Source organism: Sphingomonas sp. (genome assembly GCF_019746665.1).
In the GTDB taxonomy this organism is placed as follows: Bacteria; Pseudomonadota; Alphaproteobacteria; order Sphingomonadales; family Sphingomonadaceae; genus Sphingomonas.
The window spans coordinates 162777-217142 of record NZ_JAIERS010000006.1 but is presented as its reverse complement, the minus strand read 5'-3'; the positions used below and the strand labels follow the sequence as shown (position 1 = coordinate 217142).

The window sequence follows — 54366 nt, the reverse complement described above, 5'->3', positions numbered from 1 at the left end:
CCGCATCTGAGCGCGTTCGATAACATCGCGCTCCCCTTGCGCGTCGCCGGCGTGCCCGAAGCGGACATCGCCGCGCCGGTGACCGAGATGCTGGCCTGGGTAGGGCTCGCCGAGCGCGCCAGTGCCCGCCCGCCAACGCTTTCGGGGGGCGAGCAGCAGCGCGTCGCGATCGCCCGCGCGGTGATCGGCCGGCCCGACATTCTGGTGGCGGACGAGCCCACCGGCAATGTCGATCCCGATATGGCCGAGCGGCTGCTGCATCTGTTCGACAGTCTCAACCGGCTCGGCACCACTGTCGTCGTCGCGACGCATGATTTCCAGCTGTTGGGGCGCATCCAGGGCGCGCATATGATGCGGCTCGAGCGCGGGCGGCTGCTCGATCCCACCGGCTCGCTGCGCTTCCCGCCGACGCGCACCGAGGCGCAACCATGAAGCTGCGGCTGATCGCCACCGCCGCCGATCGCGCGCTGCTCGACAGCGCCGGCGAGACGCGGACGCTGCGCTGGATCATGGCGGTGATGCTGTTCCTGACGGTGCTCGCCGCCGCCTTCGGGCTCGGCGCGCTGGCAGCGGCCGAGACGCTCGATCGCCAGCTCGCGGGCAAGCTCACCGTCCAGATTGTCGAGGCCGATCCGGCAGCGCGGGAGGCCCACGCGGCTCAGGCGCTCGCGGCGGTGCGGGCGACGGCGGGGGTGAGCGCCGCGGCGCCGGTCGATCGCGACGCGCTTGCGCGGATGCTCCGTCCGTGGCTGGGGGCCGATGGCGCCGACCCCGATCTGCCGATCCCGGCGATGATCGACGTCCAGCTCGCCAGTCCCAGCCCCGCCACGCTCGCCCGAGTGAGCGACGCCATCCACCGCGTCGCCCCCACCGCCCGGATCGACCGCTACGAGGCGTGGATGTCGCCGGTCGCGCGCTTCATGCGGACGATGATCGCGCTTGCCGGCACGCTGGTGCTGGTGATGGCGGCGGCGGCGGCGACGGTGGTGGTGCTCGCTGCGCGCGCAGGGCTCGACGCGCACCGCGAGACGATCGCGATGCTCCATTTGCTGGGGACGACCGACGCCCAGATCGCGCGGCTGTTCCAGCGGCAAATCGCGCTTGAGACGCTCTATGGCGGCATCGCGGGCAGCGCGCTCGCGCTGGTGCTGGTCGCGCTGATCGGGGGCGAGATCGCGGGGCTCGGCGCCGAACTGGTGAGCGGGGTGCGGTTCGCATTGCGCGATTGGCTGGCGCTGCTCGCGCTGCCGTTGCTGTTCGCGTTGCTCGCGACCTTCGCCGCGCGATTCGCGGTCGAGCGCGTGCTGGGGCGCGCACCGTGATCCGCCGGCTGGTCGCGGTCGTGGCGCTGGCGTGGACGCTGGGGTTTGGCTGGTTCATGCTGTTCCTGCCCGGCCCCGCGGATACACGCCGCACCGATGCAATCGTGGTGTTGACCGGAGGGGCGGGGCGGATCGATCGCGGGCTTGATCTGCTGAGGGCGGGCGCCGCAAAGCGATTGCTGGTGACGGGCGTCGGCACCGCGGTGCGGCCGATCGACTTGGCGATGAGCAACCGCGCCTCGCCCGCGCTGTTCGCCTGCTGCGTCGATCTGGGGCACGAAGCCGTCGACACCCGCTCGAACGCGGAGGAGACCAGCGCCTGGCTGCGCGCGCACGGCTATAAGAGCGTGCGGCTCGTCACCTCGGACTGGCATTTGCGGCGCGCGACGATGGAGTTGGAAGCCGTGCTCGACGACTCCTCGATTACGGTGCTCGGCGATGGCGTGCCCGGACACCCCAAGGCGCCGCTGCTGCTGGCCGAGTACAACAAGTTCCTGTTGCGGCGCGCGGCGATCTGGCTGGGGTGGGACGCATGATCCGGCGCTTGCGGACCTGGGCGTTTCTGATCGTCTTCTATCTTGGCTCGGTGCCATTCGTGCTGGCGACCCCGGTGACGATGCGGCTGTCGCGTGGAGCGCTGCTGGCGAATGTCCATGGCTGGTGCCGCTTCCACCGTTGGTGTGCCCGCTGGCTGCTCGGCATCACCAGTCGCTTCGAAGGCGCGCCGCCGCCGGGGCAATATCTGTTCGCCGCCAAGCACCAGGCGTTCTACGAGACCTTCGAACTCGCGCTCGCCCTGGTCGATCCGGTGATCGTGCTGAAGCAGGAGTTGATGGCCATCCCGCTCTGGGGCCGGGCGGCGCGGCGCTATGGCGCGATCGTCGTCGATCGCGAGGCATCCGCCAAGGCGCTCCGGGCGATGATGGCCGATGCCAAGGCGGCCAAGAGCGCGGGGCGATCGGTGCTGATCTTTCCCGAGGGGACGCGCGTGCCGGCTGGGGCCACGCCGCCGCTGCGTTCGGGCTTCGCCGGGCTCTACCGCGCCTTCGATCGGCCGGTGGTGCCGATCGCGATCGACTCCGGTGTCGTCTGGCCGAAGAAAGGGACCAAGCGCGCCGGTGTCGTTACCTTCCGCTTTGGCGAGCCCATCCCGCCGGGCCTCTCACGCGAGGCGATCGAGGAGCAGGTTCACGCCGCGATCAACGCGCTCGAAGGTTAGGCGGGCGCCACCGCGCCCGCCCGCCGGGCATCAGAAATTGAACCGGCCCTGCACCCCGAAGTAACGGTTCGCTTCGCGCGGGATCAGGTAGCGGAAGCTGCCGTAAGGCCCGCCGCTGGTGATCGCCGCCGCGAAGCTTTCGTCCGCGACGTTCTTCGCCAGGAAAGTGATGCGGAACTTGTCCTTGGGGTCGACGATCGACGCCTGCAGATCGAGCAGCGAATAGGCGCGGATCGTTGTTGCCGCGCGGATGGCCGCGCTCGCGTCGAACTGCGACAACTGGCTCGACTGATACGAGCCTTGCGCGCCGAATTCGAGATCGACCGGCCCTTGCGTGCGCCAGCGATAATTCACGCCCAGATTGGCCTTCACCTTCGGCGCATAGGCGAGGGGCGTACCGTTCGGGATCGTGGCCGAGGGAACGCCGTTGGCGCCGATCGGGGCGTTGAAGCGATCGACCCGGGCATCGGTATAGGCAAAGCCACCGTTGAAGCTCAGGTCGCGGGTCGGGCGATAGATCGCATCAACCTCGACACCACGCGTCGAAACGTCGCCGGCGTTGGTGAAGCGGGTGACGATCACGCCCGCCACCACATCGGGGTTGTTGGCCTGGAAGTTCTGATATTCGGCGTAATAGCCAGCGATGTTGAGCACCAGCTTGCCGTCGAACAAGCTGTTCTTCAGGCCGATCTCATACGCGTTCGAGGTTTCCGGCGCGATCACGTTGGTACCGGTCGCGGTCAGGTTGTAGAAGATATTGTACGCCGGACCCTTATAGCCGCGCGAATAGGTGAAGTAGGTCGTCACCTGCGGCGTGATTTCATATTGGAAGCCCACCCGGCCAGACACATTGTCGGCGGTGGTCGAGGTACGGAACGGCACCCCGTTCGATCCCGCGGGCGACGCGGTGACCGCCGCGCTCGGCGTGGTGCCGGCGGCGACCAGTTGCTGGTAGAGGTTGAACACGCCCTGATCGAAATTGGGCTGGATGCCGGGGCCGGCCAGCGTCGTCTGGCGGCTGTGGAACACGCTCAGCGCGTCATAGGTGTAGCGCACGCCACCGATCAGGCGGAAATTGCGCCTCAGGTTCAGCGTCGCCTGGCCGAACACTGCCGCGTTCTGGAAGGTCGAGCCGAAGAAGGCGGTGCCGAACGGGCGCGTCACCGCCGTTCCCGGCGCGGTGCAGGGGGTGAGCGCGGCCGGGGCAGGCGTCAGCGTGCAGACGATGTCCGATCGGCTGAACACGCGCTCCGAATAAGCGCGCGAGTAGAAGCCGCCGACGACATAGTCGATCAGCTTGCCCTTTTCGGAGGCGATGCGCAGTTCCTGGGTGATCGTGTCGGTGCGCTGCGGGCCAACGTCGTGCAGCTGGTTGAGCCCGCCGCCGACATAGGCCTGCGGCAGAAAATCACCGTCGCGAATCTCGCTATTGTTCCACTTGCGGTACGACGAAATCGAGGTGAGCGTGCCGCCGTTCAGATCGACATCGGCCTGCAACGAGACGCCCCAGCCATCCTCCAGCGTCGAGGTAACGAGATTCTGCGCAAGGGCGCGCGTACGATCGCCCAGTTGCGGTGGCAGCACCGCGGCGATCTGCGCGGCATAGGTATTGGCGGCGCTCACCACGGGTGGCGTTCCGATCACTTCGCCGCAGCAATTATCGGTATTGGTGTGATAATCGGCGATGACGGTGAGCGTCAGATCCTCGATCGGCTTCGCGACGACGATCCCACGGATCCCGAAATGCTCATAGCCGTTCACGCGGCGGTTGGTCGTGGTGTTGAAGATATTGCCGTCGTAATTGGTATAGGCGCTGGTCAGCCGCACCGCGAGCTTGTCGGTGATCACCGGCAGGTCGAGCGCGCCGCGCACCCGGTATTCGGTGCCGTTGTCAAAGAAATAGCCGGCCTCGCCATAGCCGCCGAAGGTGTCTCCCGGGCGCTTGGTGACGATGTTGATCACGCCCGCCGAGCTGTTCTTGCCGAACAGCGTGCCTTGCGGCCCGCGCAGCACCTCGATCCGGTCGATGTCGATCAGGTCGCTGAACGCCTCGCCCGAGCGCTGATAGACGACGCCGTCGACGACCGTGGTGATCGAGGGTTCGCCCGCGATCGAGAAGGTCGATGTGCCGACGCCGCGCAGGAACAGCGACTGGTTGAGCGCGGTGCCCGATTTGCGGAAGTTGAGCGAAGGCACCAGATATTGCGCGTTCTCGATATTGAGCACGCCGGCGCGGGCGAGCTGCTCGCTGCTCACCACCGACACCGCGATCGGCACGTCCTGCAGGCGCTCGCTGCGCTTCTGCGCGGTGACGATGATGTCAGCGGGCACGCCTTCCTCGCCGTCGCTGGCCGTCGCGGGGCTCGCGGCGGGGGCCTGGGCGGCGGGCGCGGTCTGGGCGAACGCCGGGCTCGCCACCAGCGCCAGCGCGGCGCCACCGCTCATCAGAAGAAACTTGGTCATCCATCCCTCCCTTTGCTGCCCATTCTTCGCGATGGGGCGGTTTGCGCTAGGCGCTTTGTTGCTTCGTCCTTGAAACTTTTGCTTGTGCCTTCCGCTCAGAAACCGAGCTCGCTCATCGCCACGACCCGCTTCTCCCGCGCGCTGATCTCCACCGCCGTGCCGATCGCGACCGCGCGCAGTCCGTCCTCGGCGGTGACTTCGACCAGACCTTCGCCGCGCACCGCCGCGATGAACTTCTGGTGTTCGTAAAAGGTTGACCCATGGTGCGATCCCGCCGCGAGCGCCGCCGGATCGACCTCGACCACCCGGCGGGTGACCTTCTTCGGATTGCCGAAGCCGGTGCGCGGGCTGTGCACCAGCGCCCCTTCGGGAATGAACACGTCGAGCCGTGCCTGGTCGCCGACGGCGGTGACTTCCTCCTGGTTCGCCGCCCCTTCCGCGAACATCGACAGATCGAGCATCGCCCGCACCCCGTTCGCGAAGTCGACGGTGGTGAAGCTGTTGTCGATGATGTCGGGCACCGCACCGTCATACAGCTCGTCGCGATGGTTCACGTCCATCGCGCCGGAGCAATAGACGCGCACCGCCTCGGACCCGACGATCAGCCGCATCAGATCGAAGAAATGGCAGCATTTCTCGACCATCGTGCCACCGGTGTTGCGGGCGAAGCGGTTCCAATTGCCGACCTTCACCAGGAACGGGAAGCGGTGCTCGCGAATCGAGAGCATCTTCAGCGCGCCGACGGCACCCTCCGCCAGCGCGCGGATGAACTCGGCGACCGGCGGCATGTAGCGATATTCCATCGCCGTCCAAAAAACTCGGTCCGTTTTGGCGGCTTCCTCGACGATCCAGCGCGCGTCCTCGAGCGTCGTCGCGAGCGGCTTTTCGCACAGGATGTGGAGCCCGGCATCGAACAGCGGCACCAGCACATCGCGGTGGGTGTGGTTGGGGCTCGCGACGATCACCGCGTCGCACAATCCCGAGGCGGCAAGCGCTTGCGGGCTATCGAACGCCTTTACCTCGTTCGCATGCGCGCCAAGTGCCGCCCGCGCCCAGGTAAGCGAGGTCGCGACGGGATCGGTGATCGCGGTGACCACCGCGCCCGGGGTGATCGCCAGGTTGTTGAGGTGCTCCACCCCCATCATCCCGGTCCCGATCAGGCCGTATCTCACTTGCTCTGCCAACCCTTTGGCCTCTATGTTCGCGCACTATGACAACGATGTCCTATGGCTGGCGGGTTACACCCGATCCGCGCCCGCTCGGCAAGAGCGGAATCATGGTCTCGCCAATTGCCTGGGGCATGTGGCGATTTGGTCACGCGACGGTAACGGAAGGGCGCGCGCTGATCGAAGCCGCGCTTGGCGCGGGTGTCACACTGTTCGATACCGCCGATATCTATGGCTTCGACGGCAGCGGCGGCTTTGGCGATGCCGAGGCGCTGCTCGGCCGCATCTTTGCCGAAAGCCCCGGCCTGCGCGACCGGCTGGTGCTCGCGACCAAGGGCGGGATCACCCCGCCAGTGCCCTACAACAGCAGCCCCGCCTATCTGGTCGAGGCGCTCGACGCATCGCTCAAGCGGATGCGGGTGGAGCGGGTCGAGCTGTATCAGATCCACCGCCCCGACATCCTCACCCACCCGCAGGAGGTCGCGCGGGCGCTGGAGGACATGGTGGCGAGCGGCAAGGTCGGCGCGATCGGGGTGAGCAACTACACCCTTGCCCAGCATCAGGCGCTCGCGCGCTTCCTGAGCGTGCCCCTCGCCTCGACCCAGCCCGAATTCTCGCCCCTCCACCTCGAGCCGATCACCAGTGGCCTGCTCGACCACGCGATGGCAGAGGATCTGGCGGTACTCGCCTGGTCGCCGCTTGGGGGCGGGCGGATCGGCGCCCCGCAGGACAGCCGCGCCCATGCGGTGTGCACCGCGCTCGACGCGGTCGCGGTCGAACATGGCGTCAGCCGCGCCGCCGCCGCTTATGGCTGGGTGATGGCGCACCCGGCGCGCGCCATCCCGATCGTCGGCACCCAGAACCCCGCGCGCATCGCCGAACTCAGCGGGGCCTTCACGATCAATTGGACGCGGCAGAGCTGGTACGACGTACTCGTCGCCGCGCGGGGAGAAAGACTGCCGTGACCCTGGCCCCTTGCGAAATAAGCTGGTTCTCGGCGCTGTGCGACGATGATTACGAGTTTCTCGGCGTGCCGGACGCGCGCCTGAAGTCGAGCTGGGAACATTGCCGCGACATTGTCCTGCAGGCCGAAACCGGCGGGTTCGACAATATCCTGCTCCCGTCGGGCTACGCGCTGGGGATCGACACCACGGCTTTCGCGGCCGGGATCGCGCCGATGCTCCGGCGACTCGCGCTGCTGATGGCGGTGCGCGTCGGCGAAAGCTGGCCCCCCCAACTCGCGCGCCAGATCGCGACGATCGACCGGATGCTCGGCGGGCGGCTGAAGGTGAACATCATCTCGTCCGACATGCCGGGCGAAACGCTGGCGTCGGCGCCCCGCTATGCCCGCACCGTCGAGGCGATGCACATTCTGAAGACGCTCCTGAACGGCGAACCGCTCGATCACCAGGGCGAGTTCTGGCGGCTGAAACTCGATCCGCCGCGCATCGGCACGCTGTCGGGCAAGGCGCCGCAGCTATATTTCGGCGGGCTGAGTGAGGACGCGCGCGAGGCGGCGGCGAAGGGCTGCGACGTCTATCTGATGTGGCCCGACAAGCGCGAGGCGGTAGAAGCCATCATCGCCGACATGCGCGCGCGCGCCGCCAAATATGGCCGCACGCTCAGGTTCGGCTATCGCTGCCACATGATCGTGCGCGAGACCGAGGATGAGGCGCGCGCTTACGCTCAGCGGCTGCTCTCGAAGCTCGACGCGGCGCAAGGGGCAGCGATCCGCGCCAAGTCGCTCGATGCCACCTCAGCCGGGGTCGCGGCGCAGGCCGCCTTGCGCGAAGGCGCCGACGCCGATGGCTATGCCGAGGCCAATTTGTGGACCGGGATTGGCCGCGCGCGCTCCGGCTGCGGCGCGGCGATCGTCGGCGATCCCGACCAGGTGGTCGCCAAGCTCAACGATTACCGGGCGATGGGGATCGATGCGTTCATCCTCTCGGGCTATCCCCATGCCGCCGAGGCCGATCTGGTCGCCCGCCACGTCCTGCCGCGGATCGACCACGGCCTGCTATAGCCGGCCCTCGCGCGCCACCCCGCGCTCCTCAGCGGCCGGGGGCAGCCAGCCGAGATCAAGCGCCGGCCCGGGCAGCAGCCCGGCCGCGCGCGCGAGCGCGTCTTCGTCGAGCAACCGCACACGCCCGCCCTCGCGCGCGATCAAGCCCTCCTGCACCAACTGCCGGAGCATCCGGTTGACGTGAACGGCGGTGAGCCCGGTCGCGTCGCCAATCTCCTCCTGGGTCAAGGCAAGCGGGAAGCTCGTCGCGCCGCTTTCGCGCAACCGGCGATCAAGCTCGACCAGCACCCCCGCGACCCGCGCCTTGGCGTCGAGCCGGCCGAGCGCGGCGAGCCGCTCGGCGAGCGACACCTGCGCCAGCTGGGCATCGGCCAGCAGCAGCGCGCCAATCCTGGGATGGGCGGCGATCAACGTCCCCAGCGCCGCCAGCTCGACCGGCAGCACGGTCGCGTCGGTCAGCGCCGCGATCGCCTCGGGCGCGGCGCGATAGGCGAGGTTGGCCATGCCGACCAGGTCGCCATCGGAATGGAAACGCACGATCTGGCGGCTGCCTTCCCCGGTCAGCAGATAGCTCATCAGCATCCCGTGCTTCAGCACATAGATTTCGCCAACCGGCTCCTGCGCGCGCTGCAACGTGGCGCCGCGACGCAATGTGCGTTCGCGCAACCCTAGCGCACCCAGCGCCGCGGCCTCCGCCTCGGTAAGCGCGACCAGCCGCCCCAACCGGTCCGCCAGACAACTTGTTGCCACCTTTGGCCTTCCCCTAAACAAGAGGCGTGTCAAAGCAGCGCGCGGCGATATGCGCATTAAAGTCGATCAAGCGCCGGCTTGAACCTTGCCATAGCTGCGCTAGAAGCTCGGCGATGGACCGAATCCTGATCCGGGGCGGGAATGCCCTTGCCGGCCGCCTGCCGATCTCGGGCGCCAAGAACGCCGCCCTCACCTTGATGCCCTGCGCGCTGCTCAGCGAAGAGCCGCTGACGCTCCGCAACCTGCCGCGCCTGGCCGATGTCGACACCTTTGGGCATCTGCTCAACCAGCTCGGCGTGTCGACGCTGGTCGAAGGCGCGCGGCCGGAGGATTTCGGCCGGGTGATGACGCTGCGCGCGAACCGGCTCACCTCGACGGTCGCGCCCTATGACATCGTGCGCAAAATGCGCGCCTCGATCCTGGTGCTGGGGCCGCTGGTCGCCCGCGCGGGCGAGGCGACGGTGTCGCTGCCCGGCGGCTGCGCGATCGGCAACCGGCCGATCGACCTGCACCTGAAGGCGCTGGAAGCGCTGGGCGCCGAGATCGAACTCGCCGCCGGCTATGTGCGGGCGACGGCGCCCAAGGGCCGGTTGCCGGGCGGGCGCGTCCATTTTCCGATCGTCTCGGTGGGCGCGACCGAGAATGCGATCATGGCCGCCGTTACGGCCAGCGGTCCGACCCGCATCGACAATGCCGCGCGCGAGCCCGAAATCGTCGATCTCTGCCGCTGCCTGGTCGCGATGGGGGCGGCGATCGAAGGGATCGGCACCGAAACGCTCGAGATCGAGGGGCGCGAGCGGCTGCACGGCGCGACCTATGCGGTGATGCCCGATCGGATCGAGGCGGGCAGCTATGCCTGCGCCGCCGCGATCACCGGCGGCGCGCTCGAACTGGTCGGCGCGCGCGCGGACGAGATGCGCGCGACGGTCGACGCCCTGATCGCGGCGGGGGTGACGGTGGAGGAGCGGCCCGGCGCGCTTTACGTCGCGGCGAAGAACGGCATCGCTCCCTTGGAACTTTCGACCGCGCCCTATCCGGGATTCGCGACCGATATGCAGGCGCAGTTCATGGCGCTGCTCACCCGCGCCAATGGTGCGAGCGTGCTGACCGAGACGATTTTCGAGAATCGCTACATGCACGTTCCCGAACTCGCGCGGATGGGGGCGGACATTCGTGTTTCAGGCCGCACCGCGGTGGTACGCGGGGTCGATCGGCTGATCGGCGCGCCGGTGATGGCGACCGACCTGCGCGCTTCGATGAGCTTGATCCTGGCGGGGTTGGCGGCGCAAGGGGAGACGCAGGTGAACCGCGTCTATCACCTCGATCGCGGCTACGAGCGGCTGGAAGAGAAACTGAGCGCGGTGGGCGCGAATATCGAGCGGGTGAGCGACGGGTGAGGGGTGGTGCCCGGGAAGCCCCTCACCCAAACCCTCTCCCCTGAAGGGGAGAGGGCTTCCAGACGCGCTACCATATAGCCCTCTCCCCCTTGGAGGAGAGGGTTGGGTGAGGGGGTGCGGACGCAACATGCGCCCGCCAGGGGGGAAACATGCCAACCGACATCGAAATCGCCGCCGCCGTTCAGCTCGCCCCGATCGCCGACATCGCCGCGCGCGCCGGCATCCCCGCCCAGGCGATCGAACCCTATGGCCGCCACAAGGCCAAGCTCGATCTCGCCCAACTCTCCCCCGGGCAGACGCCGGGCAAGCTGATCCTCGTCACCGCGATCAACCCGACGCCGGCGGGCGAGGGCAAGACCACCACCTCGATTGGGCTCGCCGACGCGCTGCGCCATATTGGCAAGCGGGCGATGCTCGCGCTGCGCGAACCCTCGCTCGGCCCCTGCTTTGGCACCAAGGGCGGCGCGACCGGCGGCGGGCGTGCGCAGGTGGCGCCGATGGTCGACATCAACCTTCACTTCACCGGCGATTTTCACGCGATTTCAGCCGCGCACAATCTGCTGTCGGCGATGATCGACAACCATATCTACTGGGGCAACGCGCTCGACATCGATGCGCGGCGGGTGAGCTGGCGCCGCGTCGTCGACATGAACGACCGCGCTTTGCGCGAAGTGACGCTCGGGCTGGGCGGCGTCTCGAACGGCTTCGCGCGGACGGGCGGGTTCGACATCACCGTCGCCTCCGAAGTGATGGCGTGCCTGTGCCTCGCCGAAGACCTTGACGATCTGCGCGCCCGGCTCGCGCGGATCATCGTCGCCGAGACACGCGATCGCCGGGCGGTCACCGCCGCCGATCTGAAGGCCGACGGCGCGATGGCGGCCTTGCTTGCCGAAGCGGTGAAGCCCAATCTCGTCCAGACGCTGGAGGGCACGCCGGCGTTGATCCACGGCGGCCCCTTCGCCAACATCGCGCATGGCTGCAATTCGGTGATCGCGACCCGCGCCGCTTTGGATTTGGCCGATTATGTCGTCACCGAAGCCGGGTTCGGCGCGGACCTGGGCGCGGAGAAGTTTTTCGACATCAAATGCCGCCAGGCGGGGCTGATGCCGGCGGCGGCGGTGATCGTCGCGACCGCGCGGGCGCTGAAAATGAACGGCGGCGTCGCCAAGGCCGATCTTGAGCGCGACGATCCCGCCGCCGTCGCGCGCGGGGCAGCGAACCTGGTGCGGCATGTCGAGAATGTACGCGGCTTCGGGGTGCCCGTGGTGGTCGCGATCAACCTGTTCCCGACCGACAGCGACGCCGAACTCACCGCGATCGAGACCGCCGCTTGCGCCGCCGGGGTGGAGGCGATCCGCTGCGCGCATTGGGCGCAGGGCGGCGCCGGGGCGGCGGCGCTCGCCGAGGCGGTGGTCGCGCTCGCCGAGCAATCGAACGGTTTCGCCCCGCTCTACCCGGCGGAGCTGCCGCTTGCCGCCAAGATCGAGACGATCGCCCGGCGGATCTATCGCGCCGATGGCGTGGCCTTCGCCCCGGGCATCACCGCGCAGCTATCGCGCTGGGAGGCGGCGGGCTTTGGCGCGCTGCCGGTGTGCATGGCCAAGACCCAGTATAGCTTCTCCGCCGACCCCGGCCTGCTCGGCGCGCCGACCGGCTTCACCCTGCCGGTGCGCGAGGTGCGGCTGGCGGCGGGGGCCGGCTTCGTCGTCGCGATCTGCGGCGAGTTGATGACGATGCCGGGCCTGCCGCGCGTGCCGGCGGCGGAGGGCATCGGCGTGGGCGCGGACGGGGTTTTCGGCCTGTTCTGAGCGGCTCAGCCCGCGCGCACCGGCACCGGCAGGTTGCAGAGGTCGGCCGCCTCCGCTGGCACGGTGAAGAAGGGTGGCTGGCGGTTGGCGCGCACTTCCAGATAAGCGCCGAAGGCCGGCGCGGTGGGCCGCAGATAAGCGAAGCGCGGCCGCTCGCCCTCGGGCAGGTCGGCGGCGAGCGCGACCTTGGTGATCGGCACCCGCTGCTCGGCGCGCTCATAAACGCCAAGCGCCCCGCCGCCGCGCGGCAGGCTGGAAAGCGCCGCCATCCCCTCGATCACCCGCCCAACCAAAGCGATGTTGCGATCGAGATGGCGCGGGGCATGGCCGATGACCGTGTAGAGATCGCCGCCCGTCCCGGTATCGGGCGCGAGATCGCGCGCGACGCCGACCGCGCCGTAGCAATGCGGCAGCCATTGGCGCTTGCCGTCCCCCGCGACCGCCCAGCCGCTCGCGGTGAAACCGGTGCGCGCGGCATAGGCATCGCGATAGGGATTCGCGCGCGCCGGCTTGGCCCAGGGCCACTCATATTCGGCGGGCGGGCGCACCGAAATGCCGGCGGCGGGCGGCTTCTTCTCGGTCGCGTCGCCCCACTGCGTCACGTAATTGTCCTGCACGCGGTAGATCGTCGCATCCGCCCACCAGCCGGCGCGGGCGATCGTCTCGATATTGCGGACATGGACGGGGGCGAGATCACGCGCGAGCCAGATGGTCACGCGCTGGCCGGCCACCGTCATCACCAGCAGGTCTTGCGCCGGGATCGGCGCCCATGCCTCGGGAGGGGCGTCTTTGAGGATCGCCGCCGCATCGGGTTTGGGCGCGGCGCCGAGCAGCAGCGGGGCAAGCAGCAACGGCCATTTCATGCGGACGCCTTTCGCGACGAGTGACGGGCGCAAGGCTAGCAAGCCCCAGCACGGCTGCCCAGCCCGGTTGGCCCGTGCGGCGGCGCAGCAAATTTCGGGAAGCAGCAGTGGCGGCCCGGGGTTAGCCCGCAAGTATCTGCAAGGAGACCCCCATGATTCGCACCCCGCTGCTCGCCGCCGCCACGCTGCTGATGCCCGCCCCGCTGCTCGCCCAGACCGCCGAAGCGCAGCCCCCGGCGCGCACCGCGAGCGGCCAAGGCGTGCTCAAGCTCCAGAGCGCGAATGATTTCGACACCACCCTCGCCAAGATCAAGGCGGACGTGGCGGCGAAGGGGGTGATGTGGTTCGGCGCCATCGATCAGCAGGCGCTCGCCAAGGGGGCGGGGATCACGCTGCGCCGCTCGACCCTGGTCGAGTTCGGCAACCCGCCGCTCGGCATCCAGTTCTTGACCGCGAACCCGATCGCCGGCCTCGCCTGGCCGGTGCGGATGCTGGTGACCGAGGACGCCGATGGCAGCGTGTGGATCGCCTGGAACGATTTCGCCTTCACCGCCAAGCGCTATGGCATCACCAATCGCGACGCGCAGTTCAAGATGGCGACGGAAGTCTCGGGCTCGGTGGCGAAGGCAGGGGCGACGAAGTAAGGCGTCAAACGCCCCGCCAGGCGAGCGGCGGGGGCAGCGTGTCGGCGCTGTAATCGACTTGGAGCACCCGCCGCGCGCCGGGGCTGCGGGCCATGTCGGAGGCGTGGAGGATGGGGGTCGCATAGGCCCAAACATCCCCCGCATCGGCCGTGCAAGCGATCGTCGGCGCGCCCGCGACGGTCGCCGCGATCGCGCCATCCTCGATCCGTCCCAACCGATGCGTGCCGAGCGCGACCAATAAAGGCGCATTGTCGGCGTCGACCGAATCGAGATGCACGCGCAGCGTCAGCATCCGCTCGATCAGCGCGAAGAGCGGCTCGACATGGAGGGTACCCGACTTCACCGTCCAGGCACCAAAGCCCGGCACGTCGTGGCGCGCGCGCACCGCGATGGTGCGGTCCTGATGCCAGCCGAGTGCCCAATTGGTCTCGGCGGTTTTGTTGAACAGCAGGGCGCGCACCGGCTGTGCGCCCGGTAGGAGCGTGCGGGCAATCTCCCCAATCGGTCCGTCCAGCAACGCGGCGAGCGGCGCCCGGTCCCAGAGCCGGATGCCCGCCCGATCGGGCGCGAGATCGGCCAAGGCCGCCTCGAGCGCCGGCAACAAAGCAAGGGCGGCCCGATCGAGCCGGACCGCCCCTTCCTTTGCCAGCGTCGTCGCCAGGCTCACAATTTCTCGGTCAGTTCCGGCACCAGCTTGAACAGATCGCCGACCAGGCCGATGTCCGCCACCTGGAAGATCGGTGCGTCCTCGTCCTTGTTGATCGCGATGATCGTTTTCGAGTCCTTCATCCCGGCCAAATGCTGGATGGCCCCCGAAATGCCGACCGCGACATAGACTTCGGGCGCGACGATCTTGCCGGTCTGCCCCACCTGATAATCGTTCGGCACATAGCCGGCATCGACCGCCGCGCGGCTCGCGCCCACCGCCGCGCCGAGCTTGTCGGCAAGGGGTTCGATCAGCGTGTGGAAATTCTCGCTATTCTGGAGGGCACGCCCGCCCGAGACGATGATCTTCGCGCTGGTCAGCTCCGGACGCGCCGATTTGGCGAGTTCGGACGAGACGTGCGTCGACAGGCCCTGATCGCCCGCGCCGCTCACCGGCTCCACGCCCGCGCTGCCGCCCTCGGCCGCCGCCTTCTCGAACGCGGTGGTGCGCACCGTCAGCACCAGCTTGGCGTCCGACGTGGTCACCGTCGCGATCGCGTTGCCGGCATAGATCGGGCGGGTGAAGGTCTTGGCGTCCTCCACCGACAGGATTTCCGAAATCTGCATCACGTCGAGCAAGGCGGCGACGCGCGGCGCGATGTTCTTGCCGTTGGTGGTGGCGGGTGCGACGAAAGCGTCATGCTCGGCCATCAAGGCAGCGACCAAGGGCGCGACATTCTCGGCGAGCGCATGGCCATAGGCCGCGTCGTCCGCGACATGCACCTTGCCAACGCCCGCTATCTTCGCGGCGGCTTGCGCCACCCCGCCGACGCCCGCGCCCGCGACCAGCAGGTGAACCTCGCCCAGCTTGCCCGCCGCGGTCACCGCCGCGAGCGTTGCGTCCTTGACGGTCTCGCCGTCATGCTCGACCCAAACCAGCGTCTTCACTTGGCCACTCCCATCGCCTTGAGCTTCATCACCAGCGTATCGACATCCGGCACCTTCTCGCCGGCCTGGCGCTTGGCGGGCTCGACCACTTTCACCACGCTCAGGCGCGGCGTGACGTCGACGCCGTAATCGGCCGGCGTCTTCTGCGCGAGCGGCTTCGACTTCGCCTTCATGATGTTGGGCAGCGAGGCATAGCGCGGCTCGTTGAGGCGCAGATCGGTGGTGACGATCGCCGGCAGCTTCAGCCGCACCGTTTCCAGCCCGCCATCGACTTCGCGCGTGACCGAGACGTGCTCGCCCTCGACCTCGACCTTGGAGGCGAAGGTGCCCTGCGCCCAGCCGGTGAGCGCCGCGAGCATCTGCCCGGTCTGGTTGTTGTCGTCGTCGATCGCCTGCTTGCCCAGGATCACGAGGCCGGGGGCTTCCTCGGCGGCGATCTTGGCGAGAATCTTGGCGACCGACAGCGGCTCGACCGGGCCGTCATGCGTGACGAGGATCGCGCGATCGGCGCCCATCGCGAGCGCGGTGCGCAGCGTTTCCTGCGCCTTGGCCTCGCCGACCGACACCGCGATCACCTCGGTCGCGACGCCCTTTTCCTTCAGGCGGATCGCTTCTTCGACCGCGATCTCGTCGAACGGGTTCATCGACATCTTGACGTTGGCGAGATCGACGCCCGAACCATCCGCCTTCACGCGGGGCTTTACGTTATAGTCAAGCACACGCTTGACGGGGACCAGGACCTTCATCTGCTTCCTTCCTGCATTTCGAACCCTATCCTGGGGAGGAAAGGTCCGATCATCTCCCAGTCCCTCGCCCCTGCCGCGCAGGGGAGAGGGTTGCGCAGACTTGGCGGCTCTGCCGCCTAGTCGGAGCTGGGTGAGGGGTCGGCGCGATCCGTGGGACCGCGCCCTCATCCAACTTCGCCTAGGCCCGGCTGAAGCCGGTCCAAGGCTGCGTATCCTTCTCCCCCATGGGGGGAGAAGGACAAACGGCTCACGCCGCCTTCTTCACCTCCGCGACGATCTTTTGCGCGGCGTCGCCTAGGTCGTTGGCGGGCACGATCGCCAGGCCCGAATTGGCGAGAATTTCCTTGCCCTGCGCGACATTGGTGCCTTCGAGCCGCACCACCAGCGGCACCTGCAAATTCACTTCCTTCGCCGCCGCGACGATCCCTTCGGCGATGATGTCGCAACGCATGATGCCGCCGAAGATGTTGACGAGAATGCCTTTCACCGCCGGATCGCTGAGGATGATCTTGAACGCCGCCGTCACCTTTTCCTTGCTCGCGCCGCCGCCGACGTCGAGGAAGTTCGCCGGGAACATGCCGTTGAGCTTGATGATGTCCATCGTCGCCATCGCGAGGCCGGCGCCGTTGACCATGCAGCCGATATCGCCATCAAGCTTGATATAAGCGAGATCGTACTTGCTCGCCTCCAGCTCCATAGGGTCTTCCTCGGTTTCGTCGCGCAGCTCGGCCAGATCCTTGTGGCGGAACATCGCGTTCGAATCGAAATTCACCTTGGCGTCGAGCACCACCAGCTGGCCCTGTTCGGTCACCGCGAGCGGGTTGATCTCGATCTGGCTGGCATCGGTGCCGAGGAAGGCGGCGTAGAGCTTCGACGCGACCGAGGCGGCCTGCTTCGCCAGATCGCCGGTCAGCGCCAGCGCCGCCGCCACCGCGCGGCCATGATGGGGCATGAAGCCCGTCGCGGGATCGATGTCGATCGTGGTGATCTTTTCGGGAGTCTCGTGCGCCACCGTCTCGATGTCGACGCCGCCCTCGGTCGAGGCGACCATCGCGATGCGCCCGCTCGCGCGGTTGACCAGTAGCGCCAGGTAGAATTCCTTGGCGATGTCCACCCCATCGGTCACGTAGAGCCGGTTGACCTGCTTGCCATGCTCGCCGGTCTGGACGGTGACGAGGGTGTTGCCGAGCATTTCGGTGGCGTGCGCGCGCACCTCGTCGAGCGTCTTCGCCAGGCGCACGCCGCCCTTGGCCTCGGCGGGGAGTTCCTTGAACTTGCCCTTGCCGCGCCCGCCGGCATGGATCTGCGCCTTCACCACGTAAAGCGGCCCGGGCAGCTTGCTGGCGGCGGCAACGGCTTCCTCGACGCTCATCGCGGCATAGCCCGCCGGCACCGGCGCGCCGAACTTCGCGAGCAGTTCCTTGGCCTGGTATTCGTGGATGTTCATGCGCGCCGCACCTTTTTCGAAACTGAGGAATGCCGCCCTCCATAAGCACAGCGGGACGGATGAATCCAGATGCTCGCCAAGCGCGGACGCAGCGCCTATATCGGGGGCATGTCGATCGGCCTTGGCATCTTGTTGTTCCTGCTAACCGTCGCGCTGATGGAGGGCTGGGCCTATGTCGCGCATCGCTGGATCATGCACGGCCCCGGCTGGTTCCTGCACAAGAGCCACCATGCCCCGCGCACTGGCTTTTGGGAGCTGAACGACCTGTATTTCGTGATCTTCGCCGCGCCTTCGATCACGCTGCTGGTGATGGGCACGAGCGGCGCCTGGGGGGCCTGGGCGACCTGGGTCGGCGCCGGCATCGCCGCCTATGGCGCGATCTATCTCGGCTTTCATGACATCATCGTCCATCAGCGCTGGCCCAACCGCTATGTCGCGCGCTCGGCCTATATGAAGCGGATCGTCCAGGCGCACCGGCTGCACCACGTGGTCGAGACCAAGCAAGGCACCGTAAGCTTCGGCTTCCTGATCGCGCCCAAGCCCGAAGTGCTGAAGGCGCAACTCAAGGCGCGCGACCGGGCCGGGGTGCGCGCGCCGAGGGAGCGGGCGGAGGCGCGTGACGAGCTGGCTTAGGCGAAAGTTTGTCCTGCCGATAGGCATCATCCTGATCGCCTTGGCCGGTTTGGTCCTCGCGAATTTACGGGGGGTTTTATTCGCGATCGCCATCCTCACCGGCGCAGGACGTCCGGCGTTGCTAAGCGACGCGCATTGGAAACAGCCGTCGGCGCGGTTTCGCGCGCATTTCCCGCCCGGCACACCGGAAACCGAACTTCGCCAATGGCTGGCGTACAATCGCTTCGTCATTGAGCAGCCCGGCGTCGCGCGACGATTGATCGAGTCCCTACCCTGCAGCGAGGGGATTGAGGTGACTTGGACCGCGCACGGCGGTCGGCTGGCCACGGCAAGCGCCACGGTGGAGGAGGCGGGCTGCCTCTAGCGCCCAGCCTGCTTCACGATCCGAAAGCCGATATGCGACGCGCCGCCATCCGCCGGCCCGGCCGAGCGGGCGGCGGGGCGGTAGCGGTAGCAATAATTGTCGGCGCACAGGTAGGAACCGCCCTTGATCAGATGCGCGCCCCGGTCCGCCCCGGCCCGCATCGCTTCGGGGATCGGCGAGCGGGTCCATTCCCACACATTGCCCGCCATGTCGTACAGCCCATAGCCATTGGGCGGAAAGCAGGCGACCGGCGCCACGCGCGCGCGATAGCCGTCGCCGCCCTTGTCCTCGACCGGGAAGGCGCCCTGCCAGACATTGGCGCGGGGCTTAAGCCCGCCCTCGCCGCCCGGCGCCGCGTCGCCCCAGCTGTAGCGGGCATGGACCAGACCGCCCCGCGCCGCGACTTCCCATTCATCCTCGCTCGGCAAATCGCCGCCGGCCCAGCGCGCATAAGCGAGCGCATCGGCCTGGCCGATATGCACGACCGGCAGCTGCATCCGCCCGGATAAGCTCGATCCCGGCCCCTCGGGATGGCGCCAATCGGCGCCCGGCATCACCTGCCAGGGGCCGCCCTCCGCGAGCCCGACGAACACCAGCGACGAGGGCACCAGCCGCGCCGCCGGCACGCCGGGATAGTCGCGCGGATCGGGCGCGCGTTCGGCGAGCGTCTTGTAGCCGGTCGCCGCGACGAAGCGCGCGAACTGGGCGTTGGTCACCTCGGTTTGCCCGATCCAGAAGCCGGGAAGCGTCACGACGCGCTCCGGCCCCTCCTCGCCGCGCAACGCCGGGCCGCCCAGCCGATAGCTGCCCCCGGACACCCAGCGCAGGCCGCCCTGGCTTTGCGTGGCGAGCTTTTCGGGCGCGACGCACACCTCGTCGCGCGGCGCGCAAGCCCCGAGCAGCACCAAGGCCAGCATCCATCGCGCCCGCATCGCCTTCCCCTCGCGCCGAGGCTAGGCCCGGCCAAGCGGCGAGACAAGCCGCCCGCCCCAGCCTAGCCTGCCGCGCATGAGCAGCGCGATTCGCATCGGCATTGGCGGCTGGAGCTACGAGCCCTGGCGCGAGACTTTCTACCCCGCCGACCTGCCCAAGAAGCAGGAACAGCATCACGCGACGCGGGCGATGAGCGCGATCGAGGTGAACGCGACCTATTATCGCAGCCAGACACCGACGACCTTCGCGAATTGGGCGAAGGTGGCGCCCGATGGGTTCGTCTACACGCTCAAGGCCTCTCGCTTCTGCACCAACCGCAAGGTGCTCGCCGAGGCGGGCGAGTCGGTGGAGCGGTTCGTGGGGCAGGGGATCGTCGAGCTGGGTGACAAGCTGGGGCCGATCCTGTGGCAGTTCATGGCGACCAAAGCGTTCGACGCGGACGATTTCGGCGCCTTCCTCGCGCTGTTGCCGCGCACGCACGCGGGGGCGCCGCTGCGCCATGCGGTGCAGGTGCGCCATGCGAGCTTCGCGGTGCCCGAATTCGTCGCGCTGTGCCGCGCGGCGGGGGTGGGGATCGTCTTCGCCGATTCGGCCGAATACCCGGCGATCGCCGATGTTTCGGGCGATTTCGTCTATGCCCGGCTGGAGAACGCGCGGGCGGAAGCGGAAGCGGGCTATGACCCCGCCGAACTCGATCGCTGGGCCGAGGCGGCGCGGGGCTGGGCGCGCGGCGAGAGCCCCGTGGGCCTGCCCTATGCGGCGCCGGACCCAGCCCCGGTGAGCCCGCGCGAAACCTTCATCTTCGCGATCAACGGCCACAAGCCCAAGGCACCGGCGGTCGCGCTCGCCCTGCGCGCGCGACTGGGCGTTTAACGGGTCGGCGCCGGAGCGGCGGGCGCGGGTTGCGCCGGGGCGGGAGTCGTTGGCGCAGCGGCGATCGGCGCGGCGAGCTGAACCGGCATCACCGGCGTACTCAGCGCCGCCAGTTCGAGCTGATCGAGCGCCTGATGCGCGCTGACATAGCGCTGGGCCGCCGCGATCCAGCTCGTCGCGCGCGCCGCGCCCGGCAGGCGGCGGACCTCGGCCAGCGCGACCTCGACCTGCCCGGCATCGAGCGCGCGCCGCGCCCGCGCCATGCGATCGACCGGGCGCGGCGAGGGCGAGCCGGCGCGGCGGATCACGATCAGCCCGGCGATCTCGCGCTGGATCGCCGCCATCACCCCTAGATCGCGCACCCCGCTGGTCAGCTCGGGCGCCAGCGTCTCGAGCCCCAGCCGCAAATCCTCCAGCGTCACCGGCGTGCGCGCGGTGCCGAGCACCACCGCGACCGCGCGCGGCTGGCTGGCGGCGAACCGCTCGCGCAACCCCTGCTCCAGCAGCCCGAGCCCGACCCCGCGATCGATCGCCCGGCGCGCCGCGAAGGCGAGCAACAGGCTTTCGGCGCGCCCGGCATTGGAAGCGGCCGCCAGTGCCTCGCGATCGACCGCACCCGCGCGCGCCTCCAGCGTCGCCAGCTCGGCGGCGAGATTCGCCTGGCGCGCGGTGAGCGCGTCGCTATCCGGGCTCGGCGCGGTCAAGCCGCGTTCGGGTGGGGGAACGAAGCCGCTCGGCGCGGGCGCGACGGCGGCGGCCTCGGGCTGCATCGCGCTCGGCAGATAGCGGGCGTAATATTTGACGAACACCAAAGTCACCGCGGTGCCGATCACGAACGCCAGCAGCGCGATCCACAGCGCCGCGCGCGAGCGTCGCTTCAGGCTTTCGGGCGGCGGCTCGATCATGCTTCGCTTATCGGCGGGCAGGCGGGCGCGGTCAATCGCAGCAATGCGGGCTCGTTGGGGGCCGCCGCGACGCGAAGCTCGGCCCAGCCCGCGCCGGCGGCACCGGCGATCGCGGGGCTGAGCGCCGCGAGCGCCACCTGCCGGCGATCGAGCCCGGCCTGATCGGCGAGTTCCGCGAAGCGGCGCGCCGCGCTAGGTGCGTGGAGCAGCACCAGCGCCCCGGCGAGTGCCAAAATCCGCGCGGGGGCTACCTCGCAGGGGCTGTTGGCATAGATCGGCACCGAGGCGGCGACCGGCCCGCCGACGGCAACCGTCGTCGCCTCCCCGCCCAGATGCAGCAGCCGCGAACAGCCGTGCGGCTCGGCGAGCAACGCGGCGGCATCGCCGGTGCCGACGCGCGCCACTGCCAGCCCCGCCGCCCGCGCCGCCGCCGCCGTCGCCGCCCCGACGGCGAGCACGGGAAGCGTGGCGTATCGCGCGAGCCTCGGCCCGGCATGGCGCGGCGCGTTGGCGCTGGTGAGCAGCAGTCCGTCATAGTCGCCCCCGGGCGGCGTCCAGGCGATCGGCGCCACCGCGAACAGCGGCAGCGCGATCGGGTCATGGCCCAGGACGGTCAGGCGCGCGCAGGTATCGGCATTGCCCGGCTCGGGGCGGAGGACCGCGACTCTCACCCGAACAGCGCGCGCACCGCCGAGGGCGCGCGGGCGAGCAGATCGGCGGCGAGCGCGGCGGTCCAGGAGAAATCCCCCGGGATACCGTGCGCCTCGCCGATCACGCTGTCGCTGCCATCGGCGGCATAGAGCGCCGCGCGCAGCCGCAGCGTATCCCCCTCCGGCACCGCGAGCGCCGCCATCGGCGAGTGGCAATCGGCGTTGAGCGCGGCGAGCAGCGCGCGCTCGGCCGACACGCACGCCACGGTCGGCGCATCGGCGATCGCGGCGATCAAGGGGCGCACGCGCGCATCCTCGGCCCGGCATTCGATCCCGACCGCGCCTTGCGACGGCGCCGGCAGCATCGTCTCCACCGCGATCGCCGCACCCACCGCGCCGCGCCCCAGCCGATCGAGCCCGGCGGCGGCGAGCAGGGTCGCGTCGATCGCCCCCTCCGCCACCCGCGCCAGGCGGGTATCGACATTGCCGCGCAGCAGCGTGATGGCCAGATCCGGCCGCAGCGCGCGCAGCTGGGCCGACCGCCGGGGCGAGCTGGTGCCGATCACCGCGCCCGGCTTCAGCGCCTCGATGGAGTCCGCCCCGATCAGCCGATCGCGGACATCGGCGCGCGGCAGCATCCCGGCGATCGCGATCTCGCCCGGACGGATCGTCTCGACATCCTTCATCGAATGGACCGCGCAGTCGATCTCGCCGCTCAACAGCGCCCGGTCGAGCTCCTTGGTCCACAGCGCCTTGCCGCCGATCTCGGCGAGCGCGCGGTCCTGCACCTTGTCGCCGGTGGTCTTGATGACGACGATCTCGATCGCGTCGGGCGTCCAGCCATGCGCCTGGCACAGCGCGGCGCGGGTCATGTCGGCCTGGGTGAGGGCAAGCGGCGAGCCGCGTGTGCCGAGGCGAAGCAGGGTCATTGCGCTTGTGCTAGCGCGCCCGGCCGCTAGAGGGAAGGGATGGCCCTGATCCTTGGCCTTGAATCCTCGTGCGACGAAACCGCCGCCGCGCTCGTCTCCAGCGCGCGCGAAGTGCTGGCGCACAAGCTCGCGGGGCAGGAGGAGGCTCACGCCCCCTTTGGCGGCGTCGTCCCCGAAATCGCCGCGCGCGCGCATGTCGAGATACTTACCCCGCTGGTCGAAGCCGCGCTGGCGCAAGCGGGCGTGACGCTGGCCGAGGTCGATGCGATCGCCGCGACCGCGGGGCCGGGACTCATTGGCGGCGTGATGGTCGGGCTCGTCACCGGGAAGGCGCTCGCCCACGCGGCGGGCAAACCGCTGATCGCGGTCAATCACCTTGAAGGCCATGCGCTCAGCCCCCGGCTGGCCGACCCGGAGTTGGCCTTTCCCTATCTGCTGCTGCTCGTCTCGGGCGGGCATTGCCAGCTGCTGCTGGTGGAAGGCGTTGGCGCCTATCGCCGGCTGGCGACGACGATCGACGATGCGGCGGGCGAGGCGTTCGACAAGACCGCCAAGATTCTGGGCCTCGGTTTTCCCGGCGGCCCCGCGGTCGAGCGCGCGGCGGCGCTGGGTGATCCGCGCGCGGTGCCGCTGCCACGCCCGTTGAAAGGCGCGGCCGAGCCACATTTCTCCTTCGCCGGCCTCAAAAGCGCGGTCGCGCGCGCATGGGACGCGGGCGGGGTGTCGGCGGAGGATCTGGCGGCGAGCTTTCAGGCGGCGGTGGTCGAGTGCCTGATCGACCGGACCGCGCGCGCGATCGGCGCGGCGCCGGGGGCCACGGCCTTGGTGGTCGCGGGCGGAGTCGCGGCGAACCAGGCGGTGCGCGGGGCGCTCACCGATCTCGCCACCGGGCACGGCCTGCGCTTCGTCGCGCCGCCCTTGTGGCTGTGTACCGATAACGCCGCGATGATCGCCTGGGCAGGCGCCGAGCGCTTCGCCGCCGGACTCACCGATCCGCTCGACACGCCCGCGCGCGCTCGCTGGCCGCTCGATCCCGGCGCGGAAGCGGTGCGCGGCGCGGGAGTGAAGGCGTGAAGCTCGGGGTCATCGGCGCCGGCGCCTGGGGCACCGCGCTGGCGCAGGTGATCGCGCGCCAGGGCGAGACGTTGCTATGGGCGCGCGAGGCCGAGGTCGTCGCCGCGATCAACGACACGCATGAAAATGGTCCGTTCCTGCCCGGGGTGCCGCTCTCGCCCGCGATCCAGGCGACGGGTGATCTGTCGGCGCTCACGGATTGCGGGGCGCTGCTCGTCGTGGTGCCCGCGCAGTTCGTCCGCGCGGTGCTGCGCGCGGCGCCGGTGGGCGCGCGCCCGCTGATCCTGTGCGCCAAGGGGATCGAGGCGGGCAGCGCCCAACTGATGAGCGAGGTCGCGGCCGAGCTCCACCCCGCCGCGCCGCTCGCCGTGCTCTCCGGCCCCAGCTTCGCGCGCGAGGTGGCGGCGGGCAAGCCGACCGCGCTGACGCTCGCCTGCGCCGACCCCGATCTGCGCGCGGCGCTGGTCGCGCGGCTCGCGGGGGGCGCGTTGCGGCTTTATGGCTCGAGCGACGTGATCGGCGCCGAAATCGGCGGCGCGGTGAAGAATGTGCTCGCCATCGCCTGCGGGGTAGTGGCGGGCGCCGACCTGGGCGAGAATGCCCGCGCGGCGACGATCGCGCGCGGCTTCGCGGAGATGGTGCGCTTCGGCCTGGCGCGCGGGGGGCGGCTGGAGACGCTCACCGGCCTGTCCGGGCTGGGCGACCTTGTGCTCACCTGCGGCTCGACCCAGTCGCGTAACTTCGCGCTGGGGGTCGGGCTGGGCGAGGGGCGCGCGGCGGCCGCGCTGCTCGGCGATCGCAACACCGTCGCGGAAGGCGCGGCGACGGCGCCAGTGCTGCGAAAGGCGGCGCAGGCAGTGGGCGTGGAGATGCCGGTGGTCGACGCGGTTTGCGCGCTGCTGGAAGGGGCGAGCGTCGATGCGGTGATCGAAGCGCTGCTCAGCCGGCCGCTGCGGGAGGAGTAGGGCCTCGCTCCTAGCGCTACCCCACCCCCTAAGAGCGACGTCGCCCCGGGCTTGACCCGGGGCCCCGCTTCTTCTTCCGTCGCTAGGCAGCGGGACCCCGGGTCAAGCCCGGGGTGACGAGCAATTAGCGAATGTCGCTGAGGTGGATGCCGCGCGATCCCCTCAAAAATCCACCGCCACGCCCTTCAATTCCCAATCGCCATAGCGCGTCGGGTCCATCCCTAGCGGATCTTCAGCCGGCTTGGCCGGGGCCGGCTTGGGCACGGGCTTGCTCGGCGAAAGATAGGCGGGCGGCTTCACATGGCTGGGGCGTTGGCCCATGGGCTCCTCCTTTGGAGGAAGGACATGGAAGCTTGAGCGCAGAGGAACAAGAGGGCGTTCCCGCACGCCGCGCGGCGCTGCGGCTGCTCGACGCTGTCCTGCGGCGCGGCCAGCCGCTCGAAAGCGCGCTTCACGCTGCCGCGCAGGGGTTGAGACGGGCCGATGATCGCGGTCTGGTCCACGCCCTCGCCGCCGCCGTCCTCCGCCGGCTGGGCGATCTCGACGCGCTGATCGACTCGGCGACCGCGCGCCCGCTGCCCGACGACGCCAAGGCGCGGATGGTGCTGCGCCTCGCGCTCGCGCAAAAGCTGGTGCTCGGCACTCCCGATCACGCCGCGATCGCGACGGTGCTGCCACTGGTCGAGGGCGGCCCCAAGCGGCTTGTCCACGGCGTGTTCGGCACGCTCAGCCGGCGGGGCGTGTCTCTGCCCGAGGCGGCGCGCGTTCCCGGAGCGGTCGCCGCGCGCTGGGAGGCGGCCTGGGGCGCTGACGCCGTGGCGGCGGCGGGGGTGATGCTCGCCGCGCCCCCCGCGCTCGACCTGACGCTCGCCGATCCGGAAGAGACCGAAGCGCTCGCCACGCGGCTCGGCGGCACCAGCCTGATGCCCGGGCATCTGCGCCTGCCGCGCGCCAGCGTCCCCGATATCGAGGGCTATGGCGAGGGGCGCTGGTGGGTGCAGGACATCGCCGCCTCGCTGCCCGCGCGGCTGATCGGGCAAGGCGCCGGCCGCGCGCTCGATCTGTGCGCGGCGCCCGGAGGCAAGACGCTCCAGCTCGCCGCCGCCGGTTGGGCGGTGACCGCGCTCGACATCAGCCAAAGTCGCCTCGCGCGACTTTCCGAAAACCTCGCCCGCACCGGCCTCACCGCCGGGATCATCACCGCCGACGCGCTGGACTGGGTGCCCGACGCCCCATTCGACGCGGTGCTGCTCGACGCACCGTGCAGCGCGACCGGCATTTTCCGCCGCCATCCCGACGTGCTCCACCGCGTCCGCCCGCCGCAGATTACCGAACTGGCCGCGCTTCAGACGCGGCTGCTCGCGCGCGCGGCGGATTGGGTGAAGCCCGGCGGGCTGCTGGTCTATGCCACCTGTTCGCTCGAACCCGAGGAGGGCGAGGGGCAAATTGCCGCCTTCCTCGCCGCCCGCCCTGATTACGTGCTCGCACCCGTCGATCCGACCGCGCTGCCCGCCGGCATCGCCGCCCATGCCCCGGTCCGCACCGCGCCAGGCACCTTGCTCGAGCAAGGCGGGTGCGACGGCTTCTTCATCGCCCCGCTCCGGCGGCTGGGATAAAGCCGCAACTTGCGGGGGCTTGGCGCCGTGCTATGGGCGCGCGCATGGTCCGCATCGCTCCCTCGATCCTCTCCGCCGATTTCGCCAAATTGGGCGAGGAAGTCCGCGCGATCGACACGGCCGGCGCCGACTGGATCCATGTCGATGTGATGGACGGGCATTTCGTGCCCAACCTCACCATCGGCCCGGCGGTGGTGAAGGCGCTGCGCCCGCACACCGCCAAGCCATTCGACGTGCATCTGATGATCGCGCCGGTCGATCCCTATCTGGAGGCGTTCGCGGAGGCCGGCGCCGACACGATCACCGTCCACCCCGAGGCTGGCCCCCACCTCCACCGCACGCTCCAGCGGATCAAGGCGCTCGGCAAGCGCGCCGGCGTCTCGCTCAACCCGGCAACGCCCGCCAAGATGCTCGATTATGTGCTGGAGGAAGTCGATCTGGTGCTAGTGATGAGCGTGAACCCGGGCTTTGGCGGCCAGGCGTTCATCAGCTCGCAGCTGCGCAAGATCGCCGCGATCCGCAAATCGATCGACGCGCTCGGCAAGCCGATCGACCTTGAGGTCGATGGCGGGGTCGACGCCGCCACCGCCCGCGCCTGCATCAACGCGGGCGCCGACGCGCTCGTCGCCGGCACCGCCGTCTTCAAGGGCGGCCCAGCGCATTATGCAGCCAATATCAGCGCGTTGAGGGGATAGTGGCCGACCGCGACCCGCGCGAGACAATCGCCGACACGATCGAGCAGGGCAAGCGCCTCGTCCGGCTGGGGGGTGACAAGGGGCTGTCGCTCGCCGAGCGCCTGTCCGAACGGCTCGCGCGGCTCACCTGGCGCACCCCGCTCCACGGGCTGCGGCTCGCGGGCAAGCAGCCGCTGAAGCTGGTCGCGGTGCCGGACGATCCGGTGCTGGGCGATGTCGCGAGGGGCAAGGCGCTGACCGAGGGGCGGCTGGAACTTTATGGCGAGAGCGTCGCGCTGGACGCGCTCGATCTGGCGAAACCGCGCTTCTCGCCGCGCTTCGCCGATCATCTCCACAGCTTCGCCTGGCTGCGCGATCTCTCGACTGTCGCGACCCGTGCGCAGGGTGCGCCAATCGCCGAGCGACTGATGCAGGCCTGGCTCGCCGCCCATGCCGATCGGGTGAGCGAGCCCGCTTGGGCGCCCGAGCTGCTTGGCCGGCGAACATTGTTCTGGGCCGCGCACGCGCCGCTGATCCTGTCGAGCGCCGATCTCGCCTATCGGTCGCGCGTGCTGCTCGCGCTGGCGCGGGGCGCGCGGCATCTCGATCGCACCGCCGACAAGGCACCGCCCGGCGTCGCGCGGGTCGCCGCCTGGTGCGGGGTGACGATGGCGGGGCTGCTGATCGCGGGTGGCGAGGCCCGGCAGAAGGGCGGCGAAGCCGGGCTTCTGCGCGCGCTGACCGCGGCGATCTATCCCGATGGTGGCTGTGCCCAGCGCGCGCCGCTCGCCCAGCTTGAGATCATCGCGCTGCTCGCGATGCTGCGCGAAGGCTATGCCGCGCGCCGGCTCGATCCGCCGCCCTTCATTGGCGAGCATCTGGCCAGGCTCGTCCCCGCGCTGCTGGGGCTGACGATGGGCGACGGCGCGCTTGCCAGCTGGCAAGGCGCCGGCCCGATTTCCGCCGAGCAGGTGCAGGCGGTGATCGCCGCCTCGGGCGTGCGTACCCGCCCGCTGAAGCAGGCGCGCGACTGGGGCTATCAGCGGCTCGCCGCGGGGCAGACGGTGCTGGTGATCGACGCCGCCCCGCCTCCGGTCGCGCGGCTCGCGCAGGGCGGCTGCGCCTCGACCCTCGCCTTCGAACTGTCGGACGGCGGACAGCGGCTGATCGTCAATTGCGGTGGTGCGCGGCAGGTGATCGCCAAGGTGCCCGCCGCGCTCGCCGAGGGGCTGCGGACGACCGCTGCGCATTCGACGCTGGTCGTGGGCGACAGCAACTCGACCGCTATCCACACCGACGGCACGCTCGGCAAGGGGGTGAGCGAGGTCGAGCTCAGCCGCCAGGAAACCGATCAGGCGAGCCGGATCGAGGCCAGCCATGATGGCTATGCCCGCCGCTTCGGCTTTCGCCACCGCCGGCAATTGGTGCTGACCGCCGATGGCAAGGAACTACGCGGCGAGGATATGCTGCTGCCGGTTGGGCGCCGGACCAAAGGCGCGTCGACCGCCTTCGCGCTGCGCTTTCACCTGGCGCCGCAGGTGGAAATTTCGCCGACCAGCGACGGGCTCGCGGCGCTGTTGCGGCTGCCGGGCGGCGGGCTTTGGCAATTTCGCTGCCGGGGCGCCGCGCTTTCGGTCGAGGAAAGCCTGTGGGTCGACGCCAACGGTCGCCCACATCCCACGCACCAGCTGGTAGTGAGCGGCAGCGCTCCGGCAGGCGGCGCGAGCGTAAGCTGGGTATTGAAACGGGCGCGGTGACGTCGCGCCGTCACGCGCGACCCGCGCCGCTCATTGCCCCGCGGGCGCGCTCGATCCCGGCTTGAACCGCCAGACATAATAAGGCGCGTTCGCGGCGTGGTGCTCGGCATTTTCTAGGATGATATGGGGGATAGCGCTGTCCGCCAGATAGAGCCAGCCGTCCGGCCCCCAGGACAGGCCATCGGCCCAGCGGATGCGCTTGTCCTTGATGACTGTCGAGAGCTTGCCCGCCGGCGTCATCCGCAGCACCGCCTGATGCTCGATATCGGTCAGGAAGATGTTCCCGGCGTCGTCGGTCGTAATCCCGTCGTTGAGCGGCTTGCGGCCCACCGCCCGCACCTGCCGCCTGATGGCATCGTCGCCAAGCGCCGGATTCTGTAGCGCGGCCGCTGGCACCCGATACAGCGTGTCATGGTTCATCGCGGCATAATAGACCCACTTGCCGTCGCGCGACGCCGCTATGCCGTCCACCCCCGTCTTCATTTCGAGCAGGCCACCCAGGAAGCGCATCGGCTTGATCTGATTGTGGATCAGGATGTTCTGGGGATAGACGCTGGCATCGCGGCTCAGCACCCGCCGCGCGGTGCGGGCCTGGGTATCATACACCACGATCGCGGGCCGCTTCGCCCAGAAACCGACATCGGCGATGTACACCCAGCGGCCATCGGGGCTGATCGACATGTCCTGCAGGAACGACCCCAGCGGCGCGACGGCGCCGGGAAAATCGAACCGATGGACCTCGCGCCCGCTGTCGACATCAAACGCGATCAGCCGCGCCTGTCCAGTGCCGTGGTTGGCGGGATCGATGATCCACAGGCGGTTACGACTATCGATGCGGATGCCAAGCGGAGTCTCGAACAGGCGCCGCTGGTCGGTGCCCGCGGGCCAGGCCACCGGTTTGCCGTTTTTCCATTCGTAAAGCTTGGGATAAGGCGGTTTCGATTCCGGGTGGATGGTGTAGAAGATGCGACCCCGCCGCGACACGGCGACATTGCCCATCGGTCGTGGCGAGACGACGGCGGCGATCATCGTTCCATCCGGCAGGCGCGGGGGGCCCGAAAGGTCTGGATAGGGCTTGCCACCCCCAAAGAGCGTGTAGAGCGTCGCCAGCAAGGCGACGGCCAGCAAAAGCGCGGCGATACCGAGGCGGGTGAGCCACTTGCTCACTTGGCTTGTTCCGCGCCCCGAATATGCCCCCAACGCGCCAAATCGGCGAGCGTATCGCGAATGCTCTGCTCGACCGGCCGGAACGCCATGCTGAGTTCGCGCCTGATCTTGGCGGTGTCGACGCGCGGCACGCGGCCGAGATGGCTGCGCAGATAGCTGCCGACGCCCTGGGGCTGCGCATAGCTCGCCAGGCGCATCAGCGATGTGCCGATCGCGCCCGTCAGTTCCAGGCTCGGCAATTTGCCGCGATAGCCCGCCGCGCGCACCAGCCGCACGACCTCCGCCATGTTCATATTCGCCGCCGCGCACAGATAGCGGCCGCTGGCCTGGTCGTTATCCAGCGCCAGCAGATGCGCGTCCGCCACGTCGCGCACGTCGACGAAGCCCCAGTCGAGCGCCATGATCACCGGATAGGTTCCCGCCAGCAGGTCGACGAAGATCTGGTTCGAGGTGTTGATCGCCGCGGTGTGGGCGGGGCCGACTACGAGAAAGGGATTGATGACGACCAGATCGAACCCCGGCTTGGCCTGCGCCATGAAATCCCACGCCGCGCGCTCGGCGAGCGTCTTCGACAGATAATAGGGATTTCGGCGGAGCGTCGATCGCGTGTTCCAATCGCCTTCGGTAAGCGCGCGATCCGTGGGCGGTTCATCGGTGACCGCGGCCATCGACGAGGTGAGGACAACGCGCTTGACGCGCGGGCTTTTCGCGGCCGCCTCAAGCACCGCCAGCGTGCCTTGCACCGCCGGATCGACTAGGTCGCGCTGCGGATCGCGCACCGTCATCACATAGGGGCTGGCCATGTGTAACACCGCATCGGCCTGGCTCGCCGGCGCGAGGAAGGACTGCGCGTCCAGCAGGTCGGCCGGCGACAGCGAAAGCCGTTCGGCACCCGGGAGCGCCCGCAGGAAACCGTGCTTGGGGTCATCGGGATTGCGCACCGTGCCGATTACCGAATCGCCGCGCGCCAGCAGCCGTTCGACCGCATGGGCGGCGATAAAGCCGTTGGCACCGCTCACCAAAATCGATCGGCTGCCGGGGTTCATATGGATCTCTCTACTGGACAAAGTGAACGACAATATGCAATTTCGTTCTGTTTTGGTCAAGTCAAACAAGTCCGCGCATGATGTCGTCTGAACCCTTATCCCTGCTTCGCCAGGTCCGGCGCGACCGGCTGATCGACGCCGCCGAACATGTTTTCCAGCAGAACGGCTTTCGCGGCGCGTCGATGGAAGCGATCGCGCGGGTCGCCGGCGTCTCCAAAGTAACGCTGTACCGCTATTTCCCGGACAAGGAGGCGGCGTTCGTCGCCGTCGCGCGGCGGTTGATCGAGCGGCTGACCACATTGTTCGACGCCGCGCTCGATGCCGAGGGTGATGTGATTTCCCGGGTGAGCGGCGCGTTGATCGCCAAGCACCGCGCCGTCTTCACGACCGTCCGGCGCTTCCCGGAAGCCGGCGATCTGTTCGCGGCGAAGGGCAGGCTGGTCGATGATCTGTTCAACGAACTGGAGGCCCGCATGGCGGCGCGTATCGGCGCCGTGTTACGCACGGCCGGCATCGCGGACGCCGACGATCTCGCCCATCTCCTCTGCGCCGCCGCGATCGGCGTCGCCAACGCGGCCGATGACACGCGGCTGGAGCGCGATCTGAGGATGCTCATCAGTCGCCTGCTTGCCCCGGACATGCCGCGGGCCAGCCCCGCCGGTGATCAGAACCGGATCGTCGCCTCGGCGCCATAGGTGCGCGGTTCGAGCAGGACGACACCACGAAACCGCCCGACCTGGGGGCCGTCCTGGGTCATGCGGGTGATGTCGGCATTATCGAACAGGTTCTTGGCATAGCCCTTGATCTGCCACCGGCCCCCCGGCACGCCGAATGTCAGTTGCAGATTGGTCTGGCTATATCCCGGGAAATCCTCGACCGGCTTGTTGAACGCGGTGCCGAAGAAGCGGCCCTGCTGGTAGTGATCGGCGCGGGGGGTCAGCGTGTAACCGCCGCCAAGCGGCAGCTGATATTCGATACCGACCGCGATCTTCGTGGTTGGCGAGAAGGGCAGCTGGTTGCCCGCCAAGTCCTTGATGATCGTCCCGTCGGAAGCGAGCAGCGGCGCGCCGTTCGCGCCGCGCACGATCACCGCGCCGGGGGCGATCGCGCTAGGATCGCCCTGGTCGCCCGACTGGAAGCGGTTAATACGCGTGTCGAGATAGGAGAAGGACGCGTCGAAGCGCAGCCGGCTGGTCGGCCGCAGCACCGCCTCGGCCTCCACGCCCCAGATCCGCGCGTCGGCGTTGACGGTGATCGCCGAGGTTTGGCCGACCTGGCCGATCTGCAAACCCGAATAGTCGTAATAAAAGGCCGCCAGGTTCAGGGTCGCGCTGTTGTCGCGGGTCGATGCCTTGATGCCGAGCTCGGCCGCGTTCAGATATTCCGGCCGAAAGGTCAGCCCGTCGGCGGGGCCGCCGGGGTTGAGCCCGCCCGCCTTGTAGCCACGCGATAGCGACACATAGCCTAGAACGCGGTCGCTGAAGCGATGGTCGAGCACCGCGCGGCCGGTGACGACACCCCAGCTGTTGCTGCCGCTGGTGTAGGGGGGAATGGTCCCCGTCAGCAGGATCTGGCGCGTGAGGATCGACTTCGAATCGTGCGAGTAGCGCACGCCGAGCGTCAATCGCGTGCGGGCGGCGAGGTTGAGATAGGCTTCGCCGAAAACGCCCCAGGATTCGGTCGTCGATGGCCGCGTGTCGACCGTGTACGCCTCGGAAAGGGTCGGCCAGCCGCGCAGCTGGGCAAAGGCGGCAAGCGTCGGATGCGTGATCGAGACCAGCACATTGGTCTCGTAATGATAATAGTTCGCGCCGAGCAGGAAATTGAACGGGCCGGCGAAGTGCGACTGGAGCCGCCCCTCCTGGAACCATTGCTCGGCATCGCTCACATCGCGCCGCGCGCTGGTGATCTGGGTCGTCGTCAGGCGGTTGCCATCGGCGAGCGCGTCGAAGGTGACCGGACGCAACAGGGTGACGCCAGCCGCGGGCGCGAAGCGATCGAAGTCGTTCAGGATGTTGCGCTTGATGTTCTGATAGCCGGTGAGCGATGTGACGGTCAGCTTGCCGAACTCATGCGCGAGTTCGAGCGACGCATTCCACTCTCGAACGAAGTAGCGCGGCTCGATATCCTGGTTGACCGTGCGCAGGTCGGTCGGGTTGACGGCGGTCGCGAAATAGTCCGCGCCCGGTGTAAGCGTGCCGGTGATGGCGCCGAGCGTGTTGAACAAGGTCGAGCGCGTGTCGGGCGTTTGGAAGCCTGCCGACAGCGCCGAGCAGCCGAAGGTGCGATCCTTGGTACAGAGCCCCTTCATCACATTGGCGCGGCTGTCATCTTCGTTGAAATAGCTGACGACCAACGTGGCGGTGGTATCCGCGACCTGGGCGCGGAGCGTGCCGCGAACGCCGTAAATATGGCGATCGTCGATCGCGCGCCCGGTATAGAGATTGCGCGAATAGCCGTCGCGATCGAGGTAGAGACCGGCGATCCGCACGCCCAAGCCGTTCGTGATCGGCAGGTTGATCGCGCCTTGCAGCTTCTTGTTGTTGTAATTGCCGTAGGAGCCAGTCACGTAGCCGCCCAGCTCGGCCGTCGGCTTGGCGGTGATGATGTTGATCACCCCCGCGGTGGAATTCCGGCCATAAAGCGTGCCTTGCGGGCCGCGCAGCACCTCGATCCGTTCGAGGTCGTAATATTCGGTCTCCGCCCCGGGATTGCCGAGATACGCGCCGTTTACATGATAGGCGAGGCCACCCTCCGCGGTCGATGAAATGGCGAGGTTGCCGACGCCGCGCAGGCTGGCGTTGCCGACATCGGTGACGGTGAGATTGGGGACCGAGAAGGATAGGTCGACCGCGTCGTCGATGGCTTTGCGCTGGATGGTGTCACCGCTGAAGGCGCTGACCGCGATCGGGACGCGCTGCAGCGATTCGGAGCGTTTTTGCGCGGTGACGACGATATCGGCCGGCGCCGCATCCGGCTCCGGCGGTGCTTCGCGCGTTTGCGCCGCCCCGTCACGTGGCCGCGCGTCCGTTGCCTGCGCATTGGCCTGTGTCGCCAGCGCGAGCAGCGACGCACCTAGCGCGAACCCAAGTCCCCTCATGGCCGCCTTTTCTCTTATTGTATGATCCGTCAATAATGACTCTGGACGTGGATCGCGGTCAAGGCTTATTGTATCAGCCGTCAACAAAGGCGGCGGTGGTCATGCTCGAACTCCATCATCTGTGCCTCGTGGGATCGATCGCGCCGTGGGCCGACGCCGTGCCGCTGGAACCCGTCGAAACGCTCGACCTGGGCGGCGAGGCCTGGACGCTCGCACGCGGGCCGAACCTGTACCTCGCGGGCCAGCCGCAAACGGCGATGGTGGGGCGGCGCCCGGTGAACGCGGCGGGCATCGCCCATCTCTGCGTTCAGGCGCGCGCCGGTGACCAGCTTGTCTCGGCGCTCGAGCAGGCGGACGCGACCTTTCTCTCCCCGCCGACCGCGCTCGGCACCGGCTTCCGCTACGCCTATGGCCACGATGCCTCGGGACGGTTGTTCGAGGTGGAAACCGCGCCGTTCCTGCCCGACTCGCCGGCAGTGTGGTTCGGCCATGTCGCGCTGGTCTCGCCCGATGCGGAGCGGCTCGCGGGCTACTATGCCGACTTTCTCGGCGGAGAGCTGATTGCGGGCGGCCGGTTCCGCGACAATCGTCGAATCGACACGGTCGCCGGGTTGAAAGGGGTCGAGGTTGCGGTCTGGTGGGTGCGAGCGGGCGGGTTCGCGCTCGAATTCTGGCGATACGACGCGCCGCCGGCGCCGGTGGTGGAGAGCGCCCGCTGGTACGCCCATATCGGCATCGAGACCGACGACCTTGATGCCGCGCTTCGGGGCCGTGAATGCAGCGCCCGAAGCGAGGGGCGCGATGGACGCCAGGCCATGCTCCGCGATCCCGCCGGCAATGCCATCGTCCTGATCGAGCTCGCCGCCGCGGCGCGCGATCGCGGCGTCAGCGCGCTCTCCGGGCGTGACGTGCTCGCCCGGGTCGCTGCCGCGCGGGCTGCGTCATGAGTGCCACGCACCCGACGCGCTGGCAGAACCTTGCTTACGGCGCGCTCGCGCTGCCGCTGTCGACGATCGGCTTGCCGCTGTCGATCTACCTCGCCCCTTTCTATGCCGGCGAAATCGGCCTGCCGCTCGCGGCGCTGGGCACCGCGATGCTGCTCGCGCGGTTCGCCGACATGATCACCGATCCGATCATCGGCACGCTCAGCGATCGCTGGCGGCCGCGGATTGGCCGACGCCGCGTGTGGTTGCCGATTGGCGTCAGCACGCTGCTCATCGGCTTGTGGAACCTGTTCAATCCTGGGCCGCAAGCGAGTTTCGGCTTTTTCCTCCTCTGGCTCGCCGTCATGTATCTGGGCTTCACCATGACGCGGTTGCCTTATTATGCCTGGGGCGGCGAGCTGAGCACCGATTATGACGGGCGCACGCGGATCGCGGCGACACGGCAGACCTTTTCGATCCTCGGCCTCGTCATCTCGACGCTGATTCCCGCGCTCGTGCTGGCGCGCAAGGGGGCGACGGGTGCGGACGTGCTCCATGCGCTCAGCCTGTCGAGCCTGGTGCTGATGCCGCTCGCGGCGATCCTCGTCTTCGCCGTCGTTCCCGAACCCGCGACCGTGGCGGACGAGCCGCGCGTGGCGCTTTGGCCGGGGGTTCGGGCGATGGCGCGCAACGGACCGTTCCGCCGGGTGCTGCTCGTGCTCCTGCTCGGCTACACCGCCGAAACCTTTCGCCAGACGATCACCCTGTTCTTCGCCCGCGACGCGATCGGCGCGAGCAATGTCGGCGCGGTCTATGTCTATTACTTCGTCGCCGGGCTGTGCGCGGTGCCGCTGTGGCGCTGCTCGGGGCAAGGCTCGGCAAGCACCGCGCGCTGGGGGTGGCGTTGGTCGTCACCGTCGTCACCAACGGCGCTCTGTTCTTCGTGCCGCATGGGCAGGTGGGACTGTTCACGCTGCTCTTTGTCCTCAAGGGTTCGTGTTTCGGCGCGCTCGAGCTCCTGCCGGCGGCGTTGGTCGCCGATACCGCCGATCTCGATACCGTGATGAGCCGCGAGCGGGGCCAGGGCGTGTTCTTCGCCGCGATGGGGGTGATCGTGAATATCGGCCAGGCGCTGGGTCAGTTCCTGTCACTGAACCTGCTTGGCCTGGTCGGCTATCAGGCGGCGGGCGGCGCGCTCCGTGGGCCGGACCAGCTTTGGTGGTTGCGGCTGTTCTACGCGGTGCTGCCAACCGCGCTGCTCGCGGTCTGCGCCTGGCTCATCTGGCGCTACCCGCTCACTGCGGAGCGGCACGGCCGCATCCGGCGCCATCTCGATCGCCGCGCCGGACTCGGCGCCAGCATGGTGACCGAGCGCGCGACCCAATTCTGAAGGAGCCAATATGGACCTCGCACTCAAGGGCAAGCGGGCGCTCGTTACCGGCGCGAGCCGGGGTATCGGCCGCGCGATCGCCGCGACGCTCGCCGGCGAAGGCGTCGACCTCGCGATCTGCGCGCGTGGGCGGCACGGGCTCGAGGAAACAGCGACAAGCCTTCGCGCGCTCGGCACCCGTGTGGTCGCAACCGCCGTCGATGTGCGTGAATCGGGGGCGCTCGGCGGATGGGTGAGCGAGGCCGGGGCCGAACTCGGCGGTGTCGACATTCTGGTCAGCAATGTTTCGACCCGGGTCGATCCTGCGTCACCGAACTGGTGGCGCGAGACCTTTGAAGCGGACTTGGAACAGCACGTCGCCGCGTTCGACGCCGCGCTGCCGCTGCTCGTGGCGAGCGGCGCAGGCAGCGTCGTGTTCATTTCCTCGGTCGCCGCCGTGCTCACCCAGCTACCGCCCTATGAAGTCGCCTATGGCGCGATGAAGGCGGCGTTGACGTCTTTCGCGGGGCAGATGGCGACGGTGCATGGCCCTGCCGGCGTCCGCGTCAACCTCGTCGCGCCCGGCCCGATCTTCTTCGAAGGCGGCTGGTGGGACGGCGTCCGCCAGCGGTCGCCGGCGCGGTTCGAACGCGCCGCGGGCGTCTCCGCGCTGGGCCGGATGGGGGCGCCGGAGGACGTCGCCCGCGCGGTCGCTTTCCTGGCGAGTCCCGCCGCCGGCTACATCACCGGCGCGTCCTTGCGGATCGACGGGGGCATGATTCGTACCGTCAACTTCTGATGCGCCGGAGCCAACCTGGCAGGGAGAGCACGCGCTTGCCGCGCCTCCACCCGATCCGCTACGCAACAGCCGCGGATCGACAAGCCAGAGGCACGCCCGGCCGGGGGACAGACAATTTCAGCAGAAGCGTTCGCCATAGGGAGCTGTTCGACGTGAGTGACGCGGATCCACGGCCCGATCATGCGACGGGGTCTCGCGCCGGTCATCGTCGACGGCTCGATCCGCGGGTTCGGCGCGATCTCATTCTCGATCAAGCGGCGCGGATCGTGCTGGAGGAGGGGTTGTCGGCGGTCAGTATGGAAGGAGTCGGCCGCGCCGCCGGCGTCTCCAAAGCACTGGTCTATAACTATTTCCCGAGCAAGACGCTGCTCCTGTCGGAATTGCTGGTCCGCGAATATCGCTCGTTCCGGGCAAAGGCGCGCGCCGCGGCGGATCAGGCGCATGATTTCGAAAATCTGATCCGGACGACGACGCGCGCCTATCTCGACCATGTCGCGACACGCGGCGCACTGATCCAGCGTCTGCTCGGCGAACCGCTCGCCGCGGAGGCGGTGCGCTCGGTTGAAGGCGAAGGGCGGCAGGCGACCGTCAACTTCTTCGGGCGCGCGGTCGAACGCGAATTCGGACTGTCGGCGGCGCGCGCTGATACCGTGTCGGACCTGCTTATGGGTCTCACCAGTGCCGCCGGCGATCATCTGATCCGGGTCGGCGGCGACCTGGACGAAGTGGAGAACATGGTCGTCGAGATGATCCTGGCGGCGCTCCGCCAAATCGCCGACCGAACGAGCGAGGGCGGCGATTGATGGTGAACGACGATCAAGGGCTCGCCGGACGCGTCGCGCTCATCACGGGCGCGGCCCGGGGCATCGGCTATGCCACCGCCGAATTGCTATCCCAGAAGGGTGTGATCGTCGTCGCATTTGACCTGCCCGATGCCTCGTTCGAGCGGGTGAGCGCGCTTCCGGGGGTGACGCCGTTCGCGGGCGACGTAACCCGCGAGGCGGATTGGCGGCACGCCATCGAGCTGGCGGCGTCGCTGGGCCAGCTCGCGCTGCTGTTCAACAACGCCGGCATCGCCGGGCCGATCGCGTCGATCATGTCTTACGACGCGGACGAATTCGACCGCGTGATCGCAGTCAATCTGAAGGGCGTGTTTTTGGGGTTGAAGCATGGCGGCCGCGCGATGCGAGCAACGGGCGGCGCGATCATCAACACCTCGTCGATTTCCGGGCTCGGGGGCAGTCCTTCGCTGTGCGCCTATAGCGCGAGCAAGCATGCCGTCATCGGACTGACGCGATCCGCCGCGAAGGATTTCGCACGCTACCGCATCCGCGTGAATGCCATCTGCCCCTCGCCGACCGAAACCGAAATGATGCGCCAGGCGGAGGAGCATGTCGCGCCGGGTGATCCGGCGGCGGGTAAAGCCGTCTTTGTCCGCAACATCCCGCTTGGCCGCTATGCCTTGCCAAATGAGGTCGCCGCGCTGGTCGCCTATCTGGCGAGCGATGCCGCGGCTTTCATCACCGGCACCGCCATCCCTGTCGATGGCGGCCTGACCGCTTGAGCATGTGGACCGTGTTTACCACCGCTTTACCGACCGTCGCTTCGGCTTCGTTTTAAAGCCGCTCCCCGGTCAGGCGCTGGCAGAGCATATCGAGCTGATCGAGCGTCGAATAATCGAGGGACAGTCGACCGCCGCCCGCGCCATGGTCGATCCGGACCCGCAGGCCCAACGCATCGGCGAGCTGGCTTTCCAGCGCGATTAGATCCGCGTCACGCGCCACAGGCTCGCCACGCTCGGCCACGCCGCGTCCGGGCTTGGCGGCACGCGCGAGCTTTTCGGTTTCGCGCACCGACAGCCCCTTGGCGATCACCTGCGCCGCCAGCGCCTCGGCATCGGGCGCACCAATCAGCGCGCGGGCATGGCCCATCGTGAGCGCGCCCGCCACCACCTGAGCCTGCACCGACGCCGGCAAATCGAGCAGCCGCATCAGGTTCGCGATGTGGCTGCGTGATTTGTTGACCAGCTTGGCGAGCGCCTCCTGGCTATGGCCGAAATCAGCGAGGAGCCGGGCATAGGCCTCGGCTTCTTCAATCGCGTTCAGATCCTGGCGCTGGATATTTTCGACCAGCGCGATCTCCAGCGTTTCGGCATCGCTGAATTCACGAACGATTACAGGAACTTCATGCAAATGAGCCCGTTGCGCCGCGCGCCAGCGGCGCTCGCCGGCGACGATCTGATAGCCCCGGCCCTGCGGCCGGACGACGATTGGCTGAATGACGCCGCGCGCCGCGATCGACTGGGCGAGTTCCTCCAATGCTGCTTCGTCGAAATGACGACGCGGCTGGCCCGGATGCGGGCTGAGCGCGCTCACCGGCAGCATCCGCACGCCCTGCGGCGTGCCAGGCGCGTCATTCCCCGGGGCAACGGGTGTTTCACGTGAAACTTCACCCATCAGCGCGGATAATCCCCGGCCGAGACCGGGGCGAGGCTTACGAACGGTTTCGGTCATGCGGCGGCCTTGGTGTTGGGCTCGGGCAGGCGCTGCAACAGTTCGCGTGCCAGCGCGATATAGGCTTCGGAGCCGGGGCAACGGTGGTCGTAAATCAGTGCCGGCAGTCCGTGGCTCGGCGCCTCGGACAAACGGACATTTCGCGGGATAACGGTGTCGAACACGACCTTGCCCAACACCGCGCGCACATCATCCGACACCTGATCAGTCAGCCGATTGCGGCGATCATACATAGTAAGCGCGACACCGATGATCCCAAGCCCCGGATTGAAGCGGCTGCGGATACGTTCCACCGTGGTGAGCAACTGGCTCAATCCTTCGAGCGCGAAGAATTCGCACTGCAGCGGCACCAAGAGCGAATCGGCCGAGACCATGGCGTTGATCGTCAGCAATCCGAGCGAGGGCGGACAATCGATCAGGATCACGTCCCAGCGCGCCCGCCCGGCTTCGACCGCACGAGCCAAGCGGTGGGTGCGGTCCTCGAACTCGACCAACTCGATTTCAGCACCGGACAGATCAACGGTGGCCGGTACGATATCGAGGCGCGGCACTTTGGTCGCGAGCGCGGTATCGGCAAGCTCCGCGTCGCCAACCAGCAGATCATAGGAGGAAAGCTCCCGCTGCGCCCGGCCAATGCCAAGGCCCGTGGACGCATTGCCCTGCGGATCGAGATCGATAATCAGCGCGCGTTTGCCGGTCGCGGCGAGCGCGGTGCCGAGGTTGATCGCGGTGGTCGTCTTGCCCACGCCGCCTTTTTGATTGGCAATAGTGATGCACGTCATCGGCGCTTCACGCCCCTGGCTATGATGATCAGCGAGTCGGCATCGGTGATGCTCGGTTCCACGTGAAACACACCATGCCACGAGCGGCGCGCCGCCGCCACCTCTTCGCGCGCGGAACGGCCCTTTGGCAGGATGAGCCGTGTATTTGCTGTGGATAATGGAGCGGCAACCGCGAGCAGTTCGGGCAAGGGCGCGACCGCACGCGCGGAGATGACGGCCGCCTTCAACTCCACCGTCTCAGCCTTGGCGGCGTGCACGCTGACGCGCGAGTCCAGGCCGAGTTCGACAACCGCGCACCGCAGAAACTCGGCACGTTTGCGACGCGGCTCGATCAGCACCACGGGACGATCACTGAGCAGCGCGACGATCATTCCCGGGAACCCCGCGCCGCTGCCGATGTCCACCCACAGCCCGTCATCGGGCGCGTGATCGAGGAGCTGTGCCGAATCGACGATATGACGCGACCAGATCAGCGGCAGGCTGGAGGGGGATACGAGATTCTGATGGTGCTGCTCGGCAGCGACCATCTGGGCGAACCGAAAACAGGCTGTTTCACGTGAAACATACCGCTCTCTGAACCACCCTTGTGCCTCTTCCTCGGTCATGCCGCCCGCTTCTTTGCATGAAGCAAAATCGCCGAGAGCGCGGCTGGCGTAATGCCGCGTATCCGCCCAGCCGCTGCCAGCGTCGCAGGGGCGGCTTTGCTCAGCTTCTCGATCATTTCGGCCGACAAACCTGGGATAGCGGCGTAGTCGAGCGTTGCCGGCAAGCGCAGGGATTCCTCGCGCCGCAACGTCGCGACCTCCGCCGCCTGACGCTCGAGATAGGGCGCATAGCGCGCGTCCTCGATCAGTTCAGCAACTACCTCAGCCGGCGCGCGAGCGGCGAGACCGGGCGCGACCTGCTCGATCGTCACCCCCGGAAAGCGAAGCCAAGTCCAGGCGCTCTGCCGCCCCGCATCAAGCGCGACATCGGCCCCGCGCGCTTGCAGCGCCGCGGCTGAAACCGGCGCTTCCAGCTCAGCGCGCAGCGCCGAACGATCTGCCTGCCGCCGCGCATAACGAGCGCGGCGCGCATCGCTGAGGCAGCCGAGCGCCTCCGCGATCGGGCCAAGCCGACTTTCGGCATTGTCCGCCCGAAGGCTGAGGCGAAATTCGGCGCGAGCGGTGAGCATCCGATAGGGTTCGGTGACCCCGTGCAACACGAGATCATCGATCATCACGCCCAGATAACTGGAGGCGCGATCGAGTTCGGCGGGCGCAAGATCAAGCGCGTGCGCGGCGGCGTTCAACCCGGCGACCAACCCCTGGGCGGCGGCTTCCTCATAGCCGGTGGTGCCGTTGATCTGCCCCGCGCAGAACAGCCCCGGCAGCGCGCGTAGTTCCAGCGTCTGCGCCAGCGCGCGAGGATCGATATGGTCATATTCCACGGCATAACCGGGCTGAGCGATCACCGCGCGCTCCAGGCCCTCGATCGAGGCGATCATCGCAGCCTGGACATCGACCGGCAGCGAGGTGGAAATGCCGTTGGGATAGATCAGCGGATCATCCAGCCCCTCGGGTTCGAGGAATATCTGGTGGCCGTCACGGTCGCCGAAGCGGTGGATCTTGTCTTCGATCGAGGGGCAATAGCGCGGACCCGCCGCGTCGATCGCCCCGGTAAACAGCGGCGAGCGATCGAGGCCATCGCGAATGATCGCGTGCGTGCGCGGGTTGGTCCGCGTCACCGCGCAGAACAGCTGGGGCAGGGTGCGGCCAGGGGTGGCGGGGGACATGGTCCAGAGCTCTTCGTCCGAACGCTGCTCGGCAAGCCGCGCCCAGTCGATCGTCCGGCCGTCGAGCCGTGGCGGCGTGCCAGTCTTGAGCCGCGACATGGGCAGATCCAGCGCGCGCAACTGAACCCCGAGGCGGGTCGCCGCGCGTTCGCCGATGCGTCCGCCTTCGCCGCGTTCCTCGCCCCGGAAGATGCGGCCGCCCAGAAATGTGCCCGTCGCCAGCACCACCGCGCACGCCTGCAACGCCCGGCCATCGGCGAGCGTAACGCCACGCAGCCGGCCCTGGTCCAGCACCAGCGCATCCGCCTCGCCCCCGACGACGGTCAAGCCCGGCTGCGCGGCGAGCATCGCCTGGATCGCGGCGGCGTAAAGTTTGCGGTCGGCTTGGACACGTGGCCCCTGCACCGCTGTGCCCTTGCTGCGATTGAGCATCCGGTAATGGATGCCGGCCGCGTCGGTCGCGCGCGCGATCAGGCCGTCGAACGCATCGACTTCGCGCACCAGATGACCTTTGCCGAGCCCGCCAATCGCCGGGTTGCACGACATCGCGCCAATCTTGCTGGCGTCGAAGCTGACCAGCGCCACCCGCGCGCCCCGGCGCGCGGCGGCGGCTGCCGCCTCGGTGCCGGCGTGGCCGCCGCCGATCACGATCACATCGAACTGCATGGGCCGCCGCTACACCCACGCGCCGGTGCGGTCAAAACTGTTTCACGTGGAACATCACTTGCCGATGCAGAAGCGGCCGAACAAGGCGTCGAGCATCGCTTCGGTCCCCGTCGCTCCCGTCACCGCGTCGAGCGCGCGTCGGGCGAGGCGGCATTGCTCGGCGGCGATTAGCAGATCGGTCTCGGCAGATGCCGCGAGCACGGCTTCGGCGGCATGGTCCACGTGCTGGCGCTGTCGGGCGTTCAGCGCCAGCTGATCGGCACGCGGCAGGATCGCGCGCGCGCGATCGGCCAGCGCGCTCCACAGCTGATCCACCCCGGCGCCCGTTCGCGCCGATAGTGCCAGCCGACCGTCGAACGCGGGCGGGCGTTCGTCCGCGCGGGGATAAAGCCACAGCGCTCCCGCTGGCGGCGGCGAATCATCCAGCCAAAGCAGAATGTCGGCCTCGGCGGCGGCGGCCCGCGCGCGCGCGATGCCGATCGCCTCGATCGGATCGTCGGTGGTCTCAGCGAGCCCGGCGGTGTCGATCAACAGATAGGCGATGCCATCGCGGACCACCGGCACCTCGATCCGGTCGCGCGTGGTGCCCGCGATCGGCGAGACGATTGCTGCCTCGCGTTCGGCTAACGCATTGAGCAATGTCGATTTTCCAGCGTTGGGCGGCCCCGCGAGCACCACCCGCACGCCATCGCGCAGTCGTTCGACCGGGGGCGCGGCGAGGACGAGGCGCATATCCTCCGCAAGCGCGGCGAGCGACGCGGGAAGGCCCGCCGGCAGCTCCCCGACGTCATCCTCGTCCGCGAAATCCAGCGCCGCTTCGATCAGCGCCGATGCCTCCAGCAGCCGTGCCCCCCACGCACCGATTCGTCGGCTGACCGCACCCTCGGCGGTGCCAAGTGCCGCCCGGCGCGCGCTCTCGGTTTCCGCCATCAGCAGATCGCCGAGCCCCTCCGCCTGGGCCAGATCGATGCGCCCGTTCATCAGCGCGCGGCGGGTGAACTCGCCCGGCTCTGCCAGCCGGCCACCGCCCGCCGCCAGCGCCGCCGATACCGCCGCCACCACCGCGCGCGCGCCATGAAGATGCAACTCGACCAGGTCCTCGCCACTCGCGCTGTTCGGCCCCGGAAACACCAGCACAAGCGCGCGATCGAGCAGCGTGCCATCGCCGCCGCGCAGCGTCCGCAGGCTGGCACGCCGGGGGGCGGGAAGAGCGCCGGCCAGTGTTTCGGCGAGCGTAAACGCCGCCGGGCCGCTCACCCGCATCACCGCGATCGCCGCCGGCGGTGGGCCGCTGGCGACCGCGAAGATCGTGTCACTTGCGCGTGGCGGCATCGAACAGCTGGCGCCAGAAGGTCATCCCCGCTTCGCCCATCGGCGCCCAGCTGCGCATCATCGCCTCGATCGCTTCCGGCCGTACCTGGCCGTCCATCATCTCGAGCATCGTCGCGACATATTTCTCGTGGACCGGCGTCAGGTCTGGCAGGCCCATCGCCCGGCGCGCTTCCTCGGGCGTGCATTCGACTTCGACATTGATTTTCAACGCGCCTCTCCGCTTGAGCGCTGCCGCGGGGCGCGGCATAGCAGGCTCATGTATGCCCGCGATCATGGCGGAATCGCAACGCCGATCGGCCCGGTGACGGTCACCGTCGAGCATGGCAGCGTGGCGCGGATCGAGATTGGCGGCGCGGTTGCGCGCGGCACCTCGGCGCTCGCGATCGAGGCGCTGCGCCAACTCGATGCGTGGTTCGCCGGTGCCCTCAAGACCTTTGACCTGCCGCTCGCGGCACCGCGATCGGCGCGCGGTGGCGAGCTGCGCGCCGGGCTGATCGCGGTCGGCTATGGCGAGACGCTCAGCTATGGCGCGCTCGCCCGGCGGCTGGCATCGAGCCCGCGCGCGATCGGCCAGCTTTGCGCGCGCAATCCGCTGCCGATCATCGTTCCCTGCCACCGCGTGCTCGGCGCGGGCGGCGCGCTTGGCGCTTACTCGGCGGGCGAGGGGCCAAGCACCAAGGCGTGGCTGATCGCCCATGAACAAGGAGAATTTCGATGACGAACATCAGCATCGACACATTGGCCGGCGATGGCAGCTTCGCCGCCTATCTCGCCGAGCCGAGTGGACCCGCGCGCGGCGCGGTCGTGGTGATCCAGGAAATTTTCGGCGTCAATCAAGGCATTCGCCGCAAGTGCGACAGCCTGGCGGCGGCGGGTTATCTCGCGATCGCGCCCGATCTGTTCTGGCGGCTGGAGCCCGGCGTGGAGCTCGATGCCGATGTCCCCGAACAATTCCAGCAGGCGCTCGCGCTGATGGGCCGGTTCGACCAGGATCTGGCGATCCGCGACCTTGAAGCCACCATCCGCGCCGCGCGCGCGCGGCTGGGCGCGGGCGGCAAGGTCGGCGTGGTCGGTTATTGCCTGGGCGGGCGGCTCGCCTATCTGGTCGCCGCGCGCACCGATGCCGATGCGTCGGTCGGCTATTACGCGGTCGGGGTGCCGGGGCTGCTCGGTGAGAAGCACGCGATCGCCCGGCCGCTGCTGCTCCACATCGCCGGCGAGGATGGCTTCGTCCCCAAGGATGCGCAGGCGGCGATGCATGAGGGGCTGGACGATCACCCCAAGGTCACGCTCTATGATTATCCGGGCGAGGACCATGGCTTCGCCGCCGAGCTGGGCAAGCGCCGGTCCGAAGCGGCGGCGCAACGGGCGGACGAGCGCACGCTCGCCTTCTTCGCCGAACATCTGGGTTGAGCGGGCGGCGCGGCGATCCGGTTGGCCGGACCGCCGCGCTTATGCTCAAAACAGGGTCATGATCCCCACATCGGGGTCGATCATCCCGTCATAGATCATCCGCCCGGCGACATAGAGGATCACCACCAGCCCGAAATAGCCGATCCAGCGATAGCGGCCGATCAGCCGGGCGATCAGATTCGCGGCCAGGCCCATCAGCGCGACCGAGAGCAGCAGCCCGATCACCAGGATGCCGGGATGCGCGCGCGCGGCCCCCGCGACCGCGAGCACATTGTCGAGGCTCATCGAGACATCGGCGATCGCCACCGCCCAGGCGGCGGCGGCGAAGCTGCGCGCGGGTTTCAGCGGGGCGGCATCATCGGCTTCGCCGGGATGATCCTCGCGCAGTTCGCGCCAGAATTTCCACGCGACCCAAAGCAGCAGCAGGCCGCCGGCGAACACCAGCCCGACCAGCGCGAGCAGCTGCGTCACGATCAGCGCGAACACCACCCGCAGCACCAGTGCCGCGCCAATCCCGATCAGGATGACGCGCTGGCGCTGCGCGGCCGGCAATCCCGCCGCCAGGGCCCCGACGACAATGGCATTGTCGCCCGCCAGCAGCACGTCGATCGCGAGCACCTGCAAAAACGCCGACAGCGCGCTCGGCGACCCGAGATTGCTGAAATCGTTCAGGATTTGCGACCACATCGTGGCCATGAGAGCGAGGGTCATGCCGCCGGCAACGCCTGTGCCGCGTTACTGGTTCATCGAATCGAAGAAGTCCTCGTTGGTCTTCGAGTCCTTCATCTTGTCGAGCAGGAACTCCATCGCGTCGATGGTGCCCATCTGCATCAGGATACGGCGCAGCACCCACATCTTGCTGAGCTTGGCCTTGTCGACCAGCAACTCTTCCTTGCGGGTGCCCGACTTGCCGACATCGAGCGCGGGGAAGATGCGCTTGTCCGCCACCTTGCGATCGAGCACGATTTCGCTGTTGCCGGTGCCCTTGAATTCTTCGAATATCACTTCGTCCATGCGGCTGCCGGTGTCGATCAGCGCGGTGGCGATGATCGAGAGCGAGCCGCCTTCCTCGATATTACGCGCCGCGCCGAAGAAGCGCTTCGGGCGCTGCAGCGCGTTCGCATCGACACCGCCGGTCAGCACCTTGCCCGAGCTGGGGACGACGGTGTTGTAGGCACGGCCCAGGCGGGTGATCGAATCGAGCAGGATCACCACGTCCTTCTTGTGCTCGACCAGGCGCTTGGCCTTTTCGATCACCATCTCGGCGACTTGCACGTGGCGGCTGGCGGGTTCGTCGAAGGTGGAGCTGATCACCTCGCCCTTCACGCTGCGCTGCATGTCGGTCACTTCCTCGGGCCGCTCGTCGATCAGCAGCACGATCAGGAAGACTTCGGGGTGATTGTCGGTAATCGCCTTGGCGATGTTCTGGAGCAGCACGGTCTTGCCGACGCGCGGCGGGGCGACGATCAGCGCGCGCTGGCCCTTGCCCTGCGGCGACACGATGTCGATGACGCGCGCGCTCTTGTCCTTGATGGTCGGATCGGCGGGATCGAGCCGCAGCTTCTCGTCCGGGTAGAGCGGCGTCAGATTGTCGAAATTGACGCGGTGGCGCAGCGCTTCGGGATCATCGAAATTGACCGAGGTGAGACGGGTGAGCGCGAAGTAACGCTCGCCATCCTTCGGCCCACGGATCTCGCCTTCCACCGTGTCGCCGGTGCGCAGGCCGAATTTGCGGACCTGGTTGGGCGAGACATAGATGTCGTCGGGGCCGGCGAGATAATTGGCCTCCGGGCTGCGCAGGAAGCCGAAGCCATCGGGCAGCACCTCGATCGTGCCGAGCCCCATGATCTGTTCGGCGCGATCGGCGAGCACTTTCAGGATGCCGAACATCAGGTCCTGCTTGCGCATGGTCGAGGCGCCCTCGACACCAAGCCCTTCGGCCATTTCGACCAGTTCGGCGGGAGTCTTTTTCTTCAGGTCTGCAAGATGCATGGGGTATCCAGCGATTTGGGGAAGGGCAGCCAGGCCAGCCGCGGCCCGGGGCGCGATACAAGGCGGGTCGGCGCACGAGGGCGCCGCTCGGTCCGCGATAAGTGGGGCGGGTGCTGGCGTCAAGCAAGGGCGGCAGCGGTTCGTCGCGCTTGTTACCCGTTCCGCGCGGGCGCCGGGCGAATCAATAGCACGCTAGAATGGCTGGACGATCACCAGGATCACGATCAGCGTCACCGCGACGCCCGGAATTTCGTTGATCATCCGCAGCGTCCGCCCCGCCAGCCGCGCTTCGCCGCGCGCAAGGCGCCGGGCATAGCCCACCGCCCAGCCGTGAAAGCCGCTCAGCAGCACCACCAGCGCGATCTTGGCGTGGAGCCAGCCAAGGCCCGGCTGCCCGCTGAACAGCCCCAGATTGGCCGCCAGCATCAATCCCAGCACCCACACGATCACCAGCGCGGGGTTGAGGATGATGTTCTTCAGCTTCGCCTCGCGCTCGATCCAGCGCTGCGCCTGCGGGCCGGTGAGCCCATCTTCCTGATGGTAGACGAAGAAGCGCGGCAGCATGAACAGCCCCGCCATCCAGAAGATGACGAAAATCAGATGCGCCGCCTTCACCCAGGGATAGGCGCTGCCGAGCCAACCGATCATGCCTGCCCTCTTACCCGCGCGACCAAGGCTTGCACATGCTCGATCGGCGTCTGCTGCAGAATACCGTGGCCAAGGTTGAACACATGCGGACGTTCGGCGAAAGCGGCGAGGATGCGATCGACCGCCTGATCGAGCGCCGCGCCCCCGGCGAGCAGCGCGAGCGGATCGAGATTGCCCTGCACCGGCAGCCCTTCGGGCAGCACCGCGTTCGCCCATTCGGGATCGACCGTCTCGTCGAGGCCCAGCGCATCGACCCCGGTTTCCACCGCATAGGCCGGCAGCTTGCCACCCGCGCCCTTGGGAAAACCGATGATCACCGCGTCCGGCACCCGCGCGCGCAGGCGGCGGACGATCTCGGCATTGGGGGCGATCACCCAGCGCTCGAACTGCGCCGGAGAGAGACTCCCCGCCCAGCTGTCGAACAATTGCACCGCATCCACCCCGGCGGCGAACTGGCCGGCGAGATATTCCACCGTCACCGCGATCACCCGGTCGATGATCGCCGCGAAGGCGCCCGGATCGCGATAGGCATAGCCGCGCGTCTCGGCCTGATCGCGGCTGCCATGCCCCGCCACCATATAGGTCGCGATCGTCCACGGGCTGCCCGCGAAGCCCAGGAAAGTCGTGGCCGGGTCGAGCGCGGCGGCGACGCGGCGCACCGTTTCGTACACCGGCTCCAGCCGTTCAGGCGCGGGGTCGAGCGCGTCGAGCGACGCATCGACCAAAGCCGGCGACAGTTCCGGCCCCTCGCCCGCGCCGAAGCGCAGATTCTGGCCGATCGCCCAGGGCACCATCAGAATGTCCGAAAACAGGATAGCGGCATCGAAGCCAAAGCGCCGCAGCGGCTGCAGCGTCACCTCGGTCGCCGCCTCGGGATCGGTCGCCAAATCGAGGAAGCCGCCCTTCTCGGCCCGCAATGCCCGGTACTCCGGCAGGTAGCGCCCGGCCTGGCGCATCAGCCACAAGGGCGGGCGCGGCTGCCGTTCGCCTTTCAGCGCGGCCAGCAAGGTCTTGGTCACTCGGCCCCCCTTCAAAATAAGAATCTTAATAAAAGGTTGTTGTGATGGTTGGTGCTGTTGATGGTGGGGCTTAAGCCTTTGCCCCGGCATTGCCAACAGCTTGACGTGGCGCGGCCCCGTGGTGGTACGGGGAGTCGGCATCGCCTGCCCCCGCAATCCACAGCCTGTGGATCGTTTCCCCACCTGTGCGCGGGGTTGTGGATGAGCGCCCGGCTTATCCACGGCGGCACCGGGCTTTGCGGGGGCGCGAAGTTGCGCTAGCGGTTTTGCGGCATGTTATCCCCAGAAGCGCCCCGCTGATGCGGCTCCATCTGCATTTGCTGTCGGACTCGACCGGCGAAACGCTCGAGACGATCGCCAAGGCGGCGCTCGCGCAATATGACGATGTCGACACGATCCGCCATTTCTGGCCGATGGTGCGCAGCGAAGCGCATCTCCAGCGCATCCTCCACGAAATCGCGCAGAATCCGGGTCTGGTGCTGTTCACGCTGGTGAATACCGAGACCCGGCGGACGCTCGAGGAACAGTGCCGCGCGCTCGGCCTGCCCGCGGTCGCCCCGCTCGACGCGGTGACCGACGCGCTCTCGGCGCTGCTGGGGCAGACCGCCAAGGCACGACCCGGGCGCCAGCACATGCTCGATGCCGCCTATTTCGCGCGGGTCGACGCGATCCAATATACGATCGCGCATGATGACGGCATCGCCCCCGAGGATTGGGAGGAGGCCGATATCGTCCTCGCCGGCGTTTCGCGTTCGTCCAAGACGCCGACCTCGATCTACCTCGCCAATCGCGGGTACAAGACCGCGAACATCCCGATCGTGATCGAAGTGCCGCCGCCGCCGGCGTTGTTCGGCCTGAAGCGGCCGCTGGTGGTGGGGTTGACGACGAGCACCGAACGGCTCGTGCAGGTGCGGCGCAACCGCCTGCTCTCGCTCAACCAGGCGCCCGAGACCGCCTATGTCGACCAGGAATCGGTCGCGCGCGAGGTGGCCTATGCCCGCCGGCTGTTCACCGACAATGGCTGGCCGGTGATCGACGTGACGCGCCGTTCGATCGAGGAGACGGCGGCGGCGATCATCGCGCTGTGCCAGGAACGGCGGGCCGGGGCATGAAGCTGGTGCTGGCCTCGCAAAGCGCGTCTCGGCGGGCGATGCTGACGGCGGCGGGGGTGCCGTTCGAGGCGATCGCCGCGCCGGTCGACGAGAGCGGCGTCAAAGCGGCGATGGCGGGCGCGGCGCCACGCGATGTCGCCGATACCCTTGCCGAGCTGAAAGCGCTGAAAGGCAGCGCGCTACGGCCCGAGGCGCTGGTGGTGGGCAGCGACTCGATCGTCGCGCTCGCCGACGCCCGGTTGCTCGACAAGCCCGAGAGTCGCGAGCAGGCGGCAACCCATCTGCGGATGATGTCGGGTACGCGGGTCACGCTCGTCAGCGCCGCGGTCGTGGCGCAAGATGGGCGCGCGGTTTGGCGTCATGTCGCCGAGGCGCGGCTGCATGTGCGGGCCTTGTCGCCCGATTTCATCGCGACCTATCTCGACGCCGAATGGCCCGCGATTGCTGGCTGTGTCGGCTGTTTCCGGATCGAAGGGCGGGGCGTCCAGCTGTTCGAGCGGGTGGAGGGCGATCATTTCACCATCCTGGGGATGCCGCTGCTGCCGCTGCTTGCTTATTGCCGCACGCGCGGGGTGATGCCGTCATGAGCTATGCCGAGGTGATCGGCGATCCGATCGCGCACAGCAAATCGCCGCTGATCCACGGCTATTGGCTGAAGGCGCTGGGGATCGACGCCGAGTATCGCGCGACCCGGGTGGCGCCCGATGGCCTGGGCGCCTATTTCGCCGAGCGGGCGGCCGATCCCGCCTGGCGCGGGTGCAACATCACTTTGCCGCACAAGGTGGCGGCGCTCGATCATGTCGCCGATCCCGGTGGAGTGCGCCAGTCGATCGGCGCGACCAACACCGTCGCGCGCGGCGCCGACGGCTTGTTCGCGACCAACACCGACGCCGCCGGCTTCTATGCTCCGCTCGCCGAGCATGATCTGGCCGGCGCGCCGGTCGCGGTGATCGGCGCGGGCGGCGCGGCGCGCGCGGTGCTCTTCGCGCTCGCCAGGATGGGGGTGGGGCCGGTGACCCTGCTCAACCGCACGCCGCTGAAAGGCGCCGCGCTGCTCGCGCATTTCGGGCTGAAGGGCCAGGTGCTGCCGCTCACCGCGCCGCTGCCTCCGGCCGCCCTGCTGGTGAACGCGAGTTCGCTGGGCATGACCGGCCAGCCGCCACTCACGCTCGACCTCGCGCCCCTGCCGGAGGACGCGATCGTCTATGATCTCGTTTATGCCCCGCTCGAAACCCCCCTGCTCCAAGCCGCCGAGGCGCGCGGGCTGGAGGCGATCGACGGGCTCGACATGCTGATCGGCCAGGCGGCGCTCGCGTTCGAGCTGTTCTTCGGCGCCGCGCCCCCGCGCGAGCGCGACGAGGACGTGCGGGCGCTGCTCGGCGCATGACCATCCTCGGCCTCACCGGCTCGATCGGCATGGGCAAGTCGGCGGTCGCCGCGATGTTCGTCGAGCTTGGCGTGCCGGTGTTCGATTCGGACGCCGAGGTTCACCGCCTGCAAGGACCGGGCGGGGCGCTGGTGCCGGCGATCGAGGCGGCGTTTCCGGGAACGACCGGCCCGGCCGGCGTCGATCGTGCGAGGCTTGGTTTTGACGTGCTCCGGGACGGCGCGGCGATGCGCCGGCTTGAGCTGATCGTGCATCCGGCTGTCGCGGCAGCGCGCGAAGCGTTCCTGGCAACGCACGGGACTGCCCCGTTGGTCGTTTTCGACGTGCCGTTGCTGTTCGAAACCGGCGGGGACAAGGCTGTGGATAAGGTGTTGGTCGTCTCGGCCGATCCAGCGACTCAGCGCGCCCGCGTCCTCGCCCGCCCGGGGATGACGCCCGAAAAGTTCGAGGCAATCCTCGCCCGCCAGCTGCCGGACGCGGAAAAGCGCGCCCGTGCCGATTTCATCATCCCAACCGACGTGCCGCTCGCCGAAACCCGGGCCGCGGTCGCGCGGCTGATCGCTTGCTTGGGGACGCGATCCGCGACATTAATGTGACGATGCGCGAGATCGTTTTCGACACCGAAACCACCGGCCTGAGCTTCGCGGGTGGGGATCGGCTGGTCGAGATCGGCTGTGTCGAACTGGTCAATCGCGTGCCGAGCGGACGGCGCTTCCACGCCTATTTCAACCCCGAGCGCGCGATGCCGGCCGAGGCACAGGCGGTGCACGGGCTGAGCGACGCCTTCCTCGCCGACAAGCCCCTGTTCGCGACGACGTGCGATAACCTACTGGAATTTCTGGAAGATAGCCCGCTCGTCGCGCATAATGCGAGCTTCGACTTCGGCTTTCTGAACGGCGAGCTTGCACGCTGCGGCCGGGCGGTCGTCAGCCTCGATCGCATGGTCGACACGCTGCCCCTCGCCCGGGCACGCCATCCCGGTGCCAAGCACAGCCTCGACGCGTTGTGCACCCGATACGGGATCGATCGCAGCGCCCGCGTTTTTCACGGCGCGCTGCTCGATGCCGAGCTGCTCGCCCAGGTCTATGTCGAGCTGACCGGCGGGCGGCAGATCGGGCTGGGGCTTGTTGCCGAATCGGCCAGCGCCGAGGAGACGATCACGGCTTCCGCCGGCCCGCGCGTGGCGCGGCCGCCGCGTCTTTTTGCCCCGAGCGCCGAGGAGCGCGCGGCCCATGCCCGCTTTGTCGAGACGATCACCGAGCCGCTCTGGCTCGGCTGACATGGACTCCGTGCCCTTCGGCACGGTCAGGAATGGAGGTACCACATGGACATTCGGCTCTCCGGGCATCAGGTCGAAACGGGTGACGCGTTCAGGGCCCACGCGACCGAGCGACTGCAGGGGATCACCGAGAAATATTATGCGCGAACGATCTCCGCGCAGGTGACGCTGGGCAAGGGGCCGCGCGACAATGGCTTCACCTGCGACATCGTCTGTCACGTGATGCAGGGCGTGATCCTGAAGGGCACGCATGGTGCGATGGACGCGCACCTGGCGTTCGACGGCGCCGCCGACAAGATCGAGAAGCAGCTCCGCCGCTATGTCCGCCGGCTGAAGGACCGCACCGCACCGATCGCCGAGGACGCGGGCTATACCGTGCTGCTCGAACCCGAGCCGGAGGAGGAGCCCGCCGCCGATTTCCCGCCGGTGATCGCCGAGACACGTGTCGACGTGCCCGATGCGACCGTGTCGGACGCTGTGATGATGCTCGATCTGCGTAACACCAACGCGCTCTTGTTCCGCAACACTGGCAGCGGTGTGTACAATATGGTCTATCGCCGCGGCGACGGCACGATCGGCTGGGTCGAGCCCAAGCGCGCGACCTGACGCGGCGCCGATCAACGCCACGACCACCGCGTTTGCGCCTCCGCTGGCTTGCCGCTAAGGCGCCGCGGGCACTTGCGGATGTGACGATGATCGATTTCAGTGCGCTGCTCCAACCCAAGACGGTGATCGCGGGCGTGCCGGCGGCCAATAAGAAGGCACTGCTGACGCAGCTCGCGAGCCAGCTCGCCCAGGCGCATGGGCTCGCGCCCAAGGAGGCGGCGGCGTCGTTGCTCGATCGTGAGAAGATCGGCTCGACCGGCTTTGGCGCGGGCATCGCGATCCCGCATGGCAAACTCGAGGGGCTGGGCCGGATCGTCGGGCTGTTCGCGCGGCTTTCCCAGCCGATCGACTTCCAGGCGATCGACGAGCTGCCGGTCGATCTGGTGTTCGTGATGCTCTCGCCACCCCAGGCGGGCGCCGAGCATCTGAAGGCGCTCGCGGGCGTGTCGCGGCGGCTGCGCGACCAGACGTTCGTCGCCAAGCTGCGCGGCGCGGGGTCGCCCGACGCGCTTTATGCGCTCTGGACCGAGGACGGGCGTGAGCTCGATTGAGGCACCCCCCGGCGCCGCCGGGCATTACCGGGCGCTTGAATCGCTCTACGCGGCCGCCCCGATCAATCAGCTGT

The 54366-nt window shown here is 68.5% G+C and carries 58 protein-coding genes and 1 pseudogene (2 of these 59 running past the window's edge); 33 read left to right on the top strand and 26 right to left on the bottom strand.

Annotation, left to right across the window (positions count from 1 at the left end; translation table 11 throughout):
• The 4 genes in view from ftsE to K2X73_RS06050 are tightly spaced (each overlapping or abutting the next) and all read left to right on the top strand, a layout consistent with a single transcriptional unit that may run on beyond the window.
• Positions 1-432: the 3' portion of a cell division ATP-binding protein FtsE gene (gene ftsE, locus K2X73_RS06065; protein ID WP_294109239.1), read on the top strand. It extends 282 nt beyond the left edge of the window; only the last 432 of its 714 coding nucleotides appear in the window; its start codon lies beyond the left edge, outside the window; it ends in the stop codon at positions 430-432.
• The gene (locus K2X73_RS06060; protein ID WP_294109238.1) at positions 429-1322 is read left to right on the top strand and encodes an FtsX-like permease family protein; all 894 of its coding nucleotides are present in this window, start codon (positions 429-431) and stop codon (positions 1320-1322) included. Before ftsE ends, K2X73_RS06060 begins: the two co-directional genes overlap by 4 nt.
• The gene (locus tag K2X73_RS06055; protein ID WP_294109237.1) at positions 1319-1858 is read left to right on the top strand and encodes a YdcF family protein; all 540 of its coding nucleotides are present in this window, start codon (positions 1319-1321) and stop codon (positions 1856-1858) included. The genes K2X73_RS06060 and K2X73_RS06055 overlap by 4 nt, the downstream gene beginning before the upstream one ends.
• Complete coding sequence (locus K2X73_RS06050; protein ID WP_365980390.1) at positions 1855-2541, top strand: lysophospholipid acyltransferase family protein; 687 nt, start codon at positions 1855-1857, stop codon at positions 2539-2541. The genes K2X73_RS06055 and K2X73_RS06050 overlap by 4 nt, the downstream gene beginning before the upstream one ends.
• Positions 2542-2571: 30 nt before the next feature.
• Here the strand turns inward: K2X73_RS06050 and K2X73_RS06045 are convergent, their stop codons facing one another.
• Complete coding sequence (locus tag K2X73_RS06045) at positions 2572-5004, bottom strand: TonB-dependent receptor (protein ID WP_294109235.1); 2433 nt, start codon at positions 5002-5004, stop codon at positions 2572-2574.
• 95 nt (positions 5005-5099) lie between these two features.
• Positions 5100-6176, bottom strand: coding sequence for a Gfo/Idh/MocA family oxidoreductase (locus tag K2X73_RS06040; RefSeq protein WP_294109234.1), 1077 nt, complete (start codon positions 6174-6176; stop codon positions 5100-5102).
• A 38-nt stretch (positions 6177-6214) separates the two neighbouring features.
• Between K2X73_RS06040 and K2X73_RS06035 the strand changes: the two genes are divergently transcribed.
• Complete coding sequence (locus tag K2X73_RS06035) at positions 6215-7135, top strand: aldo/keto reductase (RefSeq protein ID WP_294109233.1); 921 nt, start codon at positions 6215-6217, stop codon at positions 7133-7135.
• Positions 7132-8193, top strand: coding sequence for an LLM class flavin-dependent oxidoreductase (locus tag K2X73_RS06030; RefSeq protein WP_294109232.1), 1062 nt, complete (start codon positions 7132-7134; stop codon positions 8191-8193). The genes K2X73_RS06035 and K2X73_RS06030 overlap by 4 nt, the downstream gene beginning before the upstream one ends.
• On the opposite strand, the gene K2X73_RS06025 is transcribed toward K2X73_RS06030, so the two are convergent.
• Positions 8188-8943 (bottom strand): Crp/Fnr family transcriptional regulator, encoded by a 756-nt coding sequence (locus tag K2X73_RS06025; protein ID WP_294109231.1) that lies wholly within the window; start codon positions 8941-8943, stop codon positions 8188-8190. The genes K2X73_RS06030 and K2X73_RS06025 overlap by 6 nt on opposite strands.
• Before the next feature lie 113 nt (positions 8944-9056).
• Between K2X73_RS06025 and murA the strand changes: the two genes are divergently transcribed.
• Positions 9057-10340, top strand: a complete 1284-nt coding sequence (murA, locus tag K2X73_RS06020; RefSeq protein WP_294109230.1) for a UDP-N-acetylglucosamine 1-carboxyvinyltransferase — start codon at positions 9057-9059, stop codon at positions 10338-10340.
• Between the two features lie 149 nt (positions 10341-10489).
• On the top strand, positions 10490-12148 hold the full coding sequence (locus tag K2X73_RS06015) for a formate--tetrahydrofolate ligase (protein ID WP_294109229.1): 1659 nt from the start codon (positions 10490-10492) through the stop codon (positions 12146-12148).
• A 5-nt stretch (positions 12149-12153) separates the two neighbouring features.
• On the opposite strand, the gene K2X73_RS06010 is transcribed toward K2X73_RS06015, so the two are convergent.
• Positions 12154-13011, bottom strand: coding sequence for a peptidylprolyl isomerase (locus tag K2X73_RS06010; RefSeq protein ID WP_294109228.1), 858 nt, complete (start codon positions 13009-13011; stop codon positions 12154-12156).
• A gap of 152 nt (positions 13012-13163) precedes the next feature.
• On the opposite strand from K2X73_RS06010, the gene K2X73_RS06005 reads away from it, so the two are divergent.
• Complete coding sequence (locus K2X73_RS06005; protein ID WP_294109226.1) at positions 13164-13655, top strand: DUF302 domain-containing protein; 492 nt, start codon at positions 13164-13166, stop codon at positions 13653-13655.
• Between the two features lie 4 nt (positions 13656-13659).
• Here K2X73_RS06005 and K2X73_RS06000 read toward each other — a convergent pair whose 3' ends face one another.
• The 4 genes from K2X73_RS06000 to sucC form a co-directional block, all read right to left on the bottom strand.
• Complete coding sequence (locus K2X73_RS06000) at positions 13660-14322, bottom strand: phytanoyl-CoA dioxygenase family protein (RefSeq protein WP_294109225.1); 663 nt, start codon at positions 14320-14322, stop codon at positions 13660-13662.
• Positions 14319-15248: an electron transfer flavoprotein subunit alpha/FixB family protein gene (locus K2X73_RS05995; RefSeq protein WP_294109224.1), complete on the bottom strand. Its 930-nt coding sequence runs from the start codon at positions 15246-15248 to the stop codon at positions 14319-14321. The genes K2X73_RS06000 and K2X73_RS05995 overlap by 4 nt, the downstream gene beginning before the upstream one ends.
• The gene (locus K2X73_RS05990) at positions 15245-15994 is read right to left on the bottom strand and encodes an electron transfer flavoprotein subunit beta/FixA family protein (protein WP_294109223.1); all 750 of its coding nucleotides are present in this window, start codon (positions 15992-15994) and stop codon (positions 15245-15247) included. The genes K2X73_RS05995 and K2X73_RS05990 overlap by 4 nt, the downstream gene beginning before the upstream one ends.
• 247 nt (positions 15995-16241) lie before the next feature.
• The gene (sucC, locus tag K2X73_RS05985) at positions 16242-17441 is read right to left on the bottom strand and encodes an ADP-forming succinate--CoA ligase subunit beta (protein WP_294109222.1); all 1200 of its coding nucleotides are present in this window, start codon (positions 17439-17441) and stop codon (positions 16242-16244) included.
• Positions 17442-17549: 108 nt separating this feature from the next.
• Here sucC and K2X73_RS05980 point away from each other — a divergent pair, with 108 nt between their 5' ends.
• Both K2X73_RS05980 and K2X73_RS05975 read left to right on the top strand, forming a co-directional pair.
• Positions 17550-18074 (top strand): sterol desaturase family protein, encoded by a 525-nt coding sequence (locus K2X73_RS05980; RefSeq protein ID WP_294109311.1) that lies wholly within the window; start codon positions 17550-17552, stop codon positions 18072-18074.
• Positions 18058-18438: a hypothetical protein gene (locus K2X73_RS05975; protein WP_294109221.1), complete on the top strand. Its 381-nt coding sequence runs from the start codon at positions 18058-18060 to the stop codon at positions 18436-18438. Before K2X73_RS05980 ends, K2X73_RS05975 begins: the two co-directional genes overlap by 17 nt.
• Here the strand turns inward: K2X73_RS05975 and K2X73_RS05970 are convergent.
• A complete protein-coding gene (locus K2X73_RS05970; RefSeq protein WP_294109220.1) occupies positions 18435-19370 on the bottom strand; it encodes a formylglycine-generating enzyme family protein in 936 nt (311 codons plus the stop codon). The genes K2X73_RS05975 and K2X73_RS05970 overlap by 4 nt on opposite strands.
• A gap of 76 nt (positions 19371-19446) precedes the next feature.
• On the opposite strand from K2X73_RS05970, the gene K2X73_RS05965 reads away from it, so the two are divergent.
• Entirely contained in the window at positions 19447-20244 is a 798-nt protein-coding gene (locus K2X73_RS05965) for a DUF72 domain-containing protein (RefSeq protein ID WP_294109218.1), read from the top strand.
• Here the strand turns inward: K2X73_RS05965 and K2X73_RS05960 are convergent.
• Genes K2X73_RS05960 through hemC form a run of 3 tightly spaced genes read right to left on the bottom strand, consistent with a single transcriptional unit; the run spans position 20241 to position 22728 of the window.
• The gene (locus K2X73_RS05960) at positions 20241-21149 is read right to left on the bottom strand and encodes a hypothetical protein (protein ID WP_294109217.1); all 909 of its coding nucleotides are present in this window, start codon (positions 21147-21149) and stop codon (positions 20241-20243) included. The two genes, K2X73_RS05965 and K2X73_RS05960, sit on opposite strands and share 4 nt — an antisense overlap.
• On the bottom strand, positions 21146-21820 hold the full coding sequence (locus K2X73_RS05955) for a uroporphyrinogen-III synthase (RefSeq protein WP_294109216.1): 675 nt from the start codon (positions 21818-21820) through the stop codon (positions 21146-21148). The genes K2X73_RS05960 and K2X73_RS05955 overlap by 4 nt, the downstream gene beginning before the upstream one ends.
• Positions 21817-22728 carry a hydroxymethylbilane synthase gene (gene hemC / locus K2X73_RS05950; protein ID WP_294109215.1) on the bottom strand — a complete coding sequence of 304 codons (912 nt, stop codon included), beginning with the start codon at positions 22726-22728 and terminating at the stop codon, positions 21817-21819. Before hemC ends, K2X73_RS05955 begins: the two co-directional genes overlap by 4 nt.
• A 39-nt stretch (positions 22729-22767) precedes the next feature.
• Here hemC and tsaD point away from each other — a divergent pair, with 39 nt between their 5' ends.
• Together tsaD and K2X73_RS05940 are read left to right on the top strand one after the other, a co-directional pair.
• Positions 22768-23802, top strand: a complete 1035-nt coding sequence (gene tsaD / locus K2X73_RS05945; RefSeq protein WP_294109214.1) for a tRNA (adenosine(37)-N6)-threonylcarbamoyltransferase complex transferase subunit TsaD — start codon at positions 22768-22770, stop codon at positions 23800-23802.
• A complete protein-coding gene (locus K2X73_RS05940) occupies positions 23799-24767 on the top strand; it encodes an NAD(P)H-dependent glycerol-3-phosphate dehydrogenase (RefSeq protein ID WP_294109213.1) in 969 nt (322 codons plus the stop codon). The genes tsaD and K2X73_RS05940 overlap by 4 nt, the downstream gene beginning before the upstream one ends.
• A 162-nt stretch (positions 24768-24929) precedes the next feature.
• On the opposite strand, the gene K2X73_RS05935 is transcribed toward K2X73_RS05940, so the two are convergent.
• Positions 24930-25088 carry a DUF1674 domain-containing protein gene (locus tag K2X73_RS05935; protein ID WP_294109211.1) on the bottom strand — a complete coding sequence of 53 codons (159 nt, stop codon included), beginning with the start codon at positions 25086-25088 and terminating at the stop codon, positions 24930-24932.
• A gap of 32 nt (positions 25089-25120) precedes the next feature.
• Between K2X73_RS05935 and K2X73_RS05930 the strand changes: the two genes are divergently transcribed.
• Genes K2X73_RS05930 through K2X73_RS05920 form a run of 3 tightly spaced genes read left to right on the top strand, consistent with a single transcriptional unit; the run spans position 25121 to position 28814 of the window.
• A complete protein-coding gene (locus K2X73_RS05930) occupies positions 25121-26383 on the top strand; it encodes a transcription antitermination factor NusB (protein WP_294109210.1) in 1263 nt (420 codons plus the stop codon).
• Positions 26384-26427: 44 nt separating this feature from the next.
• Positions 26428-27078 carry a ribulose-phosphate 3-epimerase gene (rpe, locus tag K2X73_RS05925; RefSeq protein WP_294109209.1) on the top strand — a complete coding sequence of 217 codons (651 nt, stop codon included), beginning with the start codon at positions 26428-26430 and terminating at the stop codon, positions 27076-27078.
• The gene (locus K2X73_RS05920) at positions 27078-28814 is read left to right on the top strand and encodes a heparinase II/III family protein (protein WP_294109208.1); all 1737 of its coding nucleotides are present in this window, start codon (positions 27078-27080) and stop codon (positions 28812-28814) included. The genes rpe and K2X73_RS05920 overlap by 1 nt, the downstream gene beginning before the upstream one ends.
• Positions 28815-28844: 30 nt before the next feature.
• Here K2X73_RS05920 and K2X73_RS05915 read toward each other — a convergent pair whose 3' ends face one another.
• Positions 28845-29981 carry an L-dopachrome tautomerase-related protein gene (locus K2X73_RS05915; protein WP_294109207.1) on the bottom strand — a complete coding sequence of 379 codons (1137 nt, stop codon included), beginning with the start codon at positions 29979-29981 and terminating at the stop codon, positions 28845-28847.
• The gene (locus K2X73_RS05910; RefSeq protein ID WP_294109206.1) at positions 29978-31027 is read right to left on the bottom strand and encodes an NAD-dependent epimerase/dehydratase family protein; all 1050 of its coding nucleotides are present in this window, start codon (positions 31025-31027) and stop codon (positions 29978-29980) included. Before K2X73_RS05910 ends, K2X73_RS05915 begins: the two co-directional genes overlap by 4 nt.
• Positions 31028-31107: 80 nt before the next feature.
• On the opposite strand from K2X73_RS05910, the gene K2X73_RS05905 reads away from it, so the two are divergent.
• Positions 31108-31722: a TetR/AcrR family transcriptional regulator gene (locus K2X73_RS05905; protein ID WP_294109205.1), complete on the top strand. Its 615-nt coding sequence runs from the start codon at positions 31108-31110 to the stop codon at positions 31720-31722.
• Here K2X73_RS05905 and K2X73_RS05900 read toward each other — a convergent pair.
• Positions 31692-34127 carry a TonB-dependent receptor gene (locus K2X73_RS05900; protein WP_294109203.1) on the bottom strand — a complete coding sequence of 812 codons (2436 nt, stop codon included), beginning with the start codon at positions 34125-34127 and terminating at the stop codon, positions 31692-31694. The genes K2X73_RS05905 and K2X73_RS05900 overlap by 31 nt on opposite strands.
• Before the next feature lie 101 nt (positions 34128-34228).
• On the opposite strand from K2X73_RS05900, the gene K2X73_RS05895 reads away from it, so the two are divergent.
• The 5 genes and pseudogenes from K2X73_RS05895 to K2X73_RS05870 all read left to right on the top strand — a co-directional run bounded on the left by K2X73_RS05895 (position 34229) and on the right by K2X73_RS05870 (position 38782).
• Positions 34229-35074, top strand: coding sequence for a VOC family protein (locus tag K2X73_RS05895; RefSeq protein WP_294109202.1), 846 nt, complete (start codon positions 34229-34231; stop codon positions 35072-35074).
• A pseudogene (locus K2X73_RS15495) lies at positions 35071-36440 on the top strand (MFS transporter). Before K2X73_RS05895 ends, K2X73_RS15495 begins: the two are co-directional and overlap by 4 nt.
• Before the next feature lie 10 nt (positions 36441-36450).
• A complete protein-coding gene (locus tag K2X73_RS05880; protein ID WP_294109200.1) occupies positions 36451-37218 on the top strand; it encodes an SDR family oxidoreductase in 768 nt (255 codons plus the stop codon).
• A gap of 152 nt (positions 37219-37370) precedes the next feature.
• Positions 37371-38021, top strand: coding sequence for a TetR/AcrR family transcriptional regulator (locus K2X73_RS05875; protein WP_294109199.1), 651 nt, complete (start codon positions 37371-37373; stop codon positions 38019-38021).
• Positions 38021-38782 carry an SDR family NAD(P)-dependent oxidoreductase gene (locus K2X73_RS05870; RefSeq protein WP_294109198.1) on the top strand — a complete coding sequence of 254 codons (762 nt, stop codon included), beginning with the start codon at positions 38021-38023 and terminating at the stop codon, positions 38780-38782. The genes K2X73_RS05875 and K2X73_RS05870 overlap by 1 nt, the downstream gene beginning before the upstream one ends.
• Positions 38783-38834: 52 nt before the next feature.
• Here the strand turns inward: K2X73_RS05870 and K2X73_RS05865 are convergent, their stop codons facing one another.
• The 6 genes from K2X73_RS05865 to K2X73_RS05840 are packed head-to-tail and all read right to left on the bottom strand — an operon-like array spanning position 38835 to position 44493.
• Positions 38835-39674, bottom strand: a complete 840-nt coding sequence (locus K2X73_RS05865; protein WP_294109197.1) for a ParB/RepB/Spo0J family partition protein — start codon at positions 39672-39674, stop codon at positions 38835-38837.
• Positions 39675-39727: 53 nt separating this feature from the next.
• Complete coding sequence (locus K2X73_RS05860) at positions 39728-40513, bottom strand: ParA family protein (RefSeq protein ID WP_294109196.1); 786 nt, start codon at positions 40511-40513, stop codon at positions 39728-39730.
• A complete protein-coding gene (rsmG, locus tag K2X73_RS05855; RefSeq protein WP_294109195.1) occupies positions 40510-41118 on the bottom strand; it encodes a 16S rRNA (guanine(527)-N(7))-methyltransferase RsmG in 609 nt (202 codons plus the stop codon). The genes K2X73_RS05860 and rsmG overlap by 4 nt, the downstream gene beginning before the upstream one ends.
• Positions 41115-42953, bottom strand: a complete 1839-nt coding sequence (mnmG, locus tag K2X73_RS05850) for a tRNA uridine-5-carboxymethylaminomethyl(34) synthesis enzyme MnmG (RefSeq protein ID WP_294109194.1) — start codon at positions 42951-42953, stop codon at positions 41115-41117. The genes rsmG and mnmG overlap by 4 nt, the downstream gene beginning before the upstream one ends.
• A gap of 54 nt (positions 42954-43007) precedes the next feature.
• On the bottom strand, positions 43008-44285 hold the full coding sequence (gene mnmE, locus K2X73_RS05845; RefSeq protein ID WP_294109193.1) for a tRNA uridine-5-carboxymethylaminomethyl(34) synthesis GTPase MnmE: 1278 nt from the start codon (positions 44283-44285) through the stop codon (positions 43008-43010).
• Entirely contained in the window at positions 44266-44493 is a 228-nt protein-coding gene (locus tag K2X73_RS05840; RefSeq protein ID WP_294109192.1) for a DUF6489 family protein, read from the bottom strand. Before K2X73_RS05840 ends, mnmE begins: the two co-directional genes overlap by 20 nt.
• A 48-nt stretch (positions 44494-44541) precedes the next feature.
• Between K2X73_RS05840 and K2X73_RS05835 the strand changes: the two genes are divergently transcribed.
• Positions 44542-45003 carry a methylated-DNA--[protein]-cysteine S-methyltransferase gene (locus tag K2X73_RS05835; protein ID WP_294109191.1) on the top strand — a complete coding sequence of 154 codons (462 nt, stop codon included), beginning with the start codon at positions 44542-44544 and terminating at the stop codon, positions 45001-45003.
• A complete protein-coding gene (locus K2X73_RS05830; RefSeq protein WP_294109189.1) occupies positions 45000-45698 on the top strand; it encodes a dienelactone hydrolase family protein in 699 nt (232 codons plus the stop codon). The genes K2X73_RS05835 and K2X73_RS05830 overlap by 4 nt, the downstream gene beginning before the upstream one ends.
• A gap of 45 nt (positions 45699-45743) precedes the next feature.
• On the opposite strand, the gene K2X73_RS05825 is transcribed toward K2X73_RS05830, so the two are convergent.
• The 4 genes from K2X73_RS05825 to hemE form a co-directional block, all read right to left on the bottom strand.
• A complete protein-coding gene (locus K2X73_RS05825) occupies positions 45744-46409 on the bottom strand; it encodes a YjbE family putative metal transport protein (RefSeq protein WP_294109188.1) in 666 nt (221 codons plus the stop codon).
• Between the two features lie 24 nt (positions 46410-46433).
• Positions 46434-47690 (bottom strand): transcription termination factor Rho, encoded by a 1257-nt coding sequence (rho, locus tag K2X73_RS05820; protein WP_294109187.1) that lies wholly within the window; start codon positions 47688-47690, stop codon positions 46434-46436.
• A gap of 192 nt (positions 47691-47882) precedes the next feature.
• The gene (locus K2X73_RS05815; RefSeq protein ID WP_294109186.1) at positions 47883-48338 is read right to left on the bottom strand and encodes a CopD family protein; all 456 of its coding nucleotides are present in this window, start codon (positions 48336-48338) and stop codon (positions 47883-47885) included.
• Positions 48335-49357, bottom strand: a complete 1023-nt coding sequence (gene hemE, locus K2X73_RS05810) for a uroporphyrinogen decarboxylase (protein WP_294109185.1) — start codon at positions 49355-49357, stop codon at positions 48335-48337. Before hemE ends, K2X73_RS05815 begins: the two co-directional genes overlap by 4 nt.
• 296 nt (positions 49358-49653) lie before the next feature.
• On the opposite strand from hemE, the gene K2X73_RS05805 reads away from it, so the two are divergent.
• The 8 genes from K2X73_RS05805 to K2X73_RS05770 all read left to right on the top strand — a co-directional run.
• Positions 49654-50469: a pyruvate, water dikinase regulatory protein gene (locus K2X73_RS05805; protein WP_294109310.1), complete on the top strand. Its 816-nt coding sequence runs from the start codon at positions 49654-49656 to the stop codon at positions 50467-50469.
• Positions 50466-51056: a nucleoside triphosphate pyrophosphatase gene (locus K2X73_RS05800; RefSeq protein ID WP_294109184.1), complete on the top strand. Its 591-nt coding sequence runs from the start codon at positions 50466-50468 to the stop codon at positions 51054-51056. Before K2X73_RS05805 ends, K2X73_RS05800 begins: the two co-directional genes overlap by 4 nt.
• Entirely contained in the window at positions 51053-51856 is an 804-nt protein-coding gene (locus tag K2X73_RS05795) for a shikimate dehydrogenase (RefSeq protein WP_294109183.1), read from the top strand. The genes K2X73_RS05800 and K2X73_RS05795 overlap by 4 nt, the downstream gene beginning before the upstream one ends.
• Positions 51853-52452, top strand: coding sequence for a dephospho-CoA kinase (gene coaE, locus K2X73_RS05790; RefSeq protein ID WP_294109182.1), 600 nt, complete (start codon positions 51853-51855; stop codon positions 52450-52452). The genes K2X73_RS05795 and coaE overlap by 4 nt, the downstream gene beginning before the upstream one ends.
• 2 nt (positions 52453-52454) lie before the next feature.
• Entirely contained in the window at positions 52455-53135 is a 681-nt protein-coding gene (dnaQ, locus tag K2X73_RS05785) for a DNA polymerase III subunit epsilon (RefSeq protein WP_294109181.1), read from the top strand.
• A 45-nt stretch (positions 53136-53180) separates the two neighbouring features.
• The gene (gene raiA / locus K2X73_RS05780) at positions 53181-53741 is read left to right on the top strand and encodes a ribosome-associated translation inhibitor RaiA (protein ID WP_294109180.1); all 561 of its coding nucleotides are present in this window, start codon (positions 53181-53183) and stop codon (positions 53739-53741) included.
• Positions 53742-53827: 86 nt separating this feature from the next.
• Positions 53828-54292: a PTS sugar transporter subunit IIA gene (locus tag K2X73_RS05775; RefSeq protein ID WP_294109179.1), complete on the top strand. Its 465-nt coding sequence runs from the start codon at positions 53828-53830 to the stop codon at positions 54290-54292.
• A protein-coding gene (locus tag K2X73_RS05770; RefSeq protein ID WP_294109309.1) for a PaaI family thioesterase crosses the window boundary here: on the top strand, positions 54288-54366 show its 5' portion. The gene runs 377 nt beyond the window's last position; 79 of the gene's 456 nt are visible here — the first part of the coding sequence; its start codon is at positions 54288-54290; its stop codon lies beyond the right edge, outside the window. The genes K2X73_RS05775 and K2X73_RS05770 overlap by 5 nt, the downstream gene beginning before the upstream one ends.

What these genes read in the sequence shown, in the direction of transcription:
- K2X73_RS06060 (WP_294109238.1), top strand. Translation starts at nt 429, where the DNA reads ATGAAGCTGCGGCTGATCGCCACCGCCGCCGATCGCGCGCTGCTCGAC.
- K2X73_RS06050 (WP_365980390.1), top strand. Translation starts at nt 1,855, where the DNA reads ATGATCCGGCGCTTGCGGACCTGGGCGTTTCTGATCGTCTTCTATCTT.
- K2X73_RS06045 (WP_294109235.1), bottom strand. Translation starts at nt 5,004, where the DNA reads ATGACCAAGTTTCTTCTGATGAGCGGTGGCGCCGCGCTGGCGCTGGTG.
- K2X73_RS06035 (WP_294109233.1), top strand. Translation starts at nt 6,215, where the DNA reads ATGACAACGATGTCCTATGGCTGGCGGGTTACACCCGATCCGCGCCCG.
- murA (WP_294109230.1), top strand. Translation starts at nt 9,057, where the DNA reads ATGGACCGAATCCTGATCCGGGGCGGGAATGCCCTTGCCGGCCGCCTG.
- K2X73_RS06015 (WP_294109229.1), top strand. Translation starts at nt 10,490, where the DNA reads ATGCCAACCGACATCGAAATCGCCGCCGCCGTTCAGCTCGCCCCGATC.
- K2X73_RS06010 (WP_294109228.1), bottom strand. Translation starts at nt 13,011, where the DNA reads ATGAAATGGCCGTTGCTGCTTGCCCCGCTGCTGCTCGGCGCCGCGCCC.
- K2X73_RS06005 (WP_294109226.1), top strand. Translation starts at nt 13,164, where the DNA reads ATGATTCGCACCCCGCTGCTCGCCGCCGCCACGCTGCTGATGCCCGCC.
- K2X73_RS05990 (WP_294109223.1), bottom strand. Translation starts at nt 15,994, where the DNA reads ATGAAGGTCCTGGTCCCCGTCAAGCGTGTGCTTGACTATAACGTAAAG.
- sucC (WP_294109222.1), bottom strand. Translation starts at nt 17,441, where the DNA reads ATGAACATCCACGAATACCAGGCCAAGGAACTGCTCGCGAAGTTCGGC.
- K2X73_RS05980 (WP_294109311.1), top strand. Translation starts at nt 17,550, where the DNA reads ATGTCGATCGGCCTTGGCATCTTGTTGTTCCTGCTAACCGTCGCGCTG.
- K2X73_RS05970 (WP_294109220.1), bottom strand. Translation starts at nt 19,370, where the DNA reads ATGCGGGCGCGATGGATGCTGGCCTTGGTGCTGCTCGGGGCTTGCGCG.
- K2X73_RS05965 (WP_294109218.1), top strand. Translation starts at nt 19,447, where the DNA reads ATGAGCAGCGCGATTCGCATCGGCATTGGCGGCTGGAGCTACGAGCCC.
- K2X73_RS05960 (WP_294109217.1), bottom strand. Translation starts at nt 21,149, where the DNA reads ATGATCGAGCCGCCGCCCGAAAGCCTGAAGCGACGCTCGCGCGCGGCG.
- hemC (WP_294109215.1), bottom strand. Translation starts at nt 22,728, where the DNA reads ATGACCCTGCTTCGCCTCGGCACACGCGGCTCGCCGCTTGCCCTCACC.
- tsaD (WP_294109214.1), top strand. Translation starts at nt 22,768, where the DNA reads ATGGCCCTGATCCTTGGCCTTGAATCCTCGTGCGACGAAACCGCCGCC.
- K2X73_RS05935 (WP_294109211.1), bottom strand. Translation starts at nt 25,088, where the DNA reads ATGGGCCAACGCCCCAGCCATGTGAAGCCGCCCGCCTATCTTTCGCCG.
- rpe (WP_294109209.1), top strand. Translation starts at nt 26,428, where the DNA reads ATGGTCCGCATCGCTCCCTCGATCCTCTCCGCCGATTTCGCCAAATTG.
- K2X73_RS05910 (WP_294109206.1), bottom strand. Translation starts at nt 31,027, where the DNA reads ATGAACCCCGGCAGCCGATCGATTTTGGTGAGCGGTGCCAACGGCTTT.
- K2X73_RS05905 (WP_294109205.1), top strand. Translation starts at nt 31,108, where the DNA reads ATGTCGTCTGAACCCTTATCCCTGCTTCGCCAGGTCCGGCGCGACCGG.
- K2X73_RS05900 (WP_294109203.1), bottom strand. Translation starts at nt 34,127, where the DNA reads ATGAGGGGACTTGGGTTCGCGCTAGGTGCGTCGCTGCTCGCGCTGGCG.
- K2X73_RS05895 (WP_294109202.1), top strand. Translation starts at nt 34,229, where the DNA reads ATGCTCGAACTCCATCATCTGTGCCTCGTGGGATCGATCGCGCCGTGG.
- K2X73_RS05880 (WP_294109200.1), top strand. Translation starts at nt 36,451, where the DNA reads ATGGACCTCGCACTCAAGGGCAAGCGGGCGCTCGTTACCGGCGCGAGC.
- K2X73_RS05870 (WP_294109198.1), top strand. Translation starts at nt 38,021, where the DNA reads ATGGTGAACGACGATCAAGGGCTCGCCGGACGCGTCGCGCTCATCACG.
- K2X73_RS05865 (WP_294109197.1), bottom strand. Translation starts at nt 39,674, where the DNA reads ATGGGTGAAGTTTCACGTGAAACACCCGTTGCCCCGGGGAATGACGCG.
- K2X73_RS05860 (WP_294109196.1), bottom strand. Translation starts at nt 40,513, where the DNA reads ATGACGTGCATCACTATTGCCAATCAAAAAGGCGGCGTGGGCAAGACG.
- rsmG (WP_294109195.1), bottom strand. Translation starts at nt 41,118, where the DNA reads ATGACCGAGGAAGAGGCACAAGGGTGGTTCAGAGAGCGGTATGTTTCA.
- mnmG (WP_294109194.1), bottom strand. Translation starts at nt 42,953, where the DNA reads ATGCAGTTCGATGTGATCGTGATCGGCGGCGGCCACGCCGGCACCGAG.
- mnmE (WP_294109193.1), bottom strand. Translation starts at nt 44,285, where the DNA reads ATGCCGCCACGCGCAAGTGACACGATCTTCGCGGTCGCCAGCGGCCCA.
- K2X73_RS05835 (WP_294109191.1), top strand. Translation starts at nt 44,542, where the DNA reads ATGTATGCCCGCGATCATGGCGGAATCGCAACGCCGATCGGCCCGGTG.
- K2X73_RS05830 (WP_294109189.1), top strand. Translation starts at nt 45,000, where the DNA reads ATGACGAACATCAGCATCGACACATTGGCCGGCGATGGCAGCTTCGCC.
- K2X73_RS05825 (WP_294109188.1), bottom strand. Translation starts at nt 46,409, where the DNA reads ATGACCCTCGCTCTCATGGCCACGATGTGGTCGCAAATCCTGAACGAT.
- rho (WP_294109187.1), bottom strand. Translation starts at nt 47,690, where the DNA reads ATGCATCTTGCAGACCTGAAGAAAAAGACTCCCGCCGAACTGGTCGAA.
- K2X73_RS05815 (WP_294109186.1), bottom strand. Translation starts at nt 48,338, where the DNA reads ATGATCGGTTGGCTCGGCAGCGCCTATCCCTGGGTGAAGGCGGCGCAT.
- K2X73_RS05800 (WP_294109184.1), top strand. Translation starts at nt 50,466, where the DNA reads ATGAAGCTGGTGCTGGCCTCGCAAAGCGCGTCTCGGCGGGCGATGCTG.
- K2X73_RS05795 (WP_294109183.1), top strand. Translation starts at nt 51,053, where the DNA reads ATGAGCTATGCCGAGGTGATCGGCGATCCGATCGCGCACAGCAAATCG.
- coaE (WP_294109182.1), top strand. Translation starts at nt 51,853, where the DNA reads ATGACCATCCTCGGCCTCACCGGCTCGATCGGCATGGGCAAGTCGGCG.
- dnaQ (WP_294109181.1), top strand. Translation starts at nt 52,455, where the DNA reads ATGCGCGAGATCGTTTTCGACACCGAAACCACCGGCCTGAGCTTCGCG.
- raiA (WP_294109180.1), top strand. Translation starts at nt 53,181, where the DNA reads ATGGACATTCGGCTCTCCGGGCATCAGGTCGAAACGGGTGACGCGTTC.
- K2X73_RS05775 (WP_294109179.1), top strand. Translation starts at nt 53,828, where the DNA reads ATGATCGATTTCAGTGCGCTGCTCCAACCCAAGACGGTGATCGCGGGC.